The organism is Helicobacter sp. 11S02629-2 (genome assembly GCF_002272875.1).
GTDB lineage: Bacteria > Campylobacterota > Campylobacteria > Campylobacterales > Helicobacteraceae > Helicobacter_I.
On record NZ_MLAN01000002.1, the window covers coordinates 1 to 57,671 of the forward strand.

The following is a 57,671-nucleotide window of genomic DNA, read 5'->3' on the forward strand; positions in this document are numbered from 1 at the left end:
CCTATTTATAGACATTATAAAAAAGTTTGAAAAAAGCTAAAAATTAAACTAATCAAAACAAGAAAAGTAAGCCTTAATCGCTTGAGAAATGAAACTATAGTGAAGTGAAGCTTAAGGGAAGCTTAGAAAGTAGAGCTAAAAAGAAAAAAATATATTTTTTTGAGAAGTTCGTAAGCAAAAAGTAAAAAGTAGCTCACAAAATAGCCCTCCAAAACATATCATCCATCTTTAGCCTACACCCATAAGGCAAGCTTAAAAACTATACAAAATCCAAAAACACCAAGCTAACACCTAGCCAAAAACTACTCTAGCTTAATAATCCCTCATAGTCCTATATACTCAAGATCTAAAACCTTATGACGCTTTAAACTTACTTCATAGATAAAGCTTAAATTTTTTTCACTCAAAACCTCATCACCTTCCCCATAGATATAGCTAGTATCTTTTTTTAGCATCAAGGCTTTTCCTTTTAGCTTTAAGGCGTGCATTGGGAAGTGGGTGTTTAAGATGATGCTTACTTTACTTTCTTGCAAGCTCTTTAAAAGATGCAAGATGATAGATATATTTTTAAAGTCAAGATTAGATTCTGGCTCATCAAGGATAACTAGCTTTGGCTTACATATAAGTGCCCTTGCAAGCAAGACCATCTGAAGCTCACCTCCACTTAGTGCGTTACACTTTTTATCTTTCAAGCTTTCTATCTCTAAGCTTTTTAGTGTTTTTAGTGCTAGTGCTTTGTGAGTAGTGCTTGGATTAAAAGCAGTATTTAACCCAAGTAAGACCATATCTAGTACACTTAAGCCTATGGCACTATTTTTAGACTGAGGCACGTAGGAGACTAGTTTAAAAAGCTCTTTTTGAGAGTAACTTTTTAGCTCTCTTCCAAAGTAGCAAATCTCACCACTTGCCCTTAAAAAGCCCATCAAACACCTTAAAAGCGTAGTCTTTCCAACGCCATTTTGCCCTAGCACAGAAAGTATTTCGCCTTCTTTCATATTAAAATTAAGCCCTTTAAATATCTCTCTTTTATCCCTTTTAAAACCTAAGTTTTTTACTTCTAACATCTAAAGTCTTGCTCCTTTTAACTTGTAAAGTATGTAGATGAAAAAAGGACTTCCAACCACACTAGTAACTATGGATATAGGAATCTCTTCCTCTATAAGACTGCGTGAGATATCATCAACTAAAAGCATAAATATAGCCCCGATGATAAGACTTAAAGGTACTACCTTTGAAGTATTGCTTCCAAAAATAAGTCTTGCAATATGTGGCACTAGTAAGCCAACCCAGCCCACTATCCCACAAACTGACACAACAGCCGCACTTATTAATGTGCTACAAACTATAAATACCACTCTATAAAATCTCACATTAACCCCAAGACTTTTAGCTTCATCATCTTCTAGGCTTAGTGCGTTTAACTTATAGCTTAAAAGCAAGATAACTAAAGAAGCTAAAGCCATAACTATCATACCAGTGATACTTAAGGAGTTAAAGTTAGTATTAAGTGAGCCAAGAAGATAAAAAGTGATACTTGGTAATACATCTTGCGGGTCGGCTACATACTTAGTTAAAGAGATAAAGCTTTGCATCAAAGCACCTATAACTATACCGCTTAAAACAACCATCACAGTGCCATAAACCCCACTCCCCCTAGCGATAAAAAGTGTTACAAGAAGAGTTATAAAACCAAGAGTAAAGCTAAAAAGCCCTACATAGATAAAGCTTAGCCCAAAAAGCAGTCCTATAACTCCCCCAAAAGCAGCCCCACTAGTAACGCCTAAGATATCTGGGCTTGCTAAAGCATTTTTAAAGATAGTCTGAAAGCTTGCCCCTGCCACACTTAAAGACGCCCCCACAAAGATAGCAAGTAAGATTCTAGGTAGTCTTATATCAAGTAGTACTTTTTTAGCCATGGCATTATCGCTTTGACTTAGTACTATATCTATCATCTCTTGCACACTTATGCTATAGCGCCCAAGATGCAAGCTAAAGATAGCAACGATACATAAAAGTAAAAGTAGTAAAATGTATTTCATCTATTTAGTAGCTACCTTTTTAATAGCTACTTGCAAACTTCACGCTAAAGTTGCGTCCAGGCTCAACTAGTGGGTTGGTTAAACTTTCTTTATAGGCTATGGCTTCAACTGTGGTTGGGTTTCTTCCAACTTGATTGAAGATATTTTCCACACCAAATATAAGCTTAGAATCTTTATCTATAAAAGGTAGATTTATCCCTATGTAAATATCACTCATAGCATAAGACTTAGTTGGTCTTTCTTGTGCCTTATCTATCCTGCTTTTACCTAAAAAGCCTCTTTCTACTAGCTTTATAAACCCAAACTTATCTTTATAGCTAAGCTCTATTCGCCCAAAAAGTGGCGCTATATAACTTAGTGGCTTTTTACTTGTCAAATCTTGCCCATAAGTATAAGTTAGGTTATAAGTTAGATTTAATCTATCATCAAAAAAGTATGCCCCACCATCTAGCTCAGCCCCAGCTATAAGGGCTTTGCCTATGTTTGTGTATTGATTATTAGGCCTAGCACTACTAGGCTGGAAGGTTTTTAAAGAGATCATATCTTCATAGAGTGTCCCAAAGCCAGCGATGTTTAAATACATAAAATCTGTATTAAACCTAAAGCCAGATTCCAAAGTCTGAGAGTACTCAGGCTTAAGGTTTGGATTAGCTATCGTTGCTAGGGCAGAGCTACCTGCTGGTGTAGTTTGCATCCTAGTGCCCGGTCCACTTACCCTAAAGTTATGAGAGATGTTAAAAAAGTGAGTGATATTAGAAGTGATGATGGTTACACCACCTAAAGCACCCGTTAAAGCAGCATTATTTAATATATTATTTTCATCTAAGAGTTTAGAATCTAACTCACTTTCTGCTGCATATCTTTTCTTGCCTATGGTAGTTAGTATGTAGTCTCCCCTCAAAGAAGGCTGCAAAGTAAAACGCTTAGTTATTTTATAGTCATCTTTTATAAAAGCACCAAAGTCAGTTTGGGTACTAGCCCTATTAGTAAAAGTATCACTTGATACTCCCTTATCTGTAGTCACAGTCCTTAAAACTCTAGTTGGCGAAAGGCTAGAGTAAAAATCTAACCCATAGATTAGATCATGAGCTTTTAGATTAGATTCAAAGCTTAGCCTTCCTCCTACTATATAACTATCATAAACCCTTTGATGAGTTAAACTTTTAGCCCCACTTATGACTTGCCTTCTATCTACATAGATATCTGTATCATACTTCCTTACATAAAGATAAGCATCCATACTTTTTGCAAAACTTAGATTGTACTTAGTTAGCCCTACTCTTAGGTATTTTTCAGTTATAGGGTCTTCAGACTGATAGATAAAGTAGCTTGACCCAGGAGCTGCTCCTAGTCCTCCTGCACGCTTAGAGTGCACTCTTTGATAACGCCCTTGGATATAGAATCTTATGTCATTTTTAGTTGTATAGCCTGCGTTTAGATCAAAACCAAAAGAATCAAAGCCAGAGTTTTTAACCCTCCCTAGTGGACTTTGATAATCTTGCCCCATCCGCCCACTTGCACCAAGCAAAACATCAAAGCCATCTCCCCCGCCAATGGCTTCAAGTCTTCCTGCTACGCCGTTATTAACACTATCATATTCTAAAGCCCTAAGCTTTGCATCCATCTTAAACGGCTTTGATATATCGCCTTTAAAACGCCTAGTTTTTATATTTATAACGCCATTCATAGCATCACTCCCCCAAATGGAAGATGCCGGCCCTCTTAGCACTTCTATACTATCTATGGAGTTAGGATCTAACATATTAAGCTCTAAAGTATTACGCCCACTTAATCTAACTCCATCTATTAGTACAATAGATCTTGAAAGGTTAGAGTTCATACCTCTTATGCTTATTTGGCCATTTATCCCACCACTTCTTGAGTAGGCAACTCCGGGCACACTTGCTAGTATGTCTTGTACACCACCTGTGCCACTACTATCAAGCACATAGTCTTTATCTATGATGCTTATAGACTTGCTTTGCTTTTCTATATCTAGTGGAGAAGCACTTGCTTGGACGTTAAGTGCATCTAAAAGTGTAGTTTGAAGCTTTTCTTCTCTAGTCTCATTTGCCAAAAGAGGCAAGAGAGCTAAGCTAAAATAAAATATAAGTGTAGTTTTTAATTTCATAATAAACCTTGATATGGGGATTAGTGGAAAGTAATCATTAATTGCGGAATATAATATTATAATAATTATTATTATTTTTATATAAGACCTAAGGAAAAATATGAGCTACAGCCCAACAGAAGATAAATTTAAATGGCAAACTCTACAAGATGCAGGCTTTATAGCCTACTTAGATTCAATGGACTATTCTAATAGTGGAATCTATAATCACTTTTTATACAAAAACGCCTTTAAACGGCTAGATATATACGAAGACTTAGAATCTATAAAAAACTTTAAAGCCCTACTTTTACCAAACTCGGTTGATGAAGTATTTTTACATAGAAACAAAGGCTTAATAAAAGCTTTTTTAGAAGAAGCAAACTTACAGCAGCCAAAGATTCTAGTTAGCTTTGCTTCTAACTTCCTTCCTTGGCTTCCGGGTAATAGCCTTTATACCCAAAGCAAGCAAGACATAAAGACAAGGTTTATAAAACAAAGTAAACATAGAATCTTTAGTGGCGTAAGCGAGTATGATCTAAACTACAGGCGTGGAGTTAAAGGCTTTTTTAATAGAGGCTTTTTTAACCCACCACCTAATGCTGAAGTGATACTAAAAGATAATGAAAGCAAGTGCGTAGCCTATATAGATAGCACAAGCACTCCTAGTACTATACTTGCAACAGCAGGGGCTGACTTACTAAGCTATGGTATCTTTGATACTAACACTGCAAGAAGGATGGGGCTTAATCTTTTAAACTACCTAAGTGACTTTTTAAAGCCTAAAGATACTAAGGGAGAAAGATTATGAAAAAAGCCATCATCACTGGCGGCCAAAGCTTTCATCAAAACCTTTTTAGCGCTAAAGATGGAAGATATAAAAACTTTTTTGATGAGAGAATCTACCTCTTAGACCTAGAGATGGCAAGCCTTAAAGACTATGACTACATAGTTATAAGCTCAAGGCTTAATCCAACCTATCTTTTTAAAAACAAGCACAAAATAGAATCCTATCTTGATAGTGGGGGGAATATAGTAAGTTTTGGCGAGTTAAAAAGACCACTTTTTAGAAACGTACACTGGCAAAACTATGATACTAACTTTTGGTGGTGGACTGTTAAAGGAAGTGATCTTCCCCTTTTTGCTAAAAGTGAAAATCACGATCTTTTTAAATTTATAAAAGTTGATACTTGCAAGTGGCACTACCATGGTGCCTTTTACCCGCCAGCTTTTAGCGAAGAGATACTAATAAATGAGATAGGAGAAAGCATCATCTATAAAGATGCTAAAAGCTATAAAGGCAGCCTTTATATAACAAGCCTAGACCCAGACTATCACATAGCCCAAGGCTTTATGCCAAAAACTGTGCCTTTTTTTGATGGCTTTTTAGCTTGGGTGGAATCTGACATAAGCAAACAAAAAGCTAGCAAAGCCAAAAAAGGCTTTTTATGAGAGGTTTAAAAGTACTGCTAGTTTTAGCTAGCTTTTTAGCTTTTGCTTATGCTTTTCCAGTTGTGATAGTAGATTCTAAAGGCTATAAAGTCACGCTAGATAAAAAGCCAAAAAGGATAGTTGTAGCTGGGGGCATGTGGCCTTTGCCTGCTTTACTTATAGCCTTAGGGCAAGATGCTAAAAGCTTAGTTTATGTGCCAAAGGCTAGTATCTCTGCTCTAACTAACTCAATTCTTTATAAGTTCTACCCTGATATAAAAGATATAAAAAGCTCTAACTCGGATAACATAGAAACCTTGCTTAGTTATAAGCCAGATCTTTTTATATGCCACACTGCAAATGATAAGCTTTGTAATATGATGAAAGAAACCACTGTGCCAACTATCATGTTAGATTCTAACCCCTACCCTCATAATTATGATTCTTTAAACTCACTTAAGGCTTGGCTTGCTGTAAGTGGCAAGATCTTAGATAAAGAAAAGCTTAGTAGTGATATCTTAAAAGATACCATTCAAACTAGAGACTTTATAGCTAAAAGGCTAAAAGGCATAAAGCCTAAAAAAGCCTTAATCATACATAGGTTTAATCAAGGAGAAGGCTTAGCAGTAGGAGGACTTTTTGCTAACTACTGGCTAAGTAATAGTGGCGGTCTTAATGTCTATAAGAATCTAAAAGGCACTAAAAATGTCAACCTTGAAGACTTATACTCAAAAGATATAGATGTGATATTTATAACTAACTTTAACACCCTAACACCCAAAGACTTAGAATCTAACAAAGACTATCAGTTTATAAAGGCAGTTAAAAATAAGCAAGTTTATAAGTTTCCACTTTTTACTTATAGGCCTTTTGCCCCAAGCCTAGATGCTTCACTTTTACTTTTATTTATCGCTAAGACTTTACATCCTATGGTTTTTAAAGATATAGATTTAAATGAAAAAATAAAAACTCACTTTAAAAAGTTTTATAACCTTGATGTGAGTTCTAAAGATATAGATTCTATGTTAAGTCCAAATCCAAAAGCTGGCTTGATTAAATAGATAAAAAAGTAGATAGAAAATGATAGCTTGTAGTTTTTTAAGATAAAAGCAAAAAGTATTTATTAAAAATAACCTAGCAGCTCTCACTAGCTCTACTCTTAAAATAAGGGCTAGTGATAGAAAGGATGAAGGTTAAGCTAGAAGCTAGCTTTTAACTAGCTTTTAACAAGGTCTTAGAAAGTATAGCTATAACCTATTTGTATAATGTAGTTTCTTAAAGATGCACTTTGTTCACCAAAACCACTGCCGCCTTTAACGTCTGTAGAAACTATAGGGATTTTTGCGCCTAGGTTTATCCTTTGGCTTTCACCAAGGTTAGCACTTACTCCTATGTTTATAGGCACTGCAAAGCCATCGCCATTTACTGCTATAAGGTGATTTTCAGTTTTTGTGCCTGCGGTAATGCTAGTAGTATTATTTATATGATAGTTTGTATAGCCAAATCCAGCACCCACATAACCACTAAACATCTTAGTAAAATTTACATAGTAGTCTACGTTTAAGGCTACTAAGTGATTAAAGTTAACAGCACTGCTTTTTACAGAAGGCACGCTGCCATTTGTGCCAGTAGAAGCTGCTGCTGCCATGCCATTTGCACTACTTGCTCCATTTTGTGCTGCCAAAACTGCCCCAGCTTGTGCAGATGTTAAGCTCTTACTAGCAAAGCTTTGAGAGAAGTTATAGCTTAGATAGTATCTAAAGCCAACTTTATCATTTATAGCTTGTTGATAACCTACATCAAGCCCTAGCATGTAGCCTATGCCAGTTTTAGGTGCAATCTCTTCTACGACACTATTATCATAAGTAGGATTAGTTATAGGAAGCCCAACATTACCCCCTACAAAGATTCCACTTTTTGCGTAAGCGCCACCACTTAGTAGTGCAACTAGTCCTAATACTCCAATTAATGTTTGTTTTCTCATTTTTAGTCCTAAGATTTAAGTTTAAGACCTAGCATCTTGCCTTGATTGTAAAGATGACAAAGTGCTAGCATCAAGGCAGGATTGTACTTGAGAAAAAATAAGATTTATTTAAGATTTAGTAAATTGTAAAAATTATTAATTACTTTTGCTTTCTTTGTTGCAAATTAGGACTATGAAAGACCTTAGTGCCAGAAAGTACTTCTCTAAGGAATCTTTTATCTTTCCTAAGTTTTATATAAAAAAGTGGGAAGATTAAAGTCATCTCTATCATATAAACTATCTCAAATATTACAAGCTGGATGATACTAGGTAGCTTCCAAGTGCCATCTTCTTTCTTGCCATGTTTGATGGAGAGTAGTTTTAAGCCAGTATATCTATAGCCCGGAGTTTGCCCAGAGACTTTAAAAAAGATGATCTCTATAATCAAAAAAAGCAAAGTACAGATGATATGGGCTGGCGTGCTTGCTTGAAAAGCGTCCTTACCACCTAAAATCACATAAGTAGCAATATATAATATGGGCATGGCTATTAAAAACATATCAGTGATAAAAGCTTTAATACGTAAAAATGCATAAGCACTTAGCCTAGATGCTGCTAAGCTATCAGACTGCTTTTGGGTCTTGTTACGCTCTAGTGTTTTTTGCAACCTTGAAGTTTTGCCTTTCATTACCCTTAGCCTTAAAAGTTAATTGAGATCTGATTCTAGCTAGAATCTAAAAAAGGAAAAATAATGAAGCTCACCTTATTCATACTAAAAAAGTATCTACGTTTTGATAAAACGCAGCCCTTTATCTCTATAACTAGCATTTTAGCTTTTATAGGAGTGTGTGTAGGTGTGATGGTCTTACTAGTTAGTATGGGGATAATGAATGGCATGTCCCAAGAGTTCAAGAAAAAAATCTTTACTATGAACTACCCTTTAACCATCTATAGCCCACAAACTGGCGATATAAGCACTAGACTAGAATCCTTACTTGCTTCTAAGTTCCCTAGTCTTTACTTTAGTCCTTATATCCAAACTCAAGCAGTCATAAGAGTAGGCAAAGATGTAAGGACTGTGCTAGTTTATGGTATAGACCCTACAAAAGAAGTCCATGTTAATGACGTAGTAAAAGAAGCTATAAAAGATAAAACTTTTAGTAATCCTTTTGAGCTTATAACTGGTGCCACCTTGGCTAATAGCTTACTACTTAGAAAAAATGAAAGGCTAACTTTAATCTTTATGGACCTAAGTCCAACTGGCCTTGCTTTAATACCTCGCATAAAAGGCTTTGGCTTCTTTGGTACTTTTGATAGCGGGATAAGGGCCTATGATGATAGCTTTTCTTACACAAGCCTAAAAGCCTTAGAGATACTTAAGAACTACCCAGCTGGCGTATATGATGGAATCCATATCTACTCTAATAATGCCATGCAAGACATAGCCCCTATAAAAGCTTTGTTAAATGACTACAACCTAACCTATGGGACTAATCTCTTTGTTGAAGGTTGGTGGCAGCAAAATGGTCACTTTTTCTCAGCCATGGAGTTAGAGAAAAAAGCTCTTTTTGTAGTTCTTATGCTTATCATCCTAATGGCAGCACTTAATATCATAAGCTCCCTTCTAATGGTTGTAATGAATAGACGCAAAGAAATAGCCCTCCTTATAAGTCTAGGCACTACTAAAAAAGAAGTTAGAAATATCTTTTTATCTTTAGGGCTAGTTATAGGCTGCTCTGGCATAGTGTGTGGGGCAATACTTGGTCTTTTTATAAACTGGCTTTTAAAAACCTTCCCTATCATCCACATACCAGCTGATGTTTATGGAATAAGCACACTTCCTATAGACTTGCTAACTAGCGACTTTTTAGCAACCATCATAGGTGCTTTTATCATAGTCTTTTTATCTTCCCTCTACCCAGCCTATAAGGCTTCTAAGATAAACATACTAGAAGTTTTAAGAAACGAGTAATGTGGTGGAATCTCCTTCACTAGGACATATCTCAAAGCAAGACTTAAAAAGACTTTATGAAATCTCCTTGCTTGCTTTTGCAGGCAATGTCAAGCTAAAAGACTTTAAAAAGGGTATGGACTTAAAAGAGATTTTACAGAGGGACTATAGGAAAGATAAGCTTACTAGGCTAGATTCTAAGATACCTTTTGGAGGCATGTTTATAGGGCTTAGAGATGAAAGCGGCAAGTATAAACTAGATAAAGATTCTAAACCCATAAACCGCCTTTTACCCCATGTAGAATCTTTTTGCAATAGATTTACAATACTAGAGCATATAAATGAGTACTCTCATACTTTTGGCTTTAGAGCAAGTCTCTTTTTTGATACTAAGACAAAAGAGTACTACTTAAGTCTTGCTGGCACTGATATGAGTGAGTATGCATTTTTTAACGAAGTAGACTGGTGGGATATCTACGCTGATATGTGCTTGATGGCTGGCTTTTTGCCTTACTTAGAGTTTAAATCTATGCTTAGATTCTATAGCTATATAAAACAAAGATATGCTTTAGATGAAACTAACTTTTACATAGTTGGCCACTCTCTTGGTGGCTATCTCTCACAAATCTTAAGTGTGGCTTTTTTAAGCGAGATAAAAAAGGGCTACTTTTTTCAAGCCCCCGGTGCTAAAGGCTTTCATATAGGGCCTTTTGCTAGGCTTAAACTAAGCCCTTATGAAAAGCAAGTCTTAAAAAACTACTTTAGAAATGAAACCTCCAAGCTTTTAGAATCTAAACTAGTTAATATAAACACTTTTAGGGATGCAAACTCTAAAGGCTACTTTCAAAGAAACTTCGTGCAACTCTTTGGGAAAAAGGTAGCTTGCAAGGAGTATGAGCTTTACTTGGGTAGATTTGACACACACCACCCCGGCTGTGCTTTACTGCCAATATGTGATTATCTAAAGCTAAGTCACAATTAGAATTATTAAAAATTAAGAGAGAAAAATATGGCAGATCTAATACTATGGCGACACGCAAACGCAAGCTATGCTGCACAAAGCGACATGGAAAGAAAGCTATCTGAGATAGGTAAAAAAGAAGCCAAAAAAATGGCGAAGTTCTTGCAAAAAAACTTACTAAAAAACAACCTTGGCAACTATAAGATTCTAACTAGTGAGGCCACTAGGACAAAGCAAACTGCAAAAAGACTAGATGAAGACTACACTCCTTGCAAGGAGTTAAATGTGGGCAGCAGTGCTAGCGACATACTAGAGTTCATAAAATGGAAAGAGCCTTTAAAAGAAGGAAGTAAAGCTATAGTCTTAGTAGGTCATGAGCCATTTTTAAGTGAGATAGTAACTAGGGAGCTTTTTAAACAAAAAGAAGGCATCAATCAAGCCATATCTTTTGAAACTGCTTCCATAGTCTGGCTAAAAAGTGATACTTTAGGTGAAGTTAGCCTTAAACTAGCAATCACTCCTAGTTCCTTGTGATAACTTTTGTAGCAAAAAATCGCATAACTAAAGTTTTAGTTAATACTTATGCAAATGTGTCCAAAATGTAACTATTGCTTGGTTACAATTGTTCATACTAAAAATTAAGGAGTTTACAATGACACCAACTATTAAGTTACTAAAAGGTTTACAAGCGGATTGTCTAGCGCTATTTATGAAAACTCACAACTTTCACTGGAATGTAAAAGGTCATGACTTCATGCCTACTCACCTAGAAACTCAAGCAATGTATGAGCTTTTTGCTGATATCTTTGATGACCTAGCAGAAAGAGTAGTTCAACTTGGAGATATACCTTTAACAAACCTAGATGAAGTAGCAAAGCATACAACTGTTAAAACAGAAACTAGAACTAAGTTTGTTTCTAAAGACATCCATACTGCGATGTTAGAAGAGTACGAAAACTTCAGAGCAAAGTTGAAAAAGCTTGCTGACACAGCTGGCGAAGTTGATGACAGAGGTACTCAAAACTATTGTGATGATAAAATCGCACACTTTGACAAAGCTATATGGATGCTAAAAGCAAGAATCCAAGCTGCATAAGGGCTTATATCTACAAAAAAGCCAGCTTTAAACTAAAATAGTCCATAATAAGTAAGGCAAAAAACCTGCCTTACTTGGGATTTCAATATGCAAACAAACACAAACAGAACAACTACTAATGAAAAGTCAGAGCTTCTAGACTTTGAAACTAAGCCAAAGACAAAAGTTATGAGGCTTGGCTTAGGCAAAAACTCATTAATAGCAAGTCTAGCCATACTTATAATCATCCTAATACTATTTGCCCCAAAAGTCTACTTAGCTAACAACATCTACTACGCAAGTAGAGACATATCAAGACTGCAGACACAAAAACAACTACTAGCTGAAGCTAAGCACAAACTTACACTAGAACTTGAACAGCTAAAGATAAAGCATTTAAATGAAAACTTAGGAGAGACGTATTGACAAAGATTTTTATGTTAGGTGGGGGAGCTTGGGGACTAGCCCTTGCACATAGTTTTGCAAAAGGTAGCGATGGGAGAAATGAAGTCTATGTACTTTCAAGGCGCAAGCTTGATCTAAGTGTGAATCTAAGCATATCTAGTAGCCTTGAAGACAAAGACATAAGCACAAAAAATATCTCTACTGGGAATCTTTTCCAGATAGACAAAGAAGAGTTTTTAAAAAAGCTAGATTCTAAGTCTTTATGTGTGATAAGCATAGCAAGTGCTTTTATGAGAGAGTACCTAGAAAAGATGCACTTTCCAAAAGATCTAAAAGTGCTTTGTGTAAGCAAGGGTATAGAACAAGGTAGTGGTGCTTTGATGAGTGATATCTTAGAGCTTTACTTTGAAAAAGATAATATCTGCTATCTAGCTGGTCCAACCTTTGCCAAAGAAGTCTTGCAAGGCTTGCCTTGTGCTGTGTCTATAAACTCTCACAACAAAACCTTAGCTAAGCGTTATGCAGACTGCCTTCCAGACTTTATAAAACCTTATATAAAACATGACATCATAGGTGCTGAGATAGCAGGTGCTTATAAAAATGTCATAGCTATAGCTGGGGGTATAAGCGATGGCCTAAGGCTAGGAAGCAATGCTAAGGCTAGTCTTTTAGCACGTGGCTTAGTTGAGATGGCACGCTTTGGCAAAGCCCTTGGCGGGAAGAATGAGACCTTTTTAGGCTTGGCTGGAAGTGGGGACTTATTTTTAACATCTAGTTCTACTATGTCGCGAAACTACCGCGTAGGACTAGCCTTAGCTAAGGGAGATAAGCTAGATTCCATCTTAAAAGATCTAGGTGAGGTAGCTGAAGGCGTTTATAGCACTAAGTCAATCTGCGAGATAGCAGCTAAGCACAACTTACACGTACCCATAGCCACTGAGGTTAATCACATCTTAGAAGGCAGAGACGTCCTCTCAAGCCTTAAAAATCTACTAAAACGAGGCTAACACCATAGAAAAAGCATACAAACTCCTAGCTTTAAAGCTAGGTATATCAAACAACAAAGCAAAAGAGCTAATAGATAGTGGCCTAGTAAGTGTCGCTGGCAAAAGACTAGAAGTCGCAAGAAAAGACCTTCCTTTAAACACTGAGTTTAAAGTCATAGAAGAAAAACTAGAAGTGCTTTTTAAAGATTCCAAAGTGCTTGCTATAAACAAACCAGTAGGCGTAGAATCTTACTCTTTGCAAGATAAGTTCCCAGACTATAAGCTACTTCATAGGCTTGATAAAGACACTAGTGGGGTTTTGCTTTTAAGTAGTGATCCTGACTTTATAAAGCGTGCAAAAGAAGAGTTTAAAGAAGAAAGAGTGACTAAAAACTACCTTGCCCTAGTAGATGGGAATCTAAAAGAAGCCCTAGAGGTCACTAAACCAATTGGCACTAAGAAAGGCTTTAAAGCCCAAAGCTTTATAAAGTCTCACACCTCACCCAAAGACTTAGAGTATAAAAGTGCTACTTCAAAGTTTACTCCTTTGCAGTTTTTAGATAACAAAACGCTAGTTTTAGCAAACATACTAACTGGCAGAACTCATCAGATAAGAGTGCACCTTGCCTCTATCAAGCACCCTATAGTTGGCGATATCATCTATGGCAAAACTAAGTCTAACAGACTAAAACTTCATGCTTTTAGTATCAAGCTACTAGACTATGAGTTCAAAGCCCCTATCAACCTTCAAGCTGAGTTTGATAAAGAGGCGATGGATAGCTCTAAGCTTTTATAAAATCTATAATCTAAGTTGTGTTATAGCTTGCCAAAACGCTAGTTCTTACCACCTGTATTTGTTCCTGCAGTGCCTGTGTTTCCACTAGCTATACCACTAGCAAGTTTGTATGTTTATATACACATATGCACTTATTAAAGCTTATCTAGCAAGCCTTTATCTTGCTATAAGTGCTTTTATTTTTAATGCATGAATGTATGTTTTGGGATTGCAAGAGGTTTAGTTAAAAGGGAATATTAATCTTTATAAAATTTATAAAATAGATTTTTAAAGTAGCTTTATGTTTTACTTTATAAAAGCTAGTTTTTTAGGGATTTTAAGTTTTAAAATATTTTACTTTTATAGATTATAACTAGTCTATAAGCCCTATTTATGGGCGTTTCAAACTCTATATAGCTTTAAAAATATGCTAGCTTAAACTAGCTAGCCTTCTATCCCTAGTGCTTTAGCACACTTCTCTCTCAAGCTTAGAATCTCGCTTTTATGCTCAAAAAAGCTGTTTTTATTAGCCACTAGATAAGCACTTGAATCCATTATAACTTCATACACTTCAAGGTTGTTTTGCTTCATAGTAGTGCCTGTTTCTACTATATCTACTATGGCATCACTTAGCCCTACTAGTGGAGCTAGCTCTATAGATCCATAAAGCTTTATAACATCTATGGCTATGGCCTTTTTTGCGAAGTGATGCTTGGTTATATTAGCTAGTTTAGTGGCTATCTTTAAGCGGGGTTTTTGAAGATCTAGTGGTCTTTTGCACTCAGTGCCAACTACGACTTTACACTTACCAAAGCCAAGATTAAGCAGCCTTACTACAGAAGCCTTACCCTCTTCTAAGATATCAAGCCCTACTACTCCAAGATTAGCTGCGCCATATTGCACATAAGTTGGTACGTCTTGATTCCTTACAAGTAAGAATCTAAAGCCACTATGTTCTAAGATTAACTTTCTATCATTAAATCTAAAGTTGGTATTAAATATATCTGAGAAAAGCTTAAGCGTATCCTCGCCTATGCGTCCTTTTGGCAAAGCTATAGTTAGCAAGTAGTTCCTTTTATATTGTAGTTAAGAGTTAGCAAGCCTTGAGTGGAGTTGCTTGACTGCAAGCCACATACCTTTAAAAACTAAGGTGTTATCATAGATACTATTAGTAAAAAGGCGTGAGAAAAACTTCCCATCTCCACCAGTGAAGTAGATCATCTTACCTTCAGCGCTTTGCTTGATGGTTAAAAAGATGCTATTTAAAGCACCAAAACTAAGGGCATCTTTTGTACTTTGGGGTAGGCTCTCTAAGTCTACACCCATATTAAAGTACTTAAGATCTAAGACTTTAGATATATCAGCATAAAAGTTTCTATAGCTTTCAAGACCGGGCAAGATAAAGCCTCCAAGATGGATTCCATCTTCCATGACATCTACTGTTATAGCACTGCCTGCATCTACTATAACGCCGTTTTTAACGCCCTTGCAAGCAGCCTTTCTATCCACGCCTAAGCCCTTATACTCACTATCTAGCTCTATATAAGGACCTAGGTTTATGCAGTTTTTATGTGAGTTTAAAAGGTTTTTTTCACCTTCTTCATTAACACTAATATAGACTATAGAAGTATCTTTGTCTTGCTTAGAGATTTTATCTAAGGGCTCTTTCCACATGCTTCCTTTTTTATAGAAGTGCAAGAAAGTGTTGCCTATATCACATAAGATTACTTCACTCATAGCTTTACTATCACTGTGCTTTTTTTGGCTCTGTCGTTTTTAAAGCTTGGTTTTCTTTGCTAGATTCCACATCTTTTACTTTTGTGTTTTTAGCTTGTGGCTTAGCAAGCTTTATCTTAAGGTTTGCTAGGTCTATAGATGACTTTGTATTATAAAACACACCATCTGTAAAAAACACTTCTTTGTTTTTATGCAAGTCTGCTTTATAGACCTTATATTTAAAGCTATCAAGATTGACCTCTACTAAAAAGCCACTTCGCTCTAAAGTATAGAGTGTATCGCCCTTAAAGCCTATGCCGCTAAACTTAGCGTAAGGAAGATGGATCTTATTTAGCAGTCTTAAAGTTGGGTCATACTCTGCTATATCTCCTTCTAGGTTTAAAACAAAGACATTGCCCTTATAGACTTTCACATATCTTATATCATCATCTAAAGTATAACTTTGCCCCTCTACAAAGCTTACTACCCTTTTTGGCGTAGCGGCTACTACGACGCTATTATCAGCGTCCATAAAAGTGATGTTATTTAAAAACTTATCCCCGCCAACTATACTACTTCTTATAACTTTTAAGTCTTTTAAGTCTACATAAACCACCCTTCCATCAAGCATAGGGTAGATAACTGCATCTTTTTGAAAGACTGGAGTTGAAAGCTGATTAGTAACTGCATAAATTGGGTCGTTTCTATCTAAAAAGATTCTATCTTTTTTGGCTAGGTCATAGATAACTGCACTGTTATCTTGCATGACAAGTGCTAGCAAGTCATCTTTTAATGCCCCACTTACTGCACAAGTATCAGTCTTAAACTTTATAGCGCCATCTCTTTCAAGGCTGACTTTTTCAAGCTTTAAAGAATCTTTTAGTATAGAAGTAGATTCCACTTTATAAGGCACTACTTCTAGCTCCTTGCAGGCGTTATTAAGCACAAAAAACTTATCGTTGCTAAAAAGCACATTTTCAGTTTTTTCAAGCTTTAAGCTTTTAAGTCCATCTTTATCTAAGATCATCCCATCTTTTAGCTTGGCGTGAGTAAGGTTAGAATCCACTATGGGACTAGGTAGGTTACTATCCAAAGTTAGATTGCCATCTATGATAGTTGGCGAAAAACTCTTTTGCCCACTACAAGCTATGAAGAATAAGACTAGTGCGAAGAGTAGGTATTTTAGATATGTCATTTAGAGGTTTCCTTCTTTAAGTCTTTTGTATTAGGCTGCTTACTAGAATCTGCTTTTTTGGCTTCTTCTTTGCTAGCGTGAGTAAGCTCACTTTCTATAAGCTTAGTCTCATCTACACTAGCACCTTTGGCACTAGGCGTATTAGCCTTAGTCTCTATGCTAGTATCTGGCATCTGATAGATTCCATAGTGCTTTAAAAGCTGGGCTACTTGATAAACCCTACTATCCGCCCTAGCGCCATTAGGTGCTTCTAACTTTACATTAGCTAGGGCTTCTTGACCTTTTTGTATGTTGCCATTTTGAAAGTAAATAAAGCCTATTTGCAAGTAGGCAAGATTGGCGAAGTTTAAGTCATTAGTACTTTTAGCATAAGCCTCTAAGGCTTTTAAGTTTTGGTTGAAGTTAGCTTGCTCATATCTTGCCCTATCTTCTAAAAAGCTAGTACTTTTAGTATGGCTAAGACTTGCTAAGTCAGCGTTATCAGTTATGGCGACTGGGTTTTCTTTAGCCACTTTGTTATATAGATAAAAGTCATAAAGCTTAGGGTTTAGCTTAGCTAGCTGCTTTGCTAGGTCATCGTTTGGATGCTCTATTATCTCAGCAAAGATATCTGAGCTTTTTTGCTCCCTGCTACTATTAACTGCATAAGTTGTCACAAAGTAAACTATTACTATCACTATTATGATGGCAATTATTATTAAGACTACTTTATTCTTCCTTACAAAAGTTTCTAGCCTGAAGGCTTGCCACAGCATATTCTGCTCGCCAACTAGCTCATCTTTTGCTTCTTTTAATGCCTTTTCTATCTTCATCTTAGTCCTTGTTTATGGTTGAGACGCCACTAGAGCCAAAGCCCTTAGTCCCACGCGTAGAATCTTCTAAAGTCTGAACTTCTATAAAGTTTGCTTGTAGTATCGGGGCTAATACGCCTTGTGCTATCCTGTCGCCCTTAGTTACTTTAAAGCCTTCACTACCAAAGTTAGCAAGTATGACTTTTAACTCACCCCTATAGTCGCTATCTACTGTGCCCGGAGTGTTTAAGACAAAGATTCCATGTTTTAAAGCTAGTCCACTTCTTGGTCTTACTTGGACTTCATAGCCAGTAGGTATCTCTATAGCTATGCCTGTATTAATAAGGGCTGTGCTTTTAGAATCTATATAAGCATCCTCGCAAGCATAAAGGTCAAACCCACTAGCCCCACTACTTGCATAAAGTGGTACTTTGGCGTCTTTTTGCATAAGCTTTATTTTTATATCCACGTAAAACCTTTCTTACTTAAAGTCTATAGGTTTATAGCAGATAGACTTTATCTCATAGTCACACTCACCACGTGGCAAAGTTATACTTACTTGGTCACCTACTTCTTTGCCTAGCAAGTCTTTAGCGATTGGAGAGTCATAAGAGATAAGCCCACTTCTTGGGTTGCTTTCTAGTACTCCTACTATGGTGTAGGTTAACTCTTCTTCTGTGTCTATATCTTCTATAACTACCGTACTGCCATAGCTTACACTCTCATGACTTAGCGTGCTTGGGTCTAGCACAACAGCATTAGCTAGCATAACACTAAGGGAGTTAATCCTAGATTCTATAACGGCTTGTTTTTCCTTGGCTGCGTGGTACTCTGCGTTTTCTTTTAAGTCGCCATGCTCTCTTGCTATGCTTATCTCTGTTACGATATTTGGTCTTTCAACCTCTTTTAGCTGAGTTAACTCTCTTACCAGCTTGTCATAACCATACTTACTCATAGGAACTTGTGCCATTTTTATCTTGCCTTATTTGATATTGATATGTTGTTTGATTCTGTGATTTTATCCAAGAATTAGGTAAAATTAAGCACGCTAAGCGCAAAAACAAAAGGTTACCAACATGGCTTCAAGGCAAATCACTTGCTTAGATCACACTTTTAACATCAGTTACTTGCTAATAGATAACAAAGCTACTAAGAATCTTTGCTTTTTACATGGCTGGGGGAGCAACAAAGAGCTTATGAAGCTAGCGTTTGAAAACTCTTTTAAAGACTATAATCACATCTATATAGATCTTCCCGGCTTTGGTGCAAGCTCTAATCCTATAATACTAGATAGTCAAAAGTACGCTTTAATCTTAAAAAAGTTTTTTAGTGAGATAAGTGTTAATGGCGTGCAAGGTGTGCAGCTTTTAAGTGGTCATAGCTTTGGCGGCAAGCTAGCTTTGCTCTTTGAGTGTGAGATACTACTTCTTAGCAGTGCTGGTATCTTGCTGGAAAAAAGCCTAAAAACTAAAAGCAAGATAGCCTTAAGCAAGCTTTTAAAGCCACTAGGCATAAAAGCTTCATTTTTACGTTCCAAAGACGCTGATAGTCTTACTCCTAACATGTATGAGACTTTTAAGATAGTGGTTAATGAAAACTATAAAAGCTACTATGCAAGCTTTAAATACAAAGCAAGTGTGTTTTGGGGGGAAAATGATACTGCTACACCTTTAAAAAGCTTTGAGATTATAAAAAGCGTTATGAGTAATGCTAGATTTTTTATGCTAAAAGGTGATCACTACTTTTTCTTAAAGCAAGCAAGTCTCATAGAAAAGCTGTATAAAGAAAACTCTATATAAAATTAACTAAAGGAAGATTTATGACTTATCACATGTTGGCTACTGGAAAGGTACAAGGTGTAGGTTTTAGAAACATGACTGAAGGCATAGCTAAAATCTTAAAGCTTAAAGGCACAGTGCAAAATCTTGAAAATGGACAAGTTGAGATTTTTGTTAATGCAGATGAAAAAGCCTTAGAATCGCTAAAAGCCCACCTCTTTGCTGGCAACTTACATAGTCGCTTAGATAGCTTAGAGTGTGAGATCATAGAAGATAAAAACTTTGAAAACTTCATAGTCTTAAGGTAGGTTTGACTTAATGAGTATTTACTTCACGCTAAATATCATCTCGCATTTTATAATGATGTTTTTACTAACCTACTATCTTGCAACCTTGCTTCAGTGGTATAACTATAGCTTTGCACGCATACTAACTAAGCATCACAAAAAGCTGTGGCACTTTTACTACTTTATCTTACCTATCATAGTTTTTTTAGTAACTGATAGCTTAAGACTTTATATAGTCTTTTATATCTGCTTAATCATCTGGATAATAGCCTTTGGAATCTGGGTTTATAAACTAGACAAAAAGCTAGTTTTCACAAAAAGGATAATCCGCCTTTTTGTCATAGTCCTACTCTTTACTATCTTAAATGAAGCTATAAATATAATAGACCACCTAGACAAAGATAAAGCCTATATAAGTGCTATCCTCTATCTTGCCCCACTAGTTTTTGGCTTCATAGTAGCTTTTATATATGAAAGTCTTATATTTAGAAACTACGCCAAACTCGCCAAAGCAAAGCTTGCTAAGATGCAAAACCTAACCATAGTTGCCATAACTGGAAGCTATGGAAAAACTAGTACTAAAAACTTTTTAGAGTACATCTTAAAAGAGAGATATGACGTCTATGCCACGCCAAGAAGTGTTAACACCTACAAGGGGCTAGTTAATGATATAAACTCTAATCTTGACTTAGACACTGAAGTCTATATAGCAGAAGCAGGTGCACGCGCTAAAAACGACATAAGGCAGATAGCTAATCTTTTAAATCCACAATATGCAATAATTGGCAAAGTAGGCTTAGCCCACATAGAGTACTTTAAAAGCTTAGAAAATACACTAAGTGCTAAGTTTGAACTTCTAGATTCTAAGAATCTAAAAAAGGCCTTTGTTCAAAAAGATAACAACATCCCAGAGATAAAAGAAGCCTATAAAGAAAACATAAAGCTTATAACTCCCTATCCTCCAGAGTGCAAAAACATCACTACCTCACTAGACTTTACTAGCTTTGAGTTAAAGATAAATGGAATCTATGAAGAGTTTCAAACTAAAGTCTTGGGTAGTTTTAATGTTGATAACATCGCTGCTTGCATACTAGTAGCCTTAGAGTTAAAAGTGCCACTAGATTCTATTAAAAGGGCAGTTTCTAAGCTTGAAAGCATACCTCATAGGCTTAATAAAATAGTGACTAATAACAAGCTAATCTTAGATGATAGCTTTAATGGGAATCTTGAAGGTGTAAGTGAAGCTATAAGGCTAAGCTCACTTTATAATGGAAGAAAAGTCATAGTAACACCGGGCCTTGTAGAAAGTAATATCGAAAGTAACACAACTATAGCTAAGCTTATAGATGAAGTATTTGACCTTGCCATCATCACAGGAGAGCTAAACTCTAAGGTGCTAAATGACAACATAAAACACACTCAAAAAGTGATCTTAAAAGATAAATCAAACCTTGAAAGCATACTAAAAAGCTTTGGGGCTGAAGGGGATTTGGTACTTTTTGCAAATGACGCACCAAGCTATATATAATCTTTTGCCATACACTCTTACATAGTCATATTTATCAAGCACATAGGGGGCGAAAATATGCCTTTAAGCTAGGAAACTAGCATTATTAATATTTGCTTTTTTTGTAAATATCTACCTATAAAAATAATTCTTTTCAGCACAAAACTACCATTACTACTTATACATCCTTATAAAAGGATGTCATTTTATAGTGACTAAGATAAAGTGGGATATAAGACTTTTGAAAGATAAAAGACCTTAGCAACTATGCAGAATCTAAAAAGATTCTAGTTGCCACGGCTTCCGGGTTTATAGGCCTTTGAAGTTACACAAAGTGGGCAAGCTTCTGGAGGATACATATTGAAGATAAAGTCAGCCAAGGCAAAAAGTGGCTTAGAAAGTGGTAGCTTGCACTCTTTTTTAGCTTCCAAGCTACTGCCTACTCTTTTACAAAAGCCGCGATTTGCCAAAGCACCAAAGGCCACTATATCCGCACCAAAGGCCTCTAAACACTTAGCGCTTTCTAAAGCACTGCCACCAGTTGTGATAATGTCTTCACAGACTAAGACTTTTTCTCCTTTGCTTACTTCAAAGCCACGCCTTAGCTCCATAACACCATTTACTCGCTCAGTAAAGATGAATCTTACTCCTAAAGCCCTTGCAAGCTCATATCCTGCTAGTATCCCACCAAGTGCTGGCGAGCATACACAGTCTACTTTAAGCCCAGCATCTTTTATCTGCAAGGCTAAAGCAGCACATAAGATCTCTGCATTTTTTGGGTTTTCTAGTACTTTAGCAGACTGTAAGTAGTGGTCTGTATGATTACCACTGCTTAAAAGGAAGTGACCACTTAGAAGTGCGTTTGCGTCCTCGTAGATTTTCTTAACGTCTATAGTTTGCATGGGCTTATACCTTCATAACCTCTTCTTCTTTGCTTTTTAAAGCACTATCTGCTTTTTTTATAAACTCATCAGTTATCTTTTGAATCTCAGCCTCACCTTTTTTGGCATCATCTACGGTTATGGTCTTATCTTTTTCTAGTTTTTTTATTTGATTATTAGAGTTTTGTCTTATGTTTCTAATGGCAACTTTTGCCTTTTCACACATAGCCCTAGCCTGCTTTGCGACTTGCACTCTTTGCTCACTAGTCATAGGAGGGAAAAAAAGCTTTATGCCATCACTATCAGAGTTTGGATTAACCCCGATGTTGGCTTCAAGTATGGCTTTTTCTATGTCTTTTATAAAGTTTTTTTCCCAAGGAGAGATAACTATAGTAGTAGCATCTGTAAGATTGATATTAGCAACGTTACTTAAAGGCACTAAAGAATCATAGTAGTTAACCCTTACATTATCTAAAACGCTAATGCTTACTCTACCACTTCTTAAAGTACTAAAGTCTTTGCTTAAGGCTCCTAAAGACTTCTGCATACTATCTTTTGCGTCTTTATAAATGTTATCTAACATAAGACTACTCCTTTGTATTTTTAGTAGCTGGATTAGCTAGTGGACTAGCTGATGGATTTGCAAGAGGATTTGCTAAATCGCTAGTGCTTGATGAGGCACTTGGAAGGGTAGGGATTAAGGTTTGATGCTGGAGTGGGGCAGGTGTGGCCATATTATCAACTACACTTTTAGTGGCGCCTTTGTTATAGTAGTAGCCAAGTGCAACAGTATTTATAAGAAATAACACTCCTAATATCATAGTAAGTTTTGCCATAAAGCTAGCTGGACCTTTAGCGCCAAAAACGCTGTCATTACTCCCACTATATGCACCAAGACCAATGGATGAGCTTTTTTGTAAAAGTACTACAATCACTAATATTACAGCTAAAATAATCTGAATCGTTAAAAGAATGGTGGTCATAATCTTTCCTTGGAATTATAAGGGGTTGATTATATCTAAAAATATTTGAAACATAAACCATCTATCCATGCAAGACCACATAGACACTAATGCGGAGGGCTTAAGCTTGCCTAATACTAACTCCTTCAATACCAAAGCTTTAAGCTATGCTAGTAACTCAAGCTTACAGTTAGAGTTAGCCCAGATTCTATGTGAAAAGATGAGATACAGTCTTAAAGACAAGACAGTCTTAGACCTAGGTGCAGGTAGTGGTAATATCTACAAGACCTTAAAAGATAAAAGTTTTAAAGACTTTATCGCCCTTGATAGCGCGCCAAACCTCCTAGCCCTCCACCCAAAAGCAAACAATATAAAGCTTATAAACACAAGCTTTGATGACTTTGACTACTCTAGGCTAGATGAAAGTGTACTTATAGTCTCAAATGCCGCCTTACAATGGAGTGCTAATCTAGATTCTTTACTTTCTAGACTAAGTCAAACTAGCTGTGCCCTTGCTTTTAGTCTTTTTACTAAAAACTCTTTAAAAGAGCTTCATAGCCACCTTCAAACTACCTCTCCTTTAAGATCTCAAAGTGAAGTAATCTCTCTTATAAAAAAGCACTTTAAAAACTACAAACTACTAAAGTCTTATAGTAAAACCCTATACTTTCAAAGCCAAAAAGAGCTTTTAAGTCACTTACAAGGTCTTGGGCTTTTAGGTGGTGGACTAGATTCCACACTAAGCTATAAGCAAGCCAAAAGACTGCTAAATCTTCCTTTTTTAGAGTTAAGCTATGAAGGACTTATATTTATAAGATAGCTAGCTTTTAAAACTTATATCCATATCTTAAGCTTAAAGTTGTAGCTATAAGGCTTGATTTAAACGTACCTGAATAGGTAAAAGCTAGGCTATTACTAGCATCTAGATCATAGCTTGCACTAAGATTAAGCATAACGCCAAGTGGGTCATTGCCAAGGCTTGCAGAACTAAAGCTTATGCCATCATCCAAAAAAGCTACATTTACTATCTTAGACTTAGATAAAACATCATAAAAAAGAAAGCCACTAGCACCTATTTTAAAACCTTCAAGCACTTTATACTCGTAGTTTACTCCAGCACTTAGCAAAAGGGCGTGATCACTTTTAGAAGGCACTTTTAGCCCAAACTCACCACTTTCTGTATAAGCATTTTGATTAAGATAGATATAGCTTAGTCTTAGTGCTGGGGTTAAAAAGTGCTTATGAAGGAAGTTAAACTTATAGCCTAAAAGTGCGTAAGCATTAAACTCATTAGCAAAAAAGCTTGACCTTGCTTGCGTGTTTAAAGAGGTCTGGGATCTTTGCTGGGCTATAGAGTGAAGGGAGTAGCCAAGAGAGCTTTGATAGACAAGACCACTACTGCCATCTAGAGAGTAAAAGTAGATTCTAGGGCTTAGGCTGTTGTAGTTAGAATCTAAACTTGTAAAAGCTGTAGTATAGGTAAGATTTACTCCAACTAGCACGCTTGCTAGCCTTTGGTTATAGCCACCCACAAAGCCAAAGGAGTTAAGGTTATAGCCCTCTATAGTCTTTCTTTCTCCTTGGAAGATGTTTTGATAAAGGACTTGTGCGTAAACTTCCCTATCTAGCATATCAAGATAGTCAAAAGAGTCATTAGGCAAGATCTCATAGCCAAGCAAACTAATAAAAGGTGAGCTTGGGTCGTAGTTTTTTATCCTATCATTAATATCATTACTCGCAAAATATGCCTTAGTTAAAAACCTTAAAGAGTTAGCAAGACTAGAGTTACTAACAATGCTATCTAGCATCCTTAAAGATGCAGAGTTAGATTCTAAGGCGTAGTTTTCTATAGCATCATTTAAGTCGCTTGGAAGTAAGTCTTTTAGCACAGCTATAGCATCTTGTCTTTTTTGAGGGTCACTGCTTCCTTGAAGATTATTAAGCCTATTAAATATCTTGCTGCTTGGAGTGTTAGGCTTATATCTATAGCCATAGTTACCTATATCTTTGGCTAGTACTTCTAGGTTAGTCTCTGGGGTAGGGCTAGGGTTAAAAGGCGTGTTTTTATCACTAGTACCCAAATTATCTGAAGTGCCCGGTATGCTTGGCTGTGAGGTATCACTTGGAGTGCCCGGTATGCTTGGACTGCTTGGACTGCTTGGCATGCTTGGACTGCTTGGAGTGCTTGGAGTGCTTGTTTTTGGGATATCGCTTGGGTTTAAAGTAGAGCCTTTAATTAAGTTATATAAAGCATCTTGGTTATAAGTAGCTAGCAAGCTTAGCTTAGTTGGACTTAGGCTTTGGCTTTGCTTATCGCCAAGATAGAAGTCTATAAAAGTAAGGTTAGAATCTACTTTAGTCTTACTTACCCTATAGCTTCCAACATCACTTCCTTTTATGTCTTTGACGCTAAAAAAGACGCCACTAAAAAAGCTTGCATCTACCTTAGTGCCACCTATAGTTATATTTTGGGCTTTTAAAAAGTCTGGCTTTAATAAAAGGGCTTTTATCTCAGTGCCATTTTGCTGCAAGCTAGCTTGATTTAGAAAAGATTCTAAGTTGGTTTTTAATGTATTCGTATCGCCTAAGCCATTTAGATAAAGGCTAGGAAGACTTAAAGTGCCCTTAGATTCTATAGAAGCTAAATTAAAGGTAGTTTCACTTGGAGAAGTATCTAGATAGCCAAGCTTTTTGGTTGTGGTGGAGAAGTTAAAAAGGGCTTTATCTTTAGTTTTAGAATCTACTCCAGTTGGCACAGTAGCAAGCCCATTTATACTTAGATCTCCCCCTGTAGTTATAGTAGTGAAAGGACCAAGGTTTATGCTTGCTAAAGTAGTAGGAGAGTTGCCTCTTATAGTTAAAGAGTTAGGATAGGGGAGTGGCATCCCACCTGTGCTTACAAAAGTAGGAGTGCCTTCTAACTTATCTGCTTCAACATTACTTCTACCATCACCATCAAGTATTAGACTTTTTGCACTAAGCGTTGAGTTAGTGCCTTGTAAGTCTATAAAGCCATTAAATAGCTTTATAGTATCGCCACTAAAAGTATTACCTTTTATATAACCATTAGTCATATCCAAGTCTTTTATCGTTATGGTAGCAGTAGTTGGAAAGTCTCCAGGAGATGTATAGTTTATACTTAAGCTATTGATTTTAGCAGACTCCACTTCTATATTATTAGCATTTAAATATATGTTATTGCCATAGTGTGATGTGCCCTTATCAGTAGTAAGCTTAGTGACTTTAAACTTAGAGCCTTGATTAGCGCTATCAAGAGTTAAATTTATATTAGTTACATTACTCTTATAGTTAGCTGGACTTGAATTATCTATGGTTAAATCTTTACTAGTTAAAGAGTTAGCATCAATATTAGTATTAGCAAGCTTTAAAGTGTCTATGTCTATAGTGTTGCTTTGAGATGGACTTCTTAAGCCTTCTACCTTACCTTTAGGGTCTACACTAAAAGCCCTATTTATCACAACACTATAAAAGGTAGCACTTTTAGCTTTTAGAGTATTAACATAAAGGTTTATCTTACCAGTTGCCCCAGATTGAAATGATATTTCATCATAATCCTTGTTTGATAAAGTTATAGTGTTAGCATCAAGCACGTTAGCAACTATGGTGTTATTAGCACTTGGAGAGCTTGCATGAAAATCACCACTTGAAGTAGTGCCCTTGCCAGTATTAGAGTTAGTAAGACTATTAAGATAGATATTGCCTTTTTCATTATAAAGCGAGGCAAAGACTTCATTACTCTCACTTTCAAAAGTGTTTTTAAACATAAGCAAGCCTACTCTTTTATCACTTGTGCCTATACTTTTAAAGCTTGCAGTTATGCGCTGTGAAGGCCAGTCACTGCTTATAGAATCTAGTGTTATAGAGCCTACACTATCACTTTGTGCTGTGATATTGCCTAGTTTTATAGGCTGAGGATTGTTAGGATTTTCTACTTGAGTTCTTGGCTTTAGTTTTATGCTTAGAGAGTTAGTGTTTGAAAGTGTGTAGTCTCTTGCCTCGCCAACAGTTGCAGAATCTATTACATCAGCTAGCACCAAACTAGGAAAAAGTAAACTTGCTAAGATAAAAGACTTATAAAGTATCCCCATAGCCCTACCTTCTTTAACTTAAAAGATAGCCTGCCCCTCTTTAGAATCTTTTTTAGATTCTGTGTAGTGCTTTCTTTTCTTGTAAGTCTACCCCCCCCCCCCCGAAAGTCAAGGCTTACAAATATAATGTTAATTCTACATTAGCTTTCTTGTGTTAGAGCCAGCCTGCATAAAAATTATTAAGTACAATTTTAAAAAAGCAACTCCAAAAAGGTAAAGACAATGTTTAGCGGACTAGTAAGAGACATAGGTGAGGTGATAAGTTTTAGCAAAGAGATACTAAGTATAAAAAGCACTCTTAAAGCAAGCCTTGGAGATAGCATCGCTGTTAATGGTGCTTGTTTAACTGTCATAAAAGTTTTTGATGGTGGCTTTAGCGTGCTGCTTTCAGGTGCTACTTCAAGTCTTATAGCAGTTGAAAACCTAAAAGGTAAAGTCCATCTTGAGCCAGCTTTAAAACTAAGTGATGGCCTTCATGGGCACATAGTACAAGGTCATATAGACTTTAGTGGCACCCTAGATTCTATAACTAAGCATAATGGCGATACGGTATTTAAGATAGGTATAAACAAAGCTGCCCTTCCTCTTATCTATCACAAAGGTAGCATCACAGTTGATGGCATCTCGCTTACTGTTGGCGATGTAAAAGATGCCTACTTTACTTTAGTGCTTATCCCCCACACTATGGAAAACACCCTCTTTCATACCTACAGCCAAGGACGACGTGTAAATATAGAAACTGACATGATAGCCCGTAGTGTCTATAACGTCATAAAAGGCATGGAATCTAAAAAAGATTCTAAGTTAAGTAAGGATGACTGGCTTATAAAAGACATGCTAACCCTTGGCTATTAAAGACTGACTTAAAGGCACAACTAGGGACTTATCAAAGTCTAATATGTTAAAATCACGCTTAATATAAATCATAAGAGTAAAGAGAGAGCATGCAAAATATTAGAAACATCGCAGTTATAGCCCACGTAGACCACGGTAAAACTACCTTAGTAGATGGTCTTTTAAGCCAGTCAGGTACCTTTAGTGACCATGAGCAGGTTAATGAAAGGGCTATGGATAGTAATGACTTAGAAAAAGAAAGAGGCATAACCATACTTTCTAAAAACACAGCCATAAACTATAAAAATACAAAGATAAATATCATAGACACTCCCGGACACGCCGACTTTGGTGGTGAAGTAGAGCGTGTATTAAAGATGGTAGATGGCGTTTTATTATTAGTTGATGCCCAAGAAGGCGTTATGCCCCAAACTAAGTTTGTGGTTAAAAAAGCCCTAAGCTTTGGTATAAGACCTATAGTTGTAGTTAATAAGATAGATAAGCCAGCAGCCCAGCCTGACCGCGTGGTAGATGAGGTTTTTGATCTTTTTGTGGCTATGGGTGCTAATGATAACCAGCTTGACTTCCCAGTGATATACGCTGCAGCACGCGATGGCTATGCTATTAAAAATCTAAGCGATGAAAAAAAGAACTTAGAACCTTTATTTGACGCTATCTTAGAGTACGTCCCCCTTCCTAGTGGTAATGAAGAAAACCCACTTCAGATGCAAGTTTTTACCCTTGATTATGATAACTATGTGGGCAAGATAGGGATTGCCCGTGTGTTTAATGGAGTTATTAAAAAAGGGCAAACTGTTATGCTAGCTAAGGGCAATGGTGATAAAGAAAATGGCCGTATAACTAAGCTTATAGGATTCCATGGTTTAGCTAGGATGGAGATAGAAGAAGCTAAGGCTGGTGATATAGTAGCAATTGCTGGTTTTAGTGCTGTAGATGTTGGAGATAGTCTAGTAGACCCGGCTAATCCTATGCCACTAGATCCTATGCACTTAGAAGAGCCAACTATGAGCGTTTACTTCGCGGTTAATGATAGCCCACTAGCAGGCTTAGAAGGCAAGCACGTAACTGCTAATAAGATAAAAGAACGCTTACTTAAAGAGATGCAAACAAATATCGCTATGAAGTGTGAAGAGATGGGTGAAGGACGCTTTAAAGTAAGTGGAAGAGGCGAGCTTCAAATAACAATACTTGCTGAAAATCTAAGGCGTGAAGGCTTTGAGTTTAGCATCTCCCGTCCTGAAGTTATAGTAAAAGTTGAAGATGGCAAAAAGCTAGAGCCTTTTGAACATCTTGTAATTGATACTCCACAAGATTATAGTGGTGCAGTTATAGAAAAGCTTGGTAAAAGAAAAGCTGAGATGAAGTTTATGAACCCTATGAATGATGGCTATACAAGGCTAGAGTTTGAGATCCCTGCACGTGGGATAATAGGCTATAGAAGTGAGTTTCTAACTGATACTAAAGGTGAAGGTATCATGAATCATAGCTTTTTAGAGTTTAGAGAGTTTAGCGGAAGTGTAGAAAGCCGTAAAAATGGCGCTTTAGTAAGTATGGAAAATGGCGATACAACTGCTTTTAGTCTTTTTAATATACAAGAAAGAGGCACACTTTTTGTAGGCGCTGGAACTAAGGTCTATGTGGGTATGGTCATAGGAGAGCACAGTCGTGATAACGATCTTGATGTAAACCCTATAAAAGCAAAGCACCTAACCAACATGAGGGCTAGTGGAAGTGATGATGCTATAAAGCTTGTAACTCCAAGGGATGTAAACTTAGAAAGGGCACTAGAGTGGATAGAAGATGATGAGATACTAGAAGTAACTCCAATAAATATTAGAATCCGCAAAAAAGCCCTTGATCCTAACGAAAGAAGAAGAAAGAAAAAGTAGTTGAATCTATCTAGCAAAACTTTAGATTCTAAGTCTTTAAAAGATAGCAAGCTAACAAGCACTAAATCTAAGCATGTAGCTATCTTTTTATATGACCTAAGCACCTTTGGCGGCGTTGAGACAACTAGTCTTAATCTAGCCTATGCTTTACAAGCAAAGGGGCTAAAGGTTACTTTTATCACTATAAGGGCTTTTAACAAAAAGTCTACAATCAAGCTTCCTTTTAAAATCTACATACTTGAAGATGAAGAACTATTAGCTAGTGAAAATAGCCCAGAAGATATAGTATTTATTAAAAATAATATAGAGACATTAGATAAAGCTCTTGCAACAAAGGCTAATCTACATAGCACTGCCCCTATAGCCTCCATGAATCTAGGGGGGGGGGGGGGAAGCCCTGTGATAAAAGCTTAAAGCAGCCTTTTATTGATGAAAGCATTCAGTCAAGTCCAAACAAAGCTAATCCTTACAACCATCTAAAAAAGATAAAACTAAAGCCTTACACTAGATCATTTAGTCTAAAAGAACTCTTAGATAAAAGCATCCTTACACTAAGTAAGTTAGCTTATAAACTTTCTTACAAACTAACAAAACTAAATAGCTTCAAACATAGACTTGATAGCACTTGCAGAGCGCTAAAAACTTCCTTTATGACAAACTTAGAATCTAAACTTTTAGCAATATGCAGAGATGAAAATATAGATGTGCTAATAGATTCTTACTGGGAGGCTACGCTAAGCAAACAAATAAAGTGGCTTTTTTGCATTCACGTTATACATGGGCACTTTAAGCTTTTATATAACCCTAACCTTGCTAACTATAATGTCTTAGTGCTACTTACTAGGCAAGAATATAGCATTTGGGCTAAAAACTTTAAGCACATAGAAGTGATACCAAACTTTGTAAAAGCCCCAAAAGAAAGCTGTGATATAACTAGTCAAAACATCATCTTTGTTGGACGCTTGACAGAGCAAAAAGGGCTTTTTAGACTTCTAAAAGCCTTTAGTAAGATGAAGGTTAAAAGACATCTTATGATAGTTGGAGATGATGAGCAAAAAGAAGCACTAAAAGACTACATAATAAAACATAATCTTGATGCTAGCATAGAAGGCTATAAAGAAGATGTAGGAAGCTACTATAAAAAGGCTTCTATCTTTGCTATGACTTCTTTTCACGAAGGGCTACCTATGGTCATGCTAGAAGCACTTTCTTATGGCCTGCCACTAGTTGCCTTTGATGTCCCTACTGGACCAAGTGAGTGCATAGAGGATAACAAAAATGGTTTTTTGATAAAAGATGATGATATAGAATCTTTTGCAAAAGCCCTTGATACTCTAAGTAGTGATGAGGCCTTAAGACGCACATTTGGTGCTAGGTCACAAGAGATATTTTTAAGTAAGTTTGAAGAAAGTAAGGTTACTTCTAAGTGGCTTAAACTTTTAGATTTTTAAAACTTAAGTCTTTTTAATATCTCTGGCAACCTTGTATCTAAAAACTCTAAGTCTAAGATCTCCCTACCATCTTTTAAAGGCACATAGCCCCCAACTATAAGCTTAGACTTATCTTTTTTATACTGATCTTTAAACTCATCCAAACTCATAAAATCCTCTCTTTTTTTAGTAAATCTTTGCTTTTTAAGTAAGGGAAAGTGAAAAGAGTTTATGGGAGACTTTATAAAGTTTAAGTTAGCATGAGGCAAGGCGAGTGCTTCCATAACACCGCCTCCTTCTACATACTTTTTGAAAGATAATCCATGATTAAAAATAAGCCAGTGATCATTAACATCGCTTATAGGTATATGCTTATTAACCAAGACTTCACCATCTAATACATGCAAGTTCACACGTGGATAGCAAACTACGTCATTTTCATGCTCTATAAGCTTAAAGCTTTCTTCTGTAATGTCTTGAAAATAGATCTGATCTACGTCTATCTTTAAAAGCCACTTATCTTTTGGAATCTTAGATAAAGCAAAGTTGTAGTACTCAAAAAGCTCTTTATACTCAGGGGGGAAAACTTCACTTTCTCTATGGACACGTTTTACATGATAGGGATACTTATAGGCCTTAAAACCTTTATGTGTCTTACAAAACTCTAAGATAACTTCTTCACTGCCATCATCGCAGTCATTATAAACGATAACGCCACGCCCTAAAAAAGCTATAGATTCTAAGCTTGCTTTTATAGTTGGAATCTCATTACAAACCCTTATAAAAGCATAGGGTTTAATAGCTCCTTTTACTTTTCTAAAACCAACTTTCTCTCTTAGTTTAAACCCATGTTTTAAAAATAGTCTTATAAAACCTAGCATATAACAAAGTTTATAATAGGCATTCCTCACCCTCTTTCTTGTCTTGCCTTTTAGAGAGCTTTTTAATAGTTGTAAGATAAGATTCATCACTACAGCCAAGCCCTAATGGTAGCTGCACATAAGCTAGAATGTAAGAAGGGGGCATTTTTACAAATAACGCCAGAGAAGTTTTTAACATTATAAAATAATAACTTTTTGATACATAGACTAATTGTTTGGGGGGGGGGGGGGGGTAAGTGCACTAAGAGGCACTAAGCCTACTAGATGCACTATATTCCAAAAAGGTTGTGGTAATATAAAAGGCTGCTTAAGCCCAAAAAGGCTTAAGAAACTTTTAGTGTTTACTTTACGTACTAACAAGCCTAGCCTCCAAGATAAGACTTAAGCTTTCTTCCAACGCGAGGATGTTTTAGCTTTTTTATAGCACTAGATTCTATTTGTCTAACTCTTTCTCTTGTGACTTCTAGGGCTTTTCCTATCTCTTCTAAAGTGCAGTCGCTCTCATCAGGCAAAAGACCAAAACGCATCTTAATAACAGTTTTTTCCCTCTCATTAAGATTACTTAAGATGTCTTCAATCTGGGCTTTTAAGTCCTCTTTTAACATCATATCTATTGGACTCATAGAAGTTTTATCCTCCACAAAGTCACCATACTTTCCATCATCATCATTGCCAATAGGCGCTTCTAAAGATATAGGCTCACGTGTGATCTTAACTACGTTTTTAACCTTATCTACACTAAGACCAACTTCTTTGGCTATATCTTCTACATCCATCTCTCTACCATTTTCTTGAGAGTACTTACGCATGATGTTTCTTATCTTATTGATAGTATCTATCATGTGGATTGGAATCCTAATAGTACGTGCTTGATCAGCTATAGATCTTGATATAGCTTGCTTTATCCACCAAGTAGCGTAAGTACTAAACTTATACTCTTTTTGATACTCAAACTTATCAACGGCTTTCATAAGACCGATGTTTCCTTCTTGGATTAGATCTAAAAATGGTAAGCCTCTATTAGTATAACGCTTAGCTATACTTACAACTAAACGCAGGTTACTTTTTGCCATCTGAGTTTTAGCCCTATCAGATATCATCTTGCCGCGGTTTATCTGCTCTAAGATCTCTTTTAGCTTATCAGGGTCTAAGTTAAAGTCACCCTCGCTTGCTTTTTTGGTTTGATAAAGTTTTTTAAGATCCATATAAACGCTTACCATAGTAGTTTCTGGAACACTTGCTACTATATCTTCCCTACTCATATCAACTATGTTTTCTAGAATCCTTTCGTGGTTTTCACGCAAGACGTCATTAAAAAGTGGCAGTTTGTACTCAAGCCTTTTTTTCTCTTGCTCAAAGCCTTCTTTGTCATTTTTAAGACTGTTTTCCATGGCCTTTGTAAGCTCGTTTATAAGCTTAGAAGTTGGCCCTAAGTCAAGTAAGCGTTGCTTTAAGATATGCTTTTTCTTAGCTAGGGTTAAAAAGTGTAAAAGCTGCTTATCTTTATCTTCTTCTACAGGTGCTTCTAAAACTTCAAGCCATTCATTTTTAGCCTTTTCTAGTGCACTAAAGCCCTCTTTTACCTTTTCTACCCTCTCTTTTTCTTTTTTAGAAGTTACTTGCTCTTCAGCACCCTCTTCAACTTCTAACTCATCATCATAGTCATCACTATCGCCCTTACTGTCTTCAAAGCTTTTAAAAAGCTCTTTTACACGTCTTTCGCGTTTTAAAAGTGGGCTTTGATAGTCGTGGATAAAGTCTATAAGATAAGGAACTGAACAAATAGCATCTATGATTATGTCTTCGCCAAGCTCTATTTGTTTGCTTAAGACTACTTCTTCTTCTTTAGTTAAAAGCCTCTCAGCACCCATCTCACGTAGATACATCCTAACTGGGCTATCACTTCTACTCCACTCAGAAAGCTCTTTTTCACGCATAAAGTCAAACTCTTCAGCCGCACTTTCGCTTATAAACTTCTGTCTTTCTTTTTCTTGCTTCATCTTATCAGCTGCGTTTTGGTTTTTAGCTAGCTCAGAGCTAGAAATCAGCTTCTTTTTATACTTTTTACAAAGGGAGTTTACTTTTTTAACTAAGGCTTTATCTGGGCTAGATTCTATAGTCTGTGCTATGGTTTCATAGGATATAAACTTATCTTTTGCCTCGCTAAATATCTTTTCTAATCTTTCATCTACGCTTAGCTTTGCTTCATGCTCTTTTGGCTCTTTTAGCTCTTCTTCTTGATCTCTTATCTCATCTAGTAATACATCAACTTCTGCTTTTGATTCTGGTTTGATTCTTTTAGCCATGTTTTACCTCTTCTATCTAGTGATGAAATTTTAATCTTACATTATATCCTATAAGATTTAATGCTATATAAACAAAATGCCCTTAGATGCTGCCTACTAGCTCCCACATAGGTGTTATAACAGCTAGGGCTAGAAAGAGGATTAAACATCCTATTATGACAGTACAAACTGGCCCAAGACTTGAAGCCATCTTACCTAGCAAGCTATAGTGCATCCTCCTATAGTACTTAGCGTTAAAGTCCAAAGCAAAGTCTAGATTCCCAGTTTTTTCTCCGTTTTGGATTAAAGAGATATTAGCGATTTTTAGGTTAGTGGCTTTAAAGCCCGCACTTAAAGTTTGCCCAAGAAGCAGCTTATCGTGCACTATAGAAAGCCTTCCTTTTAAGTAGGCATTATTACAAAAGCTTATAGTTGTAAGCAGGGCTTTATCTATAGGATAAGCACTTTTTATAAAGTAAAACAAGACTAAAGAAAACCTATGCATCTCATAATAAAACATAGCCTTGCCAAAAAGAGGGATCTTAAAACAAAGATAGCTAAAAAGATAGACATAGCGCTTTTTTATATAAAACAAAACCCAAAACATAGCAAGCACAAAGCTTAAAAAGTATAAATAGTAGCTACTTACTACTTCACTTATATAGATTAAAGCTAGGGTTGAAAGAGGCAAAGAGGCTTCAAAACTTTCAAAGATGCTTACAAACTCAGGCACTACATATAAACTTATACCTATAACTGCTACAAACAAAGCTATAAACATAAAGACCGGATAGGCAAGGCTTTTTGCAAAAGAGTTTTTTAACTCCTCTTTAGACTTTATCTCTTTAGCACAGATTTTACAGACCTCACTTACATTGCCACTTTTTTCACCTACTTCATAGATAGCACAGATAAAAGGTGAGCAAACTTTTGGATGTCTTTTTAAAGCCTCACTTATAAGATTCCCTTTTTGTATGCTTGATCTTATATCTAAAACTAAGGCTTTTACGTCTCTATGATAAGTATTTTCAAGGATGGAATCTAAAAGCAAAAGTAGGGGCATGCCAGCTTCTAAGCCATGGCTTAGTTGCCAAAACATACCTTCGCTTTCTTCTATCAAAGATGCCCCATAAAAGTCACTTATAAAAGCTAGCTCTTTTATACTTACTACTAAAAAGCCTTTTCTTTCAAGTCTAGCTTTTATAGAGTCTTCACTTTGTCCAAAAAAGCTTTTCTTAAAAGTATTAGTGTCTTTTATATAGATGCATTCAAACCGCTTCAAGTGTGACTCTTTTTATATAAGCTTTAAGCTACATATACATCCCGCCATTTATCTTTAAGACTTCACCAGTTATATAGCTTGAATGATCACTTAGTAAAAATGCCACGCCATTAGCTATATCACTACCTTCGCCTAGCCTTTTTAATGGGATAGCATTTACATAGCTTTGCTTAGTTTCTTCACTTAGCTCTTCAGTCATATCAGTTCTTATAAATCCCGGAGTTATAGTATTAAACCTAACACCTCTCATGGCACCTTCATAGGCAAAGCTTTTAGTCATAGCTATCATGCCGCCTTTACTTGCACTGTAGTTTACTTGACCCGGATTCCCACGCTCACCTACTATAGAAGAGATGTTTACTACACTGCCACTTTTTTGCTTACTCATAACTTTTAGTGCTTCCCTACAGCCTATAAAGCATGAGTTAAGGTTGCCTTTTATAACAGAGTCAAAGTCTTCTAGCTTCATGCGTAAGGCTAGCTTATCATTAGTGATGCCTGCGTTATTTACAAGATAAGAAAGCTCGCCATCACTTTCAACTATAAGCTTTATAGCTTCTATAAACTCAGCCTCATTTGTTGCATCAAATGGCACTACTGCACTTTGTAAGCCCTTAGAATCTAGCTCTGCTTTTAGCTTTAATGCAAGGTCGGCATTACTTCTATAGTTTATCCACACTTTTAGCCCAAACTCCGCTAAAACTCTTGCTATATCAGCACCTATGCCTTTACTAGCTCCTGTGATTAAAACATTTTTGCCTGAAAACTTCATATATGTAAACTCCTATTTTAATTTGGTTTAAACTCTTTTTTGGTCTACTCTAGCTTTCACGAGTATACCTAGAAAGTAGTTTTTTTATCTTTTGATGATGCCTGCTTGTGCCATCATAAAGCTTGGTTATGTGATCTTCATAAAATATCTGAGATGACATAGGCTTATCATTATTATGCACCTTTGTATACTCTCCATCACTACCTAAGCTATAAAGCTGTACATTATCTTTTAACTGCAAGTCTAGCAAGGTTGTAAGCTTAGTTTTTAAAGCGTCTACTAAAACTGGAGTTAGTAGCTCTACTCTTCTTTCTAGGTTTCTTGGCATGATGTCTGCACTTGAGAAATAGACTTGATTAACATCGTGCTTGAAGTAATAAATCCTTGCATGCTCTAGATACTTTCCTATCAAAGAAAACACGCGTATATTTTCACTCATACCTTTTACACCCGGACGCAGACAGCACACCCCACGTATGATCATATCTATCTTAACACCTGCATTTGATGCTTCATATAAGGCATTTATAACATCTACATCCACACAGGCATTAGCCTTTAATATGATGTGACCTTGCTCTTTATGTGCTATCTCTCCAGCTATAAGGCTTAAAAGCTTAGGCTTTATCTGAGTTGGTGCAGTATAAAGCGTGTTTAGATAAGTCTTTGGAGTAGTCCCAGTTGAAAGTGAGTGAAAAAGCTTTATGGCGTCTTTCCCAAAGTTAGTATTAGCTGTAAATAAACTTACATCAGTATAGATTTTTGCAGTTGCAGAGTTATAGTTTCCAGTACTTAAGTGCACGTACTCTTTAAGCTTGCCCTCATCTTGTCTTACTACTAAGGCGATCTTTGCGTGTACCTTAAGGTTTGGTATCCCATAGATAACATGCGCACCTGCAGATTCTAAAGCCTTTGCCCAGTGAAGGTTGTTTTCTTCATCAAACCTAGCTTTTAACTCTACTAAAACTGTAACTTGTTTGTTTTCAGCAGCCTCAGTTAAAGCCCTTATGATAGAGCTGTTTTTCCCCGTCCTATAAAGTGTCATACGGATGGATAGTACTTTATCATCCTTTGAAGCCTGCTGTATAAAGTTAACCACTGGCTCAAAGCTTTCATAAGGATGAAAAAGCATGATATCGCCATTATCTATATGGGAAAATATAGACGTAGAGCTATCTTCTAGGGGGGGTAAGATCTTTGGGACATAGGCTGGACTAAGCAAGTTTGCATACTCTTTTAAAGCTATAAGCTCCCAAAACGCCCCTCCACCTAGTGGCATAGTGTACTCATATATATCAAGGTCTGTCATGCCAGCTTTTACTTTGATCTGACGTTTTATAAACTGTATAAGATTAGCTTTTTCACTTTCTACATCAGGCTTACCGATTTCTAGTCTTACTATCTCACCTTTCTTACGTGCCCTTATACCTTCACTCATCAAAGCTATAAAGTCATCAGCTTCATCTTCTTCTATCTCCATGTCGGCATTTCTAGTAACCCTAAAAGGTACATAGGCTAAGCTTTCATAGCCTGTAAAAAGCTCTTCTGCAAACTCCCCTACTACTTCTTCTACTAAAGTATAGTTATTAGGACACACACTTATAAATCGTTTCAAAACCCTCGGAATCCTAACGATGCCATACTTCACGCTTCCACTTTCTACATCTTTTAGCTTTAAAGCTATAGCAAAGCTAAGGTTGTTTAGATGCGGGAAGGGATGGGTTGCATCAACTACGATAGGGACTATGATAGGGTAAAGATAGTTTTTAAAATACTCCCTCATCTTTAGCTTTTCGTCTTTGCTAAGTTGTTCAAAACGCTTTAGCGTAAGGTTGTTTTTAGCAAGCTCATCTTTGATATCTTCATATAAAGATTCCACATATGCTTTTTCTTTATGCAAGTACTCTCTTATATAAGTGAGTTGTTCTATGGGAGTTAGCTTATCAGCCCCACTTTCTATGATGCCACTAGTAAAAAGACTCATAAGACCAGCTACTCTTATCATGTAAAACTCATCTAAATTAGTAAAGTAGATAGCTATGAACTTTAAACGCTCAAGCAGTGGTATATTAGCCTTGGCTTCATTTAAAACGCGCGCGTTAAATCTAAGCCAGCTTAACTCTCTGTTAAAAAATCTCTCACTTTGTTTTTCATCATGCTTTGCATTCATATGTGTCTCCTTATATAGACCTATCAAATACCTCTGATACTACTACTCCCACTCTATAGTGGCTGGTGGCTTACTTGATATATCATAAACCACTCTATTTATGCCATCTACTTCGTTTATAATGCGACTTGATACTTTTTCTAAAAGCTCATAAGGTAGATGGGCAAAAACAGCACTCATACCATCGCTTGCTTCAACTACCCTTACACAAGCTGTGTTTTCATAGGTTCTATTATCCCCCATGACACCAACTGACTTAACGTTTAAAAGCACTACAAAAGCCTGCCATACTTTATTATAGAATCCAAAGTTATGTAGCTCATCTAAGAGGATATTATCCGCTTTTCTAAGTATATGCAGACTTTCTTCATCTACACTGCCCATTATTCTTATAGCGAGACCGGGGCCCGGGAAGGGGTGTCTTAAAAGCATAGGTTTTGCCATACCAAGCTTAAGGCCTAAGTTCCTAACCTCATCTTTAAAAAGCTCACGCAAAGGCTCAACTAACTCTAAGTTCATCTTTTCAGGCAACCCACCTACATTGTGATGAGATTTTATAACCTTTGAAGGACCTTTAGCACTAGTAGATTCTATAACATCTGGATACAGCGTGCCTTGTGCAAGATACTTTATATCACTATGGTTTTTAGCCTCTTTTTCAAAAAGCTCTATAAAAGTTTCGCCTATTATCTTTCTTTTAGTTTCTGGGTCAGTTACACCTTTTAAGCGCTCTAAAAATACATCTTTTGCATCTATAGTTATTAAAGGGACATTTAGATACTGCTTAAACATCATACAAACTGCGTCCCTTTCACCCTCTCTTAAAAGCCCCGTATCTACAAAGACAGGTATGACGCGCTCCCCTAGTGCTTTATATAAAAGAGTAGCCACCACACTTGAATCAACTCCTCCACTTACAGCACAAAGCACCTTACCACTCTTAATCTTTTTTTGTAAGTTTTCTATCTCATAAACCAAAAAGTTATCCATATTGAAGTCTGGCTTTACACCGCAAAGAAGGGCGAAATTGACTAAAAACTTAAAGCCTTCATCACTGTGTACAACTTCAGGGTGAAACTGGAATCCATAAACTTTTTGCTTTTCACACACAAAAGCACAATTAGCCGTGTTATCACTTGAAGCTATGGCTTTAAACCCTTCTGGTAGGCTTTCTACCTTATCAGCATGACTCATCCACACTATAGAATCTTTACTTATGCCTTTAAAGATAGGCTCTCTCACATCTATATCAAGCTTAGCTTTTCCATACTCTTGCTTATCTGCCCTCTCTACCTTGCCACCAAAGTAGTCAACCAAAAACTGCATACCATAGCAAATCCCAAGTACTGGTATATTTAGATCAAATATCTCTAGACTTGGCTTATAAGCACCTTCTTCATAGATACTTGCAGGACCACCACTTAAGATTAAGCCTTTAGGATTTTTAGCCTTTATAGAATCTATCTTTTCAAAATAGGGCACTATCTCAGCGTAAAATCCATGCTCTCGCAATCGTCTTGCTATAAGCTGGGTATATTGACTACCAAAGTCAAGTATTAAAATATCTGCTTGATTGTTTTGCATGCACATCCTTAAAAAGTTTTGCTTTACGTAAGCTTACTTGAAGATTCCAAAAACTGACTTTAAAGTCTTTGATAAAGTAGCTACAACTTAAAGAGAAAGCCAAAAAAGGAAGAAAAATATAACAAAGCCTGCCACTAAAGTGATGATAGAAGACTTCCTATAGTGCTTACACCAAGCAGTATAGATAAAGCCTGAAAGATACATAAGCACCATGCTTATACCAAATGCTATGGCAAAGATATTAACAAGCATGCCAGCTTTACTTTTATGCATCATAAGCATAACTCCAAGGAAGTTCCTTTCTATGGTGCTTATAGTGGTTTGATTATTTTTTGAGATGATGTTTAAAGCATAGCCCGGTGTTGCTAGGCTAAGACTAAGGCTTTCACCTTTAATAGGGCTAGGTTTAGAATCTGGTACGCGTAAGCCCTTAGTCTTAGCATGCTCTTTTAACGCGGGAAGTAGGTCATCTTTTTTATCTATATGACGCTCTAGTATAAAGCTTTGCTTAGTGGCACCTGCGTCTTGATTAAACCCAGATATATACATAATACCAGTTGCTATATAGGCTAAAACCCAAGGCAAGAAAAATACACTTAAATACATATGCATAGCTCTAAAAAACTTAGCCTTTATGTTTTTAAAACCTCTTTTTTTAATAGCAACCACAGCACCCATATATCACCTTTATTTATAGTTATAATTATAAGAGTAGATATTATCTTACTTTTGCATTCTTTGTAAAGAAAAGTTAAAGAAAGCCTATTTTTGCCATCTTTTTGACTATAAAAATAGGAATATTAGATAGTCTATCACATATACAAAATAAGGAGCATTACCATGAAAAAAATCGTACTTGCACTAGCAGCTTTTAGTGCCTTTGGTGCTATGGCTTTAGCTACAACTATAGATACTAGTAAGTTTGAAAGCAGCTTTGAAGGTTTCAAGACTATGGAAAAAGTAGGAGTTACTGGAACTTTTAAAGACGCTAAATACACTTTTGGCAAAGATGAAAGCAGTATAAAAGGACAACTTACTGGCGCAAAGGCTATTTTTGATCCTATGAGTGTAGAGATGGAAGCTTCTGCTATAAATCTAAACATGAAAAATGCTTTCTTTGGTACTTTTCACAAAAAAGAAAAGATAGAAGTGGTATTTGAAAAAGTGACTGAAGGTGATAAAAAAGGTGCTATCACTGCTAAAGTTAAGATGAATGGAAGACATACTCTAGTGCCTTTAGAGTATGAGATAGAAGATGGCAAGATAGAAGCTAAAGGTGTGCTAGATCTAAACTCTTTCCACTTAGATAAGTCTCTTAAGTCACTTACAAAAGCAGCCGCAGGTCACAAAGGTCTAACTTGGTCTCAAGTAGAAATTAAGTTTGAAGCCCCAATCAAAGAGTAACTACTAGCTTTTTTGATTCTATAAAACTTATAGAATCAAACTAAACATAAGCTAAGCAGTCAAGTATTTTAGTACTTTCTCCATGACGCTTAGGGGGTGCCTTCTTTTCCTCCTCCTTAATGCTTTGAAAGCATAGGGGAGTAAAAGGATAACTTCTTATATCATGTGCTAGAAGTACAAAAGTAAAGCTTAGCCTAGCAAATGTTTACAAAACTTTTTTAGTTTGTGAAATCTAAATTTTTATAGTTTTAGATTCTAAGTTCTAATATCATCTTTATAAGATGCCCTACAAACTATCTACAAAGGCTTAAAAAAGTCTAAGATTCCAACTCTTTGAACCTTTATCTTTTTAGCCTCTTTCATAGAATCTAAAAGCTTAAAAGTGCTTTCATCAAGTAAGGTTTTTGCATCTTCTATACTTAAAGGGCGTCTTGCAAGTAGCTCTAAGATCCCATTTTCATCAAGATGCATTTTCTCGTGTTTATAATCTAGCGGCACGCGCTTAGCTATACATACATTTAAACCACAAAAAGCAGACGAAAGGCTTACAAGACTTTCATAGTCTATAGGCTTTACTGCATAAGAGCTAGGTCTATCTATAGTGCTTAAATCAACCCTTGCGATATTTACCTCTTTTAAAAACAAAGCTATGCTTTTAGCATCTTCTATACTATCATTGATATCTTTCACAAAAAGCACTTCAGCAATTAGTGCGCCTTTATAGCTTAAAGAAAACTCTTTTATGCCCTGCTTTATAGAATCTAGACTTAAGCTACCATCTGGCCTATCGACTTTTTTAAAGCTTTTAGGATTTAAGCTATCACAAGAAAACTTAACCATATCAAACTCATTTAAAGCCTTTCTTACGTCTTCATCCCAGAATCTTGAGCCATTACTAAGGATCAAAGTTTTTATATGAGGATAGGGCTTTAAGATTTCTTTAGTTTTTACTATTAACTCATATAAGTAGGGGTATAAGGTTGGCTCGCCATTAGCACTAAAGGTTAAAACATCTATCTTGCTATCTTGCTTTAAAGCCTCACGCACAGAATCTAGCACAGTATCTAGTGGTACTATATCTTGCATAATTTCTAAAGTCTTAGACTTAGTTAACTCACAGTACACGCAGTCAAAATTACACTGTTTTTTATTAGGAGAGAGATCTACACCTAGGCTTACACCAAAGCGTCTTGAAAGAATTGGGCCAAATACTACTTGCACTATTTAATCCTTAAATGTCACAAAACAAATCGCTGTTAGCAAGTCTTTTTCGTGGCTTAGGCTAACGCTTATACTTTTAACTTGAAACTTCTCTAAAGTCTTTTGGCTAAGGCTTAGATTTGGTGCGTCACTAGTTTTAAAGTAAGTCATATCATGAAAGCTTAACTCTTTTCCTATGCCCGTTTTTAAAGCCTTTGAACACGCCTCTTTTAAAGCCCAGATACCAGCTAGCCTTTGATAGTTAATGCTAGATTCTAAGGCTACTAACTCTAACTCAGACTTGTTTAGGAATCTTTTTAGTAAGCGTTCCCCATACTTTAAGTAGGCACTTTTTATACGACTTATGCTAACTAAGTCTATGCCTACTTCACTCATCTTATGCTTTTTAAAGCTTTAAAAGCCTATTAAGCACTTCTTCATAGGCGACTTTTAGACCACCTAAGTCTTGTCTAAATCTATCTTTATCCATCTTTTCGCCACTTAGCTTATCCCAAAGTCTTGCACTATCTGGACTTATCTCATCAGCTAGGATGATATTACCCTCACTATCTAGCCCAAACTCTAGCTTGAAATCTACTAAAGTAAGATCTGCCCTATCAAAGTAAGCACTTAAAATCTCATTAACCTTCAAAGCTTTTGCTGCCATCTCATCTAGCTCTTCTTTAGTGGCGATACCTAGCATAATGGCATGTTTTTCATATAAAAGTGGATCACCTAAGTCATCATCTTTATAGTAAAACTCAACTAATGGTGCTTTTAAAGGAGTGTCTTTAAAGTAGATTCCTTCTTTTATGCCAAGGCGTTTGCAGATACTTCCAGTAGTGATGTTTCTTACAACTACTTCAAGAGGTATGATTTTTACTTTTTGACAAAGCATCTCTATATCATCTAGCTTTTCTACGAAGTGAGAGTTTATGCCGTTATTTTTTAAAAGTATAAAAAGCTCTGTGCTTATCTTGCAGTTTAGTGCGCCCTTGCCTGCTTCTTTGCTCTTTTTTAAAGCGTTAAATGCAGTCAAGTCATCTTTAAACTCAGCTATGATAAGGTTAGGATTGCTAGTTTCAAACATCCTTTTCCCCTTACCCTCATAAAGCAGTCTTTGTTTTGTAACTTCCATTACACACCTCCTTAGTGTTTAAATGCAGATATTAGATTCCATGACTTTAAGGTATCTATAGCAGTTTTTAGCTGCATGTCATCCATCACATCTTTAGTAGTGATTAGATTTTTGTCTTCTTTTTCCTCTTTTGCTTCTGTAGCTTTTGCTTTTTTAGGCGCTTCGTCTTCTAAAAGCTCATTTTTAAGATGTTTTCTTAGGTTGGCTTCTTTTAGGCTAAAGGCACTATCTTTATCTTGTGGGACAACTCCCGGGGCTATTTTAATATCTGGTGTGATGCCTAGGGCTTGTATACTTCTACCACTTGGTAAGTAGTACTTAGCCACTGTTAGCTTTAAGGCTTCAGTATCAGAGATTGGCACGATTTGTTGAACGCTTCCTTTGCCGAAAGTTTTTTCACCAATTATTACTGCCCTTTTGTTATCTTGCAAGCTTCCAGCTACTATCTCACTTGCACTTGCACTTCCGCCATTAACTAGCACTACTAAAGGGATATTAGCAAATATAGCATCGCCTTCTACTGGAATCTTTCTTTCTTCGTTTCTTCCTCTTTCAGAAAGCACGATTCCATGTTTTACAAAAAGGCTAGTTAGATCAACTGCTTGCTCCAATAAGCCACCTGGGTTATTTCTTAAATCCATTACTATGCCATCTACTTTGCCTAGTTTTTTAAGCTGTTTTTTGGTCTCTGGAACGACGTTTTTATCAAAGCTTGCTATCCTTAAGTAGGCATAGTTTGTGCCCTCTATCTTGCTAACTTTTGTGCTTTCAAGCTTTATAGTATCTCTTATTATCTTTACAACTAGTGGCTTATCTAGCCCACTTCTAACTATGGTTAGTTCTACTTTAGTGCCCTTTCTTCCTTGCATCAAAGAAACTGCTTCATCTAGCTTCATGTCTATGGTTGATTTATCATTTATTTTCAAGATGATATCCCCTGCTTTTAGCCCAGCTTTAGAAGCAGGTGTGCCATCTATTGGCGAGATGATAGTTATAGCACCATCTTTCATGCCCACTGTTATACCTATACCGCTGAACTCTCCTTGCGTTGTGTGCTTAAGATTCTTAAAGTCTTTAGCACTTAGGTAGTTAGAGTGTGCATCAAGGTTGCTTAGCAAGCCATCAAGTGCTTTATCTATGATCTGATCTATAGTTAGCTTATCTACATAGGCTTTTTCTATGATATCTACTGAGTTTGTAAACTTAGCATATGCTTTAAGTCTATCAGCCTTTGAGCTTGGCTTGAATGCTTCTTGTTTGTTCATATCAGTTGCATTGTTGCTAGGCGCAGCATTTAGAAAACTTAGACCACCAACCATAAGTGCTGAAACCAGCACGCCAGATAACACATATTTATTAAACATCTTTGAGAGCCCTAATTTAAAATTTAATTTTAGATTATACTTAGAAAAAATCAATTTAATTTGTAAAGGCCCCAAAATGCAAGACATAAGTTCCTTAATAGGTTTGCAAACTATGCTAGATGTAAAGCGGAAAAGTGAGTTTGGATACTACCTTGGTGAGGACGACTTAGAAGGCGAAGTTTTACTTCCTAATATATATGCAAACGAGCTTGATGAAAAAGATATAAAAGTCAGTGTTTTTATCTATACAGATAGTGAAGATAGACTAGTAGCCACCACGTTAAAACCACTAATATTGCTAGATGAGATAAAAGCACTTAAGGTAAAAGACCACGTAGAAAATGGAATCTTTTTAGACATGGGACTAGCTAAAGATCTTTTCATGCCAACTAAGTATCCAAGCAACTATCCACTAGATTCTAAAGTAGTAGTTACTTTGCAAAAAGATCATTCAAATAGGCTAATAGCCAAAAAAGATATAAGCATATCCTTAAAGCCTTGTAAAGATATAAGCTTTTTAAGTAAGGACTTAGATGCATTAGTAGTTTCTAAAAGCGATCTAGGCTACTCTTGTGTTATAGGTAACTACCAAGGCATGCTTTATAGTAATGAAGTCTTTTGTGAGATAAAGCTAGGTGAGGTCTATAAAGTAGGCGTTAAAAATATAAGAAGTGATGGCAAGCTAGATCTAATAATAAGATCTAATAAAAGTGCCTTAAAAGAAAAAATACTTTCTATCTTAGAATCTAAAACTACCCCTTATATCTTTGAAAAAGAGACAGCCATGGCGTTAGGAGTTAGTTTCAAAGAGCTAAAAAGGACTTTGAGTACCCTTGTAAATGAAAATAAGATAAGCTTCATAAAAGATAAAGGCTATGTAAAAAGCCCTAAATCTTAAAAATATCCATAAAGTTAAATCATATATAAGGGAAATTAAGTAATGAAAATAATTGCAGTATGTGGTAATGCAAGCTTAAAAGGACTAAGTGAAGAAACACTAGAGCTTGCTTATGAAACAGGTAAAGCCATCATAGATAGTGGCTATGTCTTAGCTTGTGGTGGGCTAGGTGGCATTATGGAGCTAGCTTGCAAAGGTGCAAGGGCTTCTAAAAATCATAAACCTAACACCATCATAGGAATCCTCCCAAACTACGATAGAAGCATAGCTAATCCTTACGTAGACTTAGCCCTTCCTATAGGCTTTGACATGGCTAGGAATCTAAGTCTAGTTAGCATCTCTCACGCAGTCATAGCTATAGCTGGAGGAAGTGGGACTTTAAATGAGCTAAGTGCTAGCTGGCAACTAGGAAAGCTTATAGTAGCCCTTGGAAATGAAGGCTATGCTAACAAGCTTGGAGGCACTAAGCTAGATGATAGACGCGAAGATATGATCTATAAGGCTAACTCTGCTAAAGAAGCCTTAGAGCTTGTTGGTGAAAAACTACCACTTTATGAAGGTAGGTTTTTTGCTGGGATTAAGAAGTAAGCATTAAAAGTAAGTATTTTTATAGGCATGTATTTTAGGTCTTAACGCTTGAAGTAAAAACACAAGGCAAAAAACATAAGGTGTAGCATAGTAGATATTAGTTCCCCTTCCTAGCATGATAGAGTTTCTCCAATCTTCTCTCTCCATGATGCAAAAAGGAACTAATGGAATATATCTCTACAACTTCCATTAAAATAAAGAAAGAAAAAACTAGCAACAAAGCTTCAAAACTCTATAGGGTCTATATCTATATCAAAACTTAGCTTATCTTTTAGATTAAACTCAAGACTAAGTATGCTTTGAAGCAAAGGGGTGGCTTTTTTGCATCTTAAGATGATGTTAAAAAAGTAGTAGTCTTTAAGCTTTGGCATACTACTTGGGGCTAGACCTATCACTTCTACATCTTTTTCCTTACACTTACTAAGCACATCTTTTATATATCTAGCACGCATTAAGGCTTTAGTCTCATTTTTATCTTTTATGGTAAGTTTTGCCAGTCTTACAAAAGGCGGGTAAAGATTGGCCCTTTGAAGGAGTTCGTTTTCTAAAAAGTTTTGATAGCCTCCTTTAAAAACCTCTTCTATATAAGAAGTATTAAGACTTTGTATAAGCACGCTTCCTTCTCCCCTCCTTCCACTTCTCCCAGCTATCTGAAAAAGCAGTGAAAAAGCCTTCTCGCTTGCCCTATAGTCACTTAAGCCTAAAATATGATCAATACCTAGTATCACACTAAGACTAGCGTCTTTAAAGTCATGTCCCTTACTTAGCATCTGCGTGCCTATAAGGAAGTCAAACTTATGGGCTGAAAACTCACTTAAAATCTTATCTAGCTCTTTAAAACTACTTGCATTATCCCTATCGCATATTTTTATCTTAGCGCCTGTAAAGATCTCTTCTAAAGTATTTTTAAGCTCTTCAGTTCCTAGTCTTTTGCCTCTTAGCTCTTCACTCCCGCAAGTTGGGCAAACTAGAGGTATGGGCATATGGTAGTTACAGTAGTGACAAACTAGAGAGTTTTTTTTGAAGTTAACGCTTAGGCTTACTTGGCAGTGAGGGCATTTTATAGTACTAGCACAGTTAGTGCAAAGCAGGCTTTTAAAATTAGCCCTAGTTGGCAAGAAGATAATAGCTTGCTTTTTGCTATCTAGCACAGCTTGTAAGCTTTCTAGTAAAAGGGGGCTTAAAACTTCTTTTGAATTATCAAGTATAAGCTTAGTTTGTGAGTTAAAAAACTTGCCCTTAAGCCTATAAAGATAGCCATGCTCTTTTGCTAGATAGTAGCTTTTTAGACTTGGGGTTGCACTACCAAGCACTACTTTTATACCTCTTTGACTTAAAAGCACACATAAGTCGCGTGCGTTATATTTTGGTGAGGTTTGAGACTTAAAAGAGTCATCATGCTCTTCATCGACTATAATTAATCTTAAATCACTCCATGGCAAAAAAAGTGCACTCCTTGCACCTATTATTATTTTTATACTCCCTGCTTTTAGACCATCTAAGACTTTTTGCTTTTTAGCCTTTGTTATCTTGCTATGCCACATGGCTACTTTATCCCCAAAGTGCTTTTGTAATCTTTTTTCCATCAAAGGCGTTAGGGAGATCTCTGGCATCAAAAGTAGGCACTGTGAGCTCTCTTGAGACTTAAGCGTAGAATCTATTAGATGAAAATAAATCTCACTTTTACCACTACTAGTATCACCAAACAGCAAACTTAAAGGCCTAGATTCTATAAATCTTAAAGCTTTTTCTTGCTCTTGGCTTAGGGTTAAAAGAGGACTAGTTTCTTTAGGAGTTTTGGCAGCTTGGGCTTTTTTTAAAGGCTTTTTAAGATTTTTATCTAAGCTACCTTTTTGCACATTTTTTAAATCATCTAAGTGAAATATACTAGCTACATTACCTAGGCTTTGTAAGTAGTACTTGCTAGTAAACTCTAAAAGCTCTTTTTGTAGTTTGGTTAGAAAAAGCTGTGATTTGCTAGCAGGCTTTGGTGTAAAGCTAGGTGCTTGTAAGGCTAGATCTACTTGACTAACAACTCCAAGATACTCTTTGCCCCTTAGATTTATAAGCACTAAGTCAAATTTATCTAAAGGAGTTTGTGTGCTATAGACTAGTTCATTTAAGTGCAAACCTATAGGGCTAACTGATATAAGCATAGCTTTTAAGAGGTAGCTTTAGGTTGCTCTTGTAGTTTTTGTTGTAAGAAAGTGTTTATCTCTTCTAAGTCAAGATTTTGTGCAACGTACTTATTAGAAAGCTCTATAAACATGTGCAAAAGTTGCTCCACTGAGTAAGACCTATCTTCAAAGAGGGCTTGTAAGTTGGCTTTTATGGGCTCATTAAAGTTAGTGGTTTCTAGCCTAAAGGTTCTTCCACCAACTTTAATATCTAAGCTGTCTTTCATCATCACTAAGGCTTTTTATACTCTTTTGTGCTGTTTTCTACTAGCTCACCTATCTCTCTAAGCTGTGCTGTTAAGAGAGCGTTTTGTTCTTCTAGCTTTTTCATCCTTAAGTCTTTTTGCTCATTTTGTACATTAAGATTACTTATCTTAAAGCCAAGATCTCTTATCTCAGAATCTTTTTCTTTAGATACAGTGTTTTTTTGTGAGAGTTCATCTTCTAGCTTTTCTATCCTCTCTATAAGCAGATGTATACCATTTTTAATATCATTTGCTACCATTTTAGAATCCTTATTTTTAAGATTATTAATTCTATCCAAAATTAAAGAGCCCATATGCAAAATACCTTTAAACTAACTTCACCTTATAAGCCAGCAGGCGATCAGATAGAAGCTATAGCATCCATAACTGGCTTTATCAAAGATGGCTCAAAGTACAATACTTTAGAAGGTGTTACAGGAAGTGGCAAAACTTTTACTATGGCAAACATCATAGCCAACCTTAACATGCCAACTCTTATCATGTCTCATAATAAAACTCTTTGTGCCCAGCTTTATAGTGAGTTTAGAAGCTTTTTCCCCAAAAATCATGTCGAGTACTTTATATCCCACTTTGACTACTACCAACCAGAAGCCTACCTTCCAAGACGTGATCTTTTTATAGAAAAAGATTCAAGCATTAATGACGACTTAGAAAGGCTTCGCCTTAGTGCTACTACTTCACTGCTTGGCTATGATGATGTCATAGTTATAGCTAGTGTTTCAGCAAACTATGGTCTAGGTAACCCAGAAGAGTACATCCAAACCATACAAAAGATAAGTATAGGAGAGTGCTATAATCAAAAGCAGTTTCTTTTAAAGCTAATAGAGATGGGCTATACGCGTAATGAGGTGGACTTCAAACGGGGTACTTTTCGCGTAAGTGGCGAGGTTATAGACATATTTCCAGCCTATAATGAAATAGAATTTTTAAAGATAGAGTTTTTTGATGATGAGATAGAAGGAATCTTTATCTATGAAGCCTTAGAAAACAAAAAAGTTAAAGCCTTAGATTCTGTAGTGATCTATGCTGCTAATCAATTCATAGTCGGACAAAACCGCCTTAAAACTGCCCTTAACAACATAGAGCAAGAGCTTGCAGAAAGGCTAGAGTTTTATAAGTCTCAAGATAAGCAAGTAGAGTTTGAAAGGCTAAAAAGCAGGGTTGAGTTTGACTTGGAGATGATAAGTGAAAGTGGTGTTTGTAAGGGGATAGAAAACTATGCAAGACATCTTACTGGCAAAGCACCCGGAGAGACGCCCTTTTCGCTTTTAGACTACTTTGAATCTAAAAAAAAGCCCTATCTTTTAATAGTCGATGAAAGCCACGTAAGCCTTCCTCAATTTGGCGGTATGTACTCAGGGGATAGAAGCAGAAAAGAAGTTTTAGTCGAGTATGGTTTTAGGCTTCCAAGTGCCCTTGATAACAGACCTTTAAGATTTGAAGAGTTTATAAACAAAAAGGCTAACTTTCTTTTTGTCTCAGCAACCCCAGCAAACCTTGAACTAGAACTAAGTAAAGAACACACAGCAGAGCAGATCATCCGCCCAACAGGGCTTCTAGACCCACTCTATGAAGTAAGAGATAGCACTAATCAGGTTAATGACTTAAAGGCTGAGATTCTAAAAAGAGTAGCTAAAAATGAAAGAGTACTAGTTACGACGCTAACTAAAAAGATGGCAGAAGAGCTAACTAAGTTTTACTCTAAAGAAGGCATAAAAGTGCGTTATATGCATAGTGATATAGATGCCATTGAAAGAAACCATCTTATACGTGAGCTGCGTCTTGGAGAGTATGACGTCTTAGTTGGGATAAATCTCTTGCGTGAAGGGCTAGATCTCCCAGAAGTAAGCTTAGTAGCCATCTTAGATGCTGATAAAGAAGGCTTTTTAAGGAGTGAGACTAGCCTTATACAAACAATGGGGCGTGCTGCTAGAAACATTAATGGCTTTGTGCTTTTATACGCCAAAAAGGTTACAAAGTCCATGCAAAAAGCCTTTGATGTAAGCAACTACCGCCGCGAAAAACAAATCGCTTTTAACAAAGAACACAACATAACTCCAAAAAGTGTTAATAGAAACTTAGAAGATGAACTACGACTTGAAGACACTTCAAAAACGCTTGATAGACTAAGGAAGGAAAAGATTCCAAAAGAGCAAAAAGCTTTGATAGTAAAAGACTTGACGGCTAAGATGCTAGAGGCTGCTAAAAGACTAGACTTTGAAGTAGCAGCAAGCTTGCGCGATGAGATAGCAAGGCTTAAAAAGGATAGGTAAAATACTCTTAACCTTATATAGTTCTTACAAAGACCAATTACAGTTTTTAAAGTGATATTTTTTAATTGCATTTTGATTATTAAGCTAGATTGACTAGCTTTGTTTTTATATTAATAAAACCTTAAGTTATAAGAAGTATTTAAGTAAATATTTTATTTATCAAAAACTTATTAGTTAATAATTTTTATACCTTTTTCATCCTTCTACAAAGCCCCTGCTACAGGGCTCCATCAGCTATAATTTCAACTATAAAAGACTACAAAATAGACATAGAAATTAAGGATTCTAAAATGAAAAAAGTCACTAAAACATTGATAGCTTCTAGTTTGATTTTAGTCTTAGGAACTACTAGTGCATTTGCAGCTGAGGCAGGTGCTAACACTAATAAGATTAATGGTCTAAAGGTTTTTGCTGGGGTTGGAGTAGGTGCTGGGATAAGCGCTAAGGAAGTGGATAATGGAGTTCGTTTTTCAGGCACTGGAACTAATGCAAAACTAAAACTAGGTGCTGGAGTCTTTTCTAGTCTAGAAGGCGCAACTCTTGGCTTACAAGCAAGTGTTGGAGTGGGGGTTAATACCTTAAACTCAAGCCTTACACCTCAGTACATGGTAAACCTTGACTTTATCCACCTCTTTGATGTAGGTAGTGGCTTTGTAAAGTTAGGCTACACAGCAGGAGTAGGTCTTGCTATAAGGACTAATGATGTGGTTAATAGTGGAAGTGGTAACTTTAACTCCCAGTCTACTTCTGCAAGTAGGGCAAACTCTGCTTTTGCCATCTCTGCCGCCCAAGCTAGAAGTAATGCAAATGCACTAATGTTTGCAATATATCAAGCAAGCGATAATACAAACAGTGCAAGAGATGCTCAAGTACAAGCTAATAGCAATCTTATAAATGCAACTCTAACTTGGAGTGCAAAACAAGGAGATCTAAACAGGGCAAATGATGCTATAAATAGTGCTAGTAGTAACGTAGCTAATATCTTAAGTAATATAACAAGCACTAACTCTCAGCTTAGTAACCTTAACAACCAACTTAACCAAGCAATAAGCGATAAAAACAACGCACAAAGTATGGTTAATAGTGCTAATAATGCACTAAATTCTTTGCCAAGACCACAAGCCCCTAACACTTCAGCCCTTCAAGCTGCAGTAAATAATGCGCAAAATGCAGTAAATAATGCACAAAACGAGGTAAATAACGCCCAGTCTGCCTATAGCAGGGCTTTAAGTATAAACAATCAGCCTACTTACTATCCACCAAGTTCTTCTTGCAGTGGCTATGCTAACTTTTGTAACTCTAGGACTTTAGCACCGGGCTATTACGCAGGGCTTAACGCAAACTCAACTGCTAATGCCCTAGCAGATGCTAAAGCTAAACTTAGAAATGCACAAGATACTCTTGCTAATGCCCAAAAAGCTTTGAGTAATACACAAAATACCTACCTATCACAGCTTAATGCCTATAATAACAACCCAGCACATACCACCCTAACTAATGCTCAAAATGCACTAAATGATGCCAATAATAAAATCCAAAATATAGGTAATGAAGTAAGTAGAACACAGCAAGAAGCAAACCAAGCCAATCAAAACCTAATTAATGCCCAAAAAGAATATAACGACGCACTAACTAATAAAAATAACCTAGCACAAGGACAGCAAGACTACGATAAGGCAAAAAAAGCAAAAGATGCAGCAGATAAAGCTTTGCAGGCTGCTACAGACAACCTTAATAAACTTATCGCCCAATATACTGCTAATCAACGCATCATAAACGCAGCACAAAATAGTGCCAATGAAGAGAAAAAACCAGAAACTGCCGCTCCAGCCCCTACTATACTTCCAACTGTAAAAGTAGGCTTGATGGCATTTATCGGCATTAATCAAAGTGTATCATTAGAGTATCAGTACTACTTTAGAAACAACACTCCGGGTCTTGCAAGCAGTGATGTTACACTAAACTACGCTTACTACTTTTAAAAGACTATAGAATCTAGTTTTTGCTTTAAGCCCCTTAGCCAAAGGGCTTAAAGTTAACTAGTGCTATATAAAAGATAGTTGAAAGAAAGATGGCTAAAAGACCGCCATAAGAAGAACGCCTAAAGATAAGATAGATAATAATAGTGCTTAAAACTCCTAAACCCTCATAGCTTCCAAAAGGGCTATGAGATAAGTTGATATCTTTTAGTGAGTAAACTATAAGCATGCCTATGATACAAGGGGTTATCTTTCTTGAAAGCCACGCAAGAAGTGGAGGTATGGGAGAAAAGCTAAAGATAGACAAAGGTAAAAATCGCGGGATAATAGTCCCTATGATGATGACTATAACTATTAAGATAGCATGGGTTATATCTATATCACTCAAGTTTTTCTCCTTTATATCTTTTAGTCACGCAAGGGTTTAAAACGCAAAGCTTTTAATGCAAAAAGAAGAACTATTATGGCTACCATGGAAGGTACTAAAAAGCTTTCTTTGCCAAATATAGCCAAGCAGATAAGCGCTACAACTATGCCAAGACTGGCTCCAAAGTAAGACTTACTAGTTTTAATCTGCTCTAAAAGTATGACTACAAAAACAGCACTTAGCACAAACTCTATGCCTTTGATGCTAAACTTATCACCTATTAGAGAGCCTATGATGCAGCCAAGTATCCAGTATATGTGATTAAGCAAGGCAAGGAAGAACTTAGCCCTTTGGCTGATGCTAGAGTTGATACTAAGAAGTGCAAAAGTTTCATCAGTTAGGCTAAAAAACATATAAAGCTTAGTTTTTAAAGGAAAGGCGCTAAAGTCCTTAAACATAGCCATAGCATATAGAATCTGTCTTGCGTTTACAACAAGTGCTAAGATAAACACAGAAGTAAGACTAGCACCCATGCTAAGCAAACCAACTGCGACAAACTGCATAGCCCCAGCATAGATAAAAACTGCCATAGCAATAGACCAAAGCACGCTAAAGCCAGCATCGCCTAAGAGTATGCCAAAAGCCCCTCCTAGCATTAAGTAGCCTATGAGTATGGGAAGACTAATCTTGAAAGCTACTTTTAAGTCACTCACGTAATATCCTTAGGCCATAAATAAATCGAAAAGAATTATAGTGCTAAAAATGAAGAAATGTTTAAAAAGTTATATTTAAGCATTGCATATGCTAGGTGTTTTAAAGTTTTATATTCTATCTTAGTGGCAAGAAAGCACAAGCCAAAAGTAGCATAAATATCTTTCTTTCTTTTTTTATACAAGTATCCTTTAGCTCCCCTTCATGATGTTTTTAGGGCTTCTTTTAGTTCCCATCTTGACATAAGGGAGTACTGGGAGTGGGTTATTTATAAACAGTCAAATATTTTTAGATTCTATAAATTTATAGAATCTAATTTTATTTATATCGCATGCTAGGAGAAGGCATAATCTTTTACATGGCAATCATATATTTCTAAGCTAACTCTTTATCACTTCTTTGCATCCATTTAAAATCAGGCAGCAAGGAAGCTATCTTTTTATCTACTTTTAGATTTGATTGAAACTCATACACACTGCCATCTTTTACAAACTGCAAGATTAAAGGCGTGCTTCCTTCACACTCTTTAGCCTTAGAGGCTATTAGATCAAGTTTTTTACTATCAAAGTTAGATTCAAAGACTACGCAGAGGGCTTCTTTTAAGTCTATATTTTTAAACTTGATATCTAGCGGGGTTACTTCACTAGTATCTGGTATCTCACTTTTTTGTGTTGCCCTATCATACTTCAAAGTCACTTTTGCGTTTTTTGCCTCACTTAGTGATAAAAGCTCTAAAACTCTAACTTGCAGTTTTATGTCATTTTCATCATCGTCATCTTTTTCTATCTTGCACTTAAAGCAGATAGGTTCGTTTGGATCTTCTAAGTTGGCATTTAGCTCATCTAGTGCATTTAGCTGGTTTTCAAAGACGGTAAATTCTAGCTTGCCGGTTAGATCCATGACGTTAAGCACACCATAAATCTTGCCACTTTTGCCTATTTTTCTATTAACACTAAGCACTTTGCAAGCAAACATAGCAAAGGAGTTAGACTTAAGCTCTAGTGCTTCTACAATCTTAGCTATGCCCTTTGTAGCATTTATCCTATCTCTATAAGCATCTAGTGGGTGCCCACTTACATAAAAGCCTAAGCTCTCATACTCATACTCTAAGATAGTCCCAGAATCTAGCTCTTTTACATTTTTAAACTCTAACTGGACATCAGCTTTGTACTCGGCAAAAAGCATACTGCCACCTTCTTGATCCCTCCTAGCCCTAGTAACTGCCCTGCCCATATCACAGATATAGTCTATATTTTCAAGTAAGGCACGTCTTGTATAGCCTAGATCATCTAGACTACCAGACTTTATAAGTGGCTCTAAGATTCTCTTACTTATCTTGTTAAAGTCTACGCGTGCTACAAAGTCAGCAAAGTTTACAAAAACGCCACCTTCTTTTCTAACTTCTATGATATTTTTTAGTGCTTCAGTTCCTGCACCTTTTATAGCCCCTAGCCCAAAGACTATCTTTTTATAGTCTTTTGCACCTTTATCTTTTGTCTCATCTTTAATCACAGAAAAGTCTATCATGGAGTGGTTTACGTGAGGATTAGCTATAGCTATGCCTAGGGCTTTTACCTCATCTATATACTTAGCTACTGCTTCTATCTTATTACTTTCGCTTGTAAGCATAGCTGCCATAAACTCATGTTCATAGTAGGTTTTTAGATAAGCAGTTTGAAACACCAACATCCCATAGGCTGCTGAGTGAGACTTATTAAACCCATACTCAGCAAACTTAGCTATTAAGTCAAAAAGTGCGCCTGCCTTAGCTGCATCAAAGCCATTTTTCTTAGCACCTTGCACAAACTTAGACTTAGAATCATCCATAGCCTTAGCATCTTTTTTACCCATAGCCCTTCTTACAAGGTCAGCTTCTCCTAGACTAAAGCCACCTATAACTTGCACTATCTGCATAACTTGCTCTTGATAGACTATAACTCCATAAGTTGGCTTTAAGATAGATTCTAACTCTTTGAATGGATACTCTATCTTAGCCCTTCCATGCTTTCTTTCTATATAGTCAGCTGTCATACCAGATTCTATAGGGCCGGGACGATAGAGGGCGATAAGGGCTATGGCATCATCTATGCAAGTAGGACGCAGCCTTTTATTAATATCTTGCATACCATTAGATTCTAACTGGAAGATGCCTAGTGTGTTTCCACTTTGCAAGGTCTTATAGACTTCTGGGTCATTAGCATCAACTTCTAAGAAGTTTATATGCCTGCCACTAGTCTCAGCGATGATATCAAGGGCATCTTGTATCACAGTTAAAGTCTTTAGTCCTAAGAAGTCAAACTTTATAAGGTCTACTTCTTCAAGGTGTTTCATGGAGTACTGAGTAACTGGGATGTTATCTTTAGTCTTTTCTGGGACATATAAAGGCACTTTGTTCCAAAGCTCTTTTTCACCATCAATCACAAGCGCTGCAGCGTGGATACCTGCGTTTCTATTAAGCCCTTCTAGCTTTAAAGCCATCTCCCAAACTTCTTTAGCCTTAGGATTAGCATCTGTAAGCTCTTTTATCTTAGGCTCTTTAAGAAAGGCATCTTTTAAAGTGATATTTAACTCTTTGGGTATAAGTTTTGCAAACTCATCAGATTCTTTATAAGGCATGTCATAAACTCTCGCAACATCCCTAATAACTGACTTAGCTAGCATCTTACCAAAGGTTATAACCTGTGCTACGTTGTTTCTGCCATATCTATTACTCATATACTCAAACATCTCGCCTCGTCTTCTTTGGCAAAAGTCTGTATCGATATCTGGCATAGAAACCCGCTCCGGATTTAAGAATCTTTCAAATAAAAGATCATACTTTATAGGGTCTATATCAGTTATGCCTAAGCAAAAAGCCACTAGTGATCCAGCAGCACTACCACGACCTGGGCCTACTGGGATCTTATTAGACTTAGCGTAGTTTATAAAGTCCCAAACTATAAGCATATAACCCGGAAACTTCATAGATTCTATGGTGTCCATCTCACGTGCTAATCTTTCTTTATAGATAGTATGCTTACTTTCATCTATGATAGTTAGTCTTTTTGCAAGTCCTTCTTCACACTTATATCTAAAGTAGCCTGCTTCATCAACAAAGTCTACTCCATCTTGCAAAGCACACTCTTTAGCAAACTTAAAAGTTGGTGGGGTTGGTGGGTTAGAATCGTTGTTTTTTAAATCTATCTCAAGGTTGCACTTATTTGCTATTTCTTGAGTGTTGCTAAGTGCTTCTGGTA

General features: G+C 36.4%; 54 protein-coding genes and 1 pseudogene (1 of these 55 running past the window's edge). 23 read left to right on the plus strand and 32 right to left on the minus strand.

The features are described 5' to 3' along the window. Nucleotides 1–323: 323 nt before the first annotated feature. From BKH40_RS01330 to BKH40_RS01340, 3 genes are read right to left on the minus strand one after another with little or no spacing between them, the layout of a single operon-like run. Nucleotides 324–1,064, minus strand: a complete 741-nt coding sequence (locus BKH40_RS01330; protein ID WP_095276158.1) for an ABC transporter ATP-binding protein — start codon at nt 1,062–1,064, stop codon at nt 324–326. After that, nucleotides 1,065–2,039 (minus strand): iron ABC transporter permease, encoded by a 975-nt coding sequence (locus BKH40_RS01335; RefSeq protein WP_095276159.1) that lies wholly within the window; start codon nt 2,037–2,039, stop codon nt 1,065–1,067. It lies immediately after the preceding gene. Between the two features lie 19 nt (nt 2,040–2,058). After that, nucleotides 2,059–4,170, minus strand: coding sequence for a TonB-dependent receptor (locus BKH40_RS01340; protein ID WP_095276161.1), 2,112 nt, complete (start codon nt 4,168–4,170; stop codon nt 2,059–2,061). Nucleotides 4,171–4,270: 100 nt separating this feature from the next. On the opposite strand from BKH40_RS01340, the gene BKH40_RS01345 reads away from it, so the two are divergent. The 3 genes from BKH40_RS01345 to BKH40_RS01355 are packed head-to-tail and all read left to right on the plus strand — an operon-like array spanning nt 4,271 to nt 6,641. Continuing rightward, nucleotides 4,271–4,960 (plus strand): aspartate/tyrosine/aromatic aminotransferase, encoded by a 690-nt coding sequence (locus BKH40_RS01345; RefSeq protein WP_095276162.1) that lies wholly within the window; start codon nt 4,271–4,273, stop codon nt 4,958–4,960. Then, a complete protein-coding gene (locus BKH40_RS01350; protein ID WP_095276164.1) occupies nt 4,957–5,601 on the plus strand; it encodes a hypothetical protein in 645 nt (214 codons plus the stop codon). Before BKH40_RS01345 ends, BKH40_RS01350 begins: the two co-directional genes overlap by 4 nt. After that, the gene (locus BKH40_RS01355; protein WP_095276166.1) at nt 5,598–6,641 is read left to right on the plus strand and encodes an ABC transporter substrate-binding protein; all 1,044 of its coding nucleotides are present in this window, start codon (nt 5,598–5,600) and stop codon (nt 6,639–6,641) included. The genes BKH40_RS01350 and BKH40_RS01355 overlap by 4 nt, the downstream gene beginning before the upstream one ends. Nucleotides 6,642–6,814: 173 nt before the next feature. On the opposite strand, the gene BKH40_RS01360 is transcribed toward BKH40_RS01355, so the two are convergent. Continuing rightward, nucleotides 6,815–7,564, minus strand: coding sequence for an outer membrane beta-barrel protein (locus BKH40_RS01360; protein WP_095276168.1), 750 nt, complete (start codon nt 7,562–7,564; stop codon nt 6,815–6,817). A 139-nt stretch (nt 7,565–7,703) separates the two neighbouring features. Then, nucleotides 7,704–8,231 carry an RDD family protein gene (locus BKH40_RS01365; protein WP_095276169.1) on the minus strand — a complete coding sequence of 176 codons (528 nt, stop codon included), beginning with the start codon at nt 8,229–8,231 and terminating at the stop codon, nt 7,704–7,706. A gap of 63 nt (nt 8,232–8,294) precedes the next feature. Here BKH40_RS01365 and BKH40_RS01370 point away from each other — a divergent pair, with 63 nt between their 5' ends. The 7 genes from BKH40_RS01370 (at nt 8,295) to BKH40_RS01400 (ending at nt 13,717) form a co-directional block, all read left to right on the plus strand. Continuing rightward, nucleotides 8,295–9,515 (plus strand): ABC transporter permease, encoded by a 1,221-nt coding sequence (locus BKH40_RS01370; RefSeq protein ID WP_095276171.1) that lies wholly within the window; start codon nt 8,295–8,297, stop codon nt 9,513–9,515. A 4-nt stretch (nt 9,516–9,519) separates the two neighbouring features. Further along, entirely contained in the window at nt 9,520–10,476 is a 957-nt protein-coding gene (locus BKH40_RS01375; RefSeq protein ID WP_143428441.1) for a hypothetical protein, read from the plus strand. Nucleotides 10,477–10,503: 27 nt separating this feature from the next. After that, nucleotides 10,504–10,989 carry a phosphohistidine phosphatase SixA gene (sixA, locus tag BKH40_RS01380; RefSeq protein WP_095276174.1) on the plus strand — a complete coding sequence of 162 codons (486 nt, stop codon included), beginning with the start codon at nt 10,504–10,506 and terminating at the stop codon, nt 10,987–10,989. A gap of 118 nt (nt 10,990–11,107) precedes the next feature. Beyond that, the gene (locus tag BKH40_RS01385; protein ID WP_095276176.1) at nt 11,108–11,551 is read left to right on the plus strand and encodes a DNA starvation/stationary phase protection protein; all 444 of its coding nucleotides are present in this window, start codon (nt 11,108–11,110) and stop codon (nt 11,549–11,551) included. A gap of 87 nt (nt 11,552–11,638) precedes the next feature. Further along, a complete protein-coding gene (locus tag BKH40_RS01390) occupies nt 11,639–11,956 on the plus strand; it encodes a hypothetical protein (RefSeq protein ID WP_095276178.1) in 318 nt (105 codons plus the stop codon). A gap of 11 nt (nt 11,957–11,967) precedes the next feature. Continuing rightward, complete coding sequence (locus BKH40_RS01395; RefSeq protein ID WP_180675080.1) at nt 11,968–12,942, plus strand: NAD(P)H-dependent glycerol-3-phosphate dehydrogenase; 975 nt, start codon at nt 11,968–11,970, stop codon at nt 12,940–12,942. Nucleotides 12,943–12,946: 4 nt separating this feature from the next. Continuing rightward, nucleotides 12,947–13,717: an RluA family pseudouridine synthase gene (locus BKH40_RS01400; RefSeq protein ID WP_095276181.1), complete on the plus strand. Its 771-nt coding sequence runs from the start codon at nt 12,947–12,949 to the stop codon at nt 13,715–13,717. Nucleotides 13,718–14,140: 423 nt separating this feature from the next. On the opposite strand, the gene hisG is transcribed toward BKH40_RS01400, so the two are convergent. From hisG to greA, 6 genes are read right to left on the minus strand one after another with little or no spacing between them, the layout of a single operon-like run. Next, nucleotides 14,141–14,761 (minus strand): ATP phosphoribosyltransferase, encoded by a 621-nt coding sequence (gene hisG, locus BKH40_RS01405; RefSeq protein WP_095276183.1) that lies wholly within the window; start codon nt 14,759–14,761, stop codon nt 14,141–14,143. Between the two features lie 21 nt (nt 14,762–14,782). Next, entirely contained in the window at nt 14,783–15,433 is a 651-nt protein-coding gene (locus BKH40_RS01410; RefSeq protein WP_095276185.1) for a type III pantothenate kinase, read from the minus strand. Between the two features lie 10 nt (nt 15,434–15,443). Continuing rightward, nucleotides 15,444–16,607, minus strand: a complete 1,164-nt coding sequence (locus BKH40_RS01415) for a hypothetical protein (protein ID WP_095276187.1) — start codon at nt 16,605–16,607, stop codon at nt 15,444–15,446. Continuing rightward, nucleotides 16,604–17,419: a hypothetical protein gene (locus BKH40_RS01420; RefSeq protein WP_095276189.1), complete on the minus strand. Its 816-nt coding sequence runs from the start codon at nt 17,417–17,419 to the stop codon at nt 16,604–16,606. The genes BKH40_RS01415 and BKH40_RS01420 overlap by 4 nt, the downstream gene beginning before the upstream one ends. Before the next feature lies 1 nt (nt 17,420). Further along, the gene (dut, locus tag BKH40_RS01425) at nt 17,421–17,867 is read right to left on the minus strand and encodes a dUTP diphosphatase (protein WP_095276191.1); all 447 of its coding nucleotides are present in this window, start codon (nt 17,865–17,867) and stop codon (nt 17,421–17,423) included. Nucleotides 17,868–17,879: 12 nt separating this feature from the next. Next, nucleotides 17,880–18,368 carry a transcription elongation factor GreA gene (greA, locus tag BKH40_RS01430; RefSeq protein ID WP_095276193.1) on the minus strand — a complete coding sequence of 163 codons (489 nt, stop codon included), beginning with the start codon at nt 18,366–18,368 and terminating at the stop codon, nt 17,880–17,882. A 106-nt stretch (nt 18,369–18,474) separates the two neighbouring features. On the opposite strand from greA, the gene BKH40_RS01435 reads away from it, so the two are divergent. The 3 genes from BKH40_RS01435 to murF are packed head-to-tail and all read left to right on the plus strand — an operon-like array spanning nt 18,475 to nt 20,991. Then, nucleotides 18,475–19,197 carry an alpha/beta hydrolase gene (locus BKH40_RS01435; RefSeq protein ID WP_095276196.1) on the plus strand — a complete coding sequence of 241 codons (723 nt, stop codon included), beginning with the start codon at nt 18,475–18,477 and terminating at the stop codon, nt 19,195–19,197. Nucleotides 19,198–19,217: 20 nt separating this feature from the next. Continuing rightward, nucleotides 19,218–19,484: an acylphosphatase gene (locus tag BKH40_RS01440; RefSeq protein ID WP_095276199.1), complete on the plus strand. Its 267-nt coding sequence runs from the start codon at nt 19,218–19,220 to the stop codon at nt 19,482–19,484. Between the two features lie 10 nt (nt 19,485–19,494). Then, on the plus strand, nt 19,495–20,991 hold the full coding sequence (murF, locus tag BKH40_RS01445) for a UDP-N-acetylmuramoyl-tripeptide--D-alanyl-D-alanine ligase (RefSeq protein WP_095276200.1): 1,497 nt from the start codon (nt 19,495–19,497) through the stop codon (nt 20,989–20,991). A gap of 266 nt (nt 20,992–21,257) precedes the next feature. Here murF and pyrE read toward each other — a convergent pair whose 3' ends face one another. From pyrE to secG, 3 genes and pseudogenes are all read right to left on the minus strand, one after another. Then, nucleotides 21,258–21,863: an orotate phosphoribosyltransferase gene (pyrE, locus tag BKH40_RS01450; protein ID WP_180675082.1), complete on the minus strand. Its 606-nt coding sequence runs from the start codon at nt 21,861–21,863 to the stop codon at nt 21,258–21,260. 13 nt (nt 21,864–21,876) lie between these two features. Beyond that, nucleotides 21,877–22,434: a ribosome recycling factor gene (frr, locus tag BKH40_RS01455; protein ID WP_095276204.1), complete on the minus strand. Its 558-nt coding sequence runs from the start codon at nt 22,432–22,434 to the stop codon at nt 21,877–21,879. Between the two features lie 37 nt (nt 22,435–22,471). Continuing rightward, nucleotides 22,472–22,834, minus strand: a pseudogene (gene secG, locus BKH40_RS01460) (preprotein translocase subunit SecG); the annotation flags it as partial. 67 nt (nt 22,835–22,901) lie between these two features. Here secG and BKH40_RS01465 point away from each other — a divergent pair. After that, nucleotides 22,902–23,633 (plus strand): biotin synthase, encoded by a 732-nt coding sequence (locus BKH40_RS01465; protein WP_095276208.1) that lies wholly within the window; start codon nt 22,902–22,904, stop codon nt 23,631–23,633. Between the two features lie 7 nt (nt 23,634–23,640). Here the strand turns inward: BKH40_RS01465 and BKH40_RS01470 are convergent, their stop codons facing one another. Next, nucleotides 23,641–26,922, minus strand: coding sequence for an autotransporter outer membrane beta-barrel domain-containing protein (locus BKH40_RS01470; RefSeq protein ID WP_095276210.1), 3,282 nt, complete (start codon nt 26,920–26,922; stop codon nt 23,641–23,643). 222 nt (nt 26,923–27,144) lie between these two features. Between BKH40_RS01470 and BKH40_RS01475 the strand changes: the two genes are divergently transcribed. The 4 genes from BKH40_RS01475 (at nt 27,145) to BKH40_RS01490 (ending at nt 31,117) form a co-directional block, all read left to right on the plus strand. Then, nucleotides 27,145–27,777, plus strand: coding sequence for a riboflavin synthase (locus BKH40_RS01475; RefSeq protein WP_095276211.1), 633 nt, complete (start codon nt 27,145–27,147; stop codon nt 27,775–27,777). A gap of 89 nt (nt 27,778–27,866) precedes the next feature. After that, complete coding sequence (typA, locus tag BKH40_RS01480) at nt 27,867–29,666, plus strand: translational GTPase TypA (protein WP_095276213.1); 1,800 nt, start codon at nt 27,867–27,869, stop codon at nt 29,664–29,666. After that, entirely contained in the window at nt 29,667–30,080 is a 414-nt protein-coding gene (locus tag BKH40_RS01485; protein WP_095276215.1) for a hypothetical protein, read from the plus strand. 236 nt (nt 30,081–30,316) lie between these two features. Continuing rightward, nucleotides 30,317–31,117, plus strand: a complete 801-nt coding sequence (locus BKH40_RS01490) for a glycosyltransferase (protein ID WP_095276217.1) — start codon at nt 30,317–30,319, stop codon at nt 31,115–31,117. Here BKH40_RS01490 and BKH40_RS01495 read toward each other — a convergent pair. The 7 genes from BKH40_RS01495 to BKH40_RS01525 all read right to left on the minus strand — a co-directional run bounded on the left by BKH40_RS01495 (nt 31,114) and on the right by BKH40_RS01525 (nt 40,748). Continuing rightward, complete coding sequence (locus BKH40_RS01495) at nt 31,114–32,007, minus strand: hypothetical protein (RefSeq protein WP_219350147.1); 894 nt, start codon at nt 32,005–32,007, stop codon at nt 31,114–31,116. The two genes, BKH40_RS01490 and BKH40_RS01495, sit on opposite strands and share 4 nt — an antisense overlap. 332 nt (nt 32,008–32,339) lie before the next feature. Beyond that, nucleotides 32,340–34,283 carry an RNA polymerase sigma factor RpoD gene (gene rpoD, locus BKH40_RS01500; protein WP_095276221.1) on the minus strand — a complete coding sequence of 648 codons (1,944 nt, stop codon included), beginning with the start codon at nt 34,281–34,283 and terminating at the stop codon, nt 32,340–32,342. 82 nt (nt 34,284–34,365) lie between these two features. Further along, entirely contained in the window at nt 34,366–35,544 is a 1,179-nt protein-coding gene (locus BKH40_RS01505; protein WP_095276223.1) for a type II secretion system F family protein, read from the minus strand. A 28-nt stretch (nt 35,545–35,572) separates the two neighbouring features. Continuing rightward, a complete protein-coding gene (fabG, locus tag BKH40_RS01510; protein ID WP_095276224.1) occupies nt 35,573–36,316 on the minus strand; it encodes a 3-oxoacyl-ACP reductase FabG in 744 nt (247 codons plus the stop codon). A 49-nt stretch (nt 36,317–36,365) separates the two neighbouring features. Then, the gene (gene ppk1, locus BKH40_RS01515) at nt 36,366–38,486 is read right to left on the minus strand and encodes a polyphosphate kinase 1 (RefSeq protein ID WP_095276226.1); all 2,121 of its coding nucleotides are present in this window, start codon (nt 38,484–38,486) and stop codon (nt 36,366–36,368) included. A 42-nt stretch (nt 38,487–38,528) separates the two neighbouring features. Further along, nucleotides 38,529–40,076 (minus strand): glutamine-hydrolyzing GMP synthase, encoded by a 1,548-nt coding sequence (gene guaA / locus BKH40_RS01520; protein WP_095276228.1) that lies wholly within the window; start codon nt 40,074–40,076, stop codon nt 38,529–38,531. Between the two features lie 81 nt (nt 40,077–40,157). After that, entirely contained in the window at nt 40,158–40,748 is a 591-nt protein-coding gene (locus BKH40_RS01525) for a PepSY domain-containing protein (RefSeq protein ID WP_095276229.1), read from the minus strand. A gap of 162 nt (nt 40,749–40,910) precedes the next feature. On the opposite strand from BKH40_RS01525, the gene BKH40_RS01530 reads away from it, so the two are divergent. Further along, nucleotides 40,911–41,474 (plus strand): polyisoprenoid-binding protein, encoded by a 564-nt coding sequence (locus BKH40_RS01530; RefSeq protein WP_095276231.1) that lies wholly within the window; start codon nt 40,911–40,913, stop codon nt 41,472–41,474. Nucleotides 41,475–41,771: 297 nt separating this feature from the next. On the opposite strand, the gene BKH40_RS01535 is transcribed toward BKH40_RS01530, so the two are convergent. Genes BKH40_RS01535 through BKH40_RS01550 form a run of 4 tightly spaced genes read right to left on the minus strand, consistent with a single transcriptional unit; the run spans nt 41,772 to nt 45,176 of the window. Further along, complete coding sequence (locus tag BKH40_RS01535) at nt 41,772–42,695, minus strand: radical SAM protein (protein ID WP_095276233.1); 924 nt, start codon at nt 42,693–42,695, stop codon at nt 41,772–41,774. A gap of 3 nt (nt 42,696–42,698) precedes the next feature. Continuing rightward, a complete protein-coding gene (gene acpS, locus BKH40_RS01540) occupies nt 42,699–43,070 on the minus strand; it encodes a holo-ACP synthase (RefSeq protein WP_095276235.1) in 372 nt (123 codons plus the stop codon). Nucleotides 43,071–43,080: 10 nt separating this feature from the next. Continuing rightward, nucleotides 43,081–43,812, minus strand: a complete 732-nt coding sequence (purC, locus tag BKH40_RS01545; RefSeq protein ID WP_095276236.1) for a phosphoribosylaminoimidazolesuccinocarboxamide synthase — start codon at nt 43,810–43,812, stop codon at nt 43,081–43,083. 11 nt (nt 43,813–43,823) lie between these two features. Then, nucleotides 43,824–45,176 carry a S41 family peptidase gene (locus BKH40_RS01550; RefSeq protein ID WP_095276238.1) on the minus strand — a complete coding sequence of 451 codons (1,353 nt, stop codon included), beginning with the start codon at nt 45,174–45,176 and terminating at the stop codon, nt 43,824–43,826. A gap of 76 nt (nt 45,177–45,252) precedes the next feature. Between BKH40_RS01550 and BKH40_RS01555 the strand changes: the two genes are divergently transcribed. Together BKH40_RS01555 and BKH40_RS01560 are read left to right on the plus strand one after the other, a co-directional pair. After that, nucleotides 45,253–46,074 carry a S1-like domain-containing RNA-binding protein gene (locus BKH40_RS01555; protein WP_095276240.1) on the plus strand — a complete coding sequence of 274 codons (822 nt, stop codon included), beginning with the start codon at nt 45,253–45,255 and terminating at the stop codon, nt 46,072–46,074. A gap of 42 nt (nt 46,075–46,116) precedes the next feature. Continuing rightward, nucleotides 46,117–46,662 (plus strand): TIGR00725 family protein, encoded by a 546-nt coding sequence (locus tag BKH40_RS01560; protein ID WP_095276242.1) that lies wholly within the window; start codon nt 46,117–46,119, stop codon nt 46,660–46,662. 224 nt (nt 46,663–46,886) lie between these two features. Here the strand turns inward: BKH40_RS01560 and priA are convergent, their stop codons facing one another. The 3 genes from priA to BKH40_RS01575 are packed head-to-tail and all read right to left on the minus strand — an operon-like array spanning nt 46,887 to nt 49,344. Beyond that, nucleotides 46,887–48,818: a primosomal protein N' gene (gene priA, locus BKH40_RS01565; protein WP_095276243.1), complete on the minus strand. Its 1,932-nt coding sequence runs from the start codon at nt 48,816–48,818 to the stop codon at nt 46,887–46,889. A gap of 5 nt (nt 48,819–48,823) precedes the next feature. After that, nucleotides 48,824–49,069, minus strand: coding sequence for a hypothetical protein (locus BKH40_RS01570; RefSeq protein WP_095276245.1), 246 nt, complete (start codon nt 49,067–49,069; stop codon nt 48,824–48,826). 2 nt (nt 49,070–49,071) lie between these two features. After that, a complete protein-coding gene (locus tag BKH40_RS01575; protein WP_095276247.1) occupies nt 49,072–49,344 on the minus strand; it encodes a hypothetical protein in 273 nt (90 codons plus the stop codon). A gap of 54 nt (nt 49,345–49,398) precedes the next feature. Here BKH40_RS01575 and uvrB point away from each other — a divergent pair, with 54 nt between their 5' ends. Continuing rightward, nucleotides 49,399–51,378: an excinuclease ABC subunit UvrB gene (gene uvrB, locus BKH40_RS01580; protein WP_095276249.1), complete on the plus strand. Its 1,980-nt coding sequence runs from the start codon at nt 49,399–49,401 to the stop codon at nt 51,376–51,378. A gap of 290 nt (nt 51,379–51,668) precedes the next feature. Next, complete coding sequence (locus BKH40_RS01585) at nt 51,669–53,360, plus strand: hypothetical protein (RefSeq protein WP_095276250.1); 1,692 nt, start codon at nt 51,669–51,671, stop codon at nt 53,358–53,360. A 34-nt stretch (nt 53,361–53,394) separates the two neighbouring features. On the opposite strand, the gene BKH40_RS01590 is transcribed toward BKH40_RS01585, so the two are convergent. The 3 genes from BKH40_RS01590 to dnaE form a co-directional block, all read right to left on the minus strand. Further along, nucleotides 53,395–53,745, minus strand: coding sequence for an AzlD domain-containing protein (locus BKH40_RS01590; protein WP_180675054.1), 351 nt, complete (start codon nt 53,743–53,745; stop codon nt 53,395–53,397). A gap of 20 nt (nt 53,746–53,765) precedes the next feature. Next, complete coding sequence (locus BKH40_RS01595; protein WP_095276253.1) at nt 53,766–54,437, minus strand: AzlC family ABC transporter permease; 672 nt, start codon at nt 54,435–54,437, stop codon at nt 53,766–53,768. Nucleotides 54,438–54,810: 373 nt separating this feature from the next. Next, nucleotides 54,811–57,671, minus strand: the 3' portion of a protein-coding gene (gene dnaE / locus BKH40_RS01600; protein WP_095276255.1) for a DNA polymerase III subunit alpha. 802 nt of this gene lie beyond the right edge of the window; the window shows 2,861 of its 3,663 coding nt (coding positions 803–3,663); the start codon falls outside the window, past its right edge; the stop codon is at nt 54,811–54,813.

Excerpts from the sequence above, each read along its gene's own strand:
- BKH40_RS01330 (WP_095276158.1), bottom strand. The coding sequence starts at position 1,064 with ATGTTAGAAGTAAAAAACTTAGGTTTTAAAAGGGATAAAAGAGAGATA.
- BKH40_RS01335 (WP_095276159.1), bottom strand. The coding sequence starts at position 2,039 with ATGAAATACATTTTACTACTTTTACTTTTATGTATCGTTGCTATCTTT.
- BKH40_RS01340 (WP_095276161.1), bottom strand. The coding sequence starts at position 4,170 with ATGAAATTAAAAACTACACTTATATTTTATTTTAGCTTAGCTCTCTTG.
- BKH40_RS01345 (WP_095276162.1), top strand. The coding sequence starts at position 4,271 with ATGAGCTACAGCCCAACAGAAGATAAATTTAAATGGCAAACTCTACAA.
- BKH40_RS01350 (WP_095276164.1), top strand. The coding sequence starts at position 4,957 with ATGAAAAAAGCCATCATCACTGGCGGCCAAAGCTTTCATCAAAACCTT.
- BKH40_RS01355 (WP_095276166.1), top strand. The coding sequence starts at position 5,598 with ATGAGAGGTTTAAAAGTACTGCTAGTTTTAGCTAGCTTTTTAGCTTTT.
- BKH40_RS01360 (WP_095276168.1), bottom strand. The coding sequence starts at position 7,564 with ATGAGAAAACAAACATTAATTGGAGTATTAGGACTAGTTGCACTACTA.
- BKH40_RS01365 (WP_095276169.1), bottom strand. The coding sequence starts at position 8,231 with ATGAAAGGCAAAACTTCAAGGTTGCAAAAAACACTAGAGCGTAACAAG.
- BKH40_RS01370 (WP_095276171.1), top strand. The coding sequence starts at position 8,295 with ATGAAGCTCACCTTATTCATACTAAAAAAGTATCTACGTTTTGATAAA.
- sixA (WP_095276174.1), top strand. The coding sequence starts at position 10,504 with ATGGCAGATCTAATACTATGGCGACACGCAAACGCAAGCTATGCTGCA.
- BKH40_RS01385 (WP_095276176.1), top strand. The coding sequence starts at position 11,108 with ATGACACCAACTATTAAGTTACTAAAAGGTTTACAAGCGGATTGTCTA.
- BKH40_RS01390 (WP_095276178.1), top strand. The coding sequence starts at position 11,639 with ATGCAAACAAACACAAACAGAACAACTACTAATGAAAAGTCAGAGCTT.
- BKH40_RS01395 (WP_180675080.1), top strand. The coding sequence starts at position 11,968 with ATGTTAGGTGGGGGAGCTTGGGGACTAGCCCTTGCACATAGTTTTGCA.
- BKH40_RS01410 (WP_095276185.1), bottom strand. The coding sequence starts at position 15,433 with ATGAGTGAAGTAATCTTATGTGATATAGGCAACACTTTCTTGCACTTC.
- BKH40_RS01415 (WP_095276187.1), bottom strand. The coding sequence starts at position 16,607 with ATGACATATCTAAAATACCTACTCTTCGCACTAGTCTTATTCTTCATA.
- BKH40_RS01420 (WP_095276189.1), bottom strand. The coding sequence starts at position 17,419 with ATGAAGATAGAAAAGGCATTAAAAGAAGCAAAAGATGAGCTAGTTGGC.
- greA (WP_095276193.1), bottom strand. The coding sequence starts at position 18,368 with ATGGCACAAGTTCCTATGAGTAAGTATGGTTATGACAAGCTGGTAAGA.
- BKH40_RS01435 (WP_095276196.1), top strand. The coding sequence starts at position 18,475 with ATGGCTTCAAGGCAAATCACTTGCTTAGATCACACTTTTAACATCAGT.
- BKH40_RS01440 (WP_095276199.1), top strand. The coding sequence starts at position 19,218 with ATGACTTATCACATGTTGGCTACTGGAAAGGTACAAGGTGTAGGTTTT.
- murF (WP_095276200.1), top strand. The coding sequence starts at position 19,495 with ATGAGTATTTACTTCACGCTAAATATCATCTCGCATTTTATAATGATG.
- frr (WP_095276204.1), bottom strand. The coding sequence starts at position 22,434 with ATGTTAGATAACATTTATAAAGACGCAAAAGATAGTATGCAGAAGTCT.
- BKH40_RS01465 (WP_095276208.1), top strand. The coding sequence starts at position 22,902 with ATGCAAGACCACATAGACACTAATGCGGAGGGCTTAAGCTTGCCTAAT.
- BKH40_RS01470 (WP_095276210.1), bottom strand. The coding sequence starts at position 26,922 with ATGGGGATACTTTATAAGTCTTTTATCTTAGCAAGTTTACTTTTTCCT.
- BKH40_RS01475 (WP_095276211.1), top strand. The coding sequence starts at position 27,145 with ATGTTTAGCGGACTAGTAAGAGACATAGGTGAGGTGATAAGTTTTAGC.
- typA (WP_095276213.1), top strand. The coding sequence starts at position 27,867 with ATGCAAAATATTAGAAACATCGCAGTTATAGCCCACGTAGACCACGGT.
- BKH40_RS01490 (WP_095276217.1), top strand. The coding sequence starts at position 30,317 with ATGACAAACTTAGAATCTAAACTTTTAGCAATATGCAGAGATGAAAAT.
- rpoD (WP_095276221.1), bottom strand. The coding sequence starts at position 34,283 with ATGGCTAAAAGAATCAAACCAGAATCAAAAGCAGAAGTTGATGTATTA.
- fabG (WP_095276224.1), bottom strand. The coding sequence starts at position 36,316 with ATGAAGTTTTCAGGCAAAAATGTTTTAATCACAGGAGCTAGTAAAGGC.
- ppk1 (WP_095276226.1), bottom strand. The coding sequence starts at position 38,486 with ATGAATGCAAAGCATGATGAAAAACAAAGTGAGAGATTTTTTAACAGA.
- guaA (WP_095276228.1), bottom strand. The coding sequence starts at position 40,076 with ATGTGCATGCAAAACAATCAAGCAGATATTTTAATACTTGACTTTGGT.
- BKH40_RS01525 (WP_095276229.1), bottom strand. The coding sequence starts at position 40,748 with ATGGGTGCTGTGGTTGCTATTAAAAAAAGAGGTTTTAAAAACATAAAG.
- BKH40_RS01530 (WP_095276231.1), top strand. The coding sequence starts at position 40,911 with ATGAAAAAAATCGTACTTGCACTAGCAGCTTTTAGTGCCTTTGGTGCT.
- acpS (WP_095276235.1), bottom strand. The coding sequence starts at position 43,070 with ATGAGTGAAGTAGGCATAGACTTAGTTAGCATAAGTCGTATAAAAAGT.
- purC (WP_095276236.1), bottom strand. The coding sequence starts at position 43,812 with ATGGAAGTTACAAAACAAAGACTGCTTTATGAGGGTAAGGGGAAAAGG.
- BKH40_RS01550 (WP_095276238.1), bottom strand. The coding sequence starts at position 45,176 with ATGTTTAATAAATATGTGTTATCTGGCGTGCTGGTTTCAGCACTTATG.
- BKH40_RS01555 (WP_095276240.1), top strand. The coding sequence starts at position 45,253 with ATGCAAGACATAAGTTCCTTAATAGGTTTGCAAACTATGCTAGATGTA.
- BKH40_RS01560 (WP_095276242.1), top strand. The coding sequence starts at position 46,117 with ATGAAAATAATTGCAGTATGTGGTAATGCAAGCTTAAAAGGACTAAGT.
- priA (WP_095276243.1), bottom strand. The coding sequence starts at position 48,818 with ATGCTTATATCAGTTAGCCCTATAGGTTTGCACTTAAATGAACTAGTC.
- BKH40_RS01570 (WP_095276245.1), bottom strand. The coding sequence starts at position 49,069 with ATGATGAAAGACAGCTTAGATATTAAAGTTGGTGGAAGAACCTTTAGG.
- BKH40_RS01575 (WP_095276247.1), bottom strand. The coding sequence starts at position 49,344 with ATGGTAGCAAATGATATTAAAAATGGTATACATCTGCTTATAGAGAGG.
- uvrB (WP_095276249.1), top strand. The coding sequence starts at position 49,399 with ATGCAAAATACCTTTAAACTAACTTCACCTTATAAGCCAGCAGGCGAT.
- BKH40_RS01585 (WP_095276250.1), top strand. The coding sequence starts at position 51,669 with ATGAAAAAAGTCACTAAAACATTGATAGCTTCTAGTTTGATTTTAGTC.